The 56,974-nt window shown below is 71.4% G+C and carries 50 protein-coding genes and 3 pseudogenes (2 of these 53 cut by a window edge); 36 read left to right on the top strand and 17 right to left on the bottom strand.

Annotated features, from left to right (window positions below; all coding sequences use genetic code 11):
* The 3 genes from recN to ACLLJJ_RS06515 all read left to right on the top strand — a co-directional run.
* A protein-coding gene (gene recN, locus ACLLJJ_RS06525) for a DNA repair protein RecN (protein WP_434600322.1) crosses the window boundary here: on the top strand, positions 1-554 show its 3' portion. Its footprint begins 1,168 nt before the window's first position; only the last 554 of its 1,722 coding nucleotides appear in the window; the start codon falls outside the window, past its left edge; the stop codon is at positions 552-554.
* 296 nt (positions 555-850) lie between these two features.
* Positions 851-1,594 carry a hypothetical protein gene (locus ACLLJJ_RS06520; RefSeq protein WP_434588311.1) on the top strand — a complete coding sequence of 248 codons (744 nt, stop codon included), beginning with the start codon at positions 851-853 and terminating at the stop codon, positions 1,592-1,594.
* Positions 1,595-1,761: 167 nt separating this feature from the next.
* Positions 1,762-2,868, top strand: coding sequence for a glycosyltransferase family 4 protein (locus ACLLJJ_RS06515; protein WP_434588310.1), 1,107 nt, complete (start codon positions 1,762-1,764; stop codon positions 2,866-2,868).
* Positions 2,869-3,063: 195 nt separating this feature from the next.
* Here the strand turns inward: ACLLJJ_RS06515 and ACLLJJ_RS06510 are convergent, their stop codons facing one another.
* The 3 genes and pseudogenes from ACLLJJ_RS06510 to ACLLJJ_RS06500 all read right to left on the bottom strand — a co-directional run bounded on the left by ACLLJJ_RS06510 (position 3,064) and on the right by ACLLJJ_RS06500 (position 7,958).
* Complete coding sequence (locus tag ACLLJJ_RS06510) at positions 3,064-4,692, bottom strand: PucR family transcriptional regulator (protein WP_434588309.1); 1,629 nt, start codon at positions 4,690-4,692, stop codon at positions 3,064-3,066.
* A 560-nt stretch (positions 4,693-5,252) separates the two neighbouring features.
* Positions 5,253-5,783 (bottom strand): annotated as a pseudogene (locus ACLLJJ_RS06505) (SDR family NAD(P)-dependent oxidoreductase); the annotation flags it as partial.
* Positions 5,784-6,155: 372 nt separating this feature from the next.
* A complete protein-coding gene (locus tag ACLLJJ_RS06500; RefSeq protein ID WP_434588308.1) occupies positions 6,156-7,958 on the bottom strand; it encodes a glycoside hydrolase family 15 protein in 1,803 nt (600 codons plus the stop codon).
* 394 nt (positions 7,959-8,352) lie between these two features.
* On the opposite strand from ACLLJJ_RS06500, the gene ACLLJJ_RS06495 reads away from it, so the two are divergent.
* From ACLLJJ_RS06495 to ACLLJJ_RS06435, 13 genes are all read left to right on the top strand, one after another.
* Positions 8,353-10,011 carry a CTP synthase gene (locus tag ACLLJJ_RS06495; protein WP_434588307.1) on the top strand — a complete coding sequence of 553 codons (1,659 nt, stop codon included), beginning with the start codon at positions 8,353-8,355 and terminating at the stop codon, positions 10,009-10,011.
* Between the two features lie 78 nt (positions 10,012-10,089).
* Positions 10,090-10,716 (top strand): NUDIX domain-containing protein, encoded by a 627-nt coding sequence (locus tag ACLLJJ_RS06490; RefSeq protein ID WP_434588306.1) that lies wholly within the window; start codon positions 10,090-10,092, stop codon positions 10,714-10,716.
* Positions 10,717-10,858: 142 nt separating this feature from the next.
* The gene (locus tag ACLLJJ_RS06485) at positions 10,859-12,895 is read left to right on the top strand and encodes a tetratricopeptide repeat protein (RefSeq protein ID WP_434588305.1); all 2,037 of its coding nucleotides are present in this window, start codon (positions 10,859-10,861) and stop codon (positions 12,893-12,895) included.
* 146 nt (positions 12,896-13,041) lie between these two features.
* A complete protein-coding gene (gene ald, locus ACLLJJ_RS06480) occupies positions 13,042-14,157 on the top strand; it encodes an alanine dehydrogenase (protein ID WP_434588303.1) in 1,116 nt (371 codons plus the stop codon).
* A gap of 380 nt (positions 14,158-14,537) precedes the next feature.
* Positions 14,538-15,659, top strand: a complete 1,122-nt coding sequence (locus ACLLJJ_RS06475; RefSeq protein ID WP_434588302.1) for a ParA family protein — start codon at positions 14,538-14,540, stop codon at positions 15,657-15,659.
* Entirely contained in the window at positions 15,644-16,234 is a 591-nt protein-coding gene (locus ACLLJJ_RS06470; protein WP_434588301.1) for a hypothetical protein, read from the top strand. The genes ACLLJJ_RS06475 and ACLLJJ_RS06470 overlap by 16 nt, the downstream gene beginning before the upstream one ends.
* Positions 16,235-16,296: 62 nt before the next feature.
* A complete protein-coding gene (locus ACLLJJ_RS06465; RefSeq protein ID WP_434588300.1) occupies positions 16,297-17,394 on the top strand; it encodes a segregation and condensation protein A in 1,098 nt (365 codons plus the stop codon).
* Complete coding sequence (scpB, locus tag ACLLJJ_RS06460; RefSeq protein ID WP_434588299.1) at positions 17,391-18,017, top strand: SMC-Scp complex subunit ScpB; 627 nt, start codon at positions 17,391-17,393, stop codon at positions 18,015-18,017. Before ACLLJJ_RS06465 ends, scpB begins: the two co-directional genes overlap by 4 nt.
* A complete protein-coding gene (locus ACLLJJ_RS06455; protein WP_434588298.1) occupies positions 18,017-19,462 on the top strand; it encodes a pseudouridine synthase in 1,446 nt (481 codons plus the stop codon). The genes scpB and ACLLJJ_RS06455 overlap by 1 nt, the downstream gene beginning before the upstream one ends.
* Positions 19,463-19,632: 170 nt before the next feature.
* Positions 19,633-20,286 (top strand): nicotinamide riboside transporter PnuC, encoded by a 654-nt coding sequence (gene pnuC, locus ACLLJJ_RS06450; protein ID WP_434588297.1) that lies wholly within the window; start codon positions 19,633-19,635, stop codon positions 20,284-20,286.
* Positions 20,283-21,362, top strand: coding sequence for an AAA family ATPase (locus ACLLJJ_RS06445; RefSeq protein WP_434588296.1), 1,080 nt, complete (start codon positions 20,283-20,285; stop codon positions 21,360-21,362). Before pnuC ends, ACLLJJ_RS06445 begins: the two co-directional genes overlap by 4 nt.
* Complete coding sequence (locus tag ACLLJJ_RS06440) at positions 21,359-22,096, top strand: NUDIX hydrolase (protein ID WP_434588295.1); 738 nt, start codon at positions 21,359-21,361, stop codon at positions 22,094-22,096. Before ACLLJJ_RS06445 ends, ACLLJJ_RS06440 begins: the two co-directional genes overlap by 4 nt.
* Positions 22,093-23,100, top strand: a complete 1,008-nt coding sequence (locus tag ACLLJJ_RS06435; RefSeq protein WP_434588294.1) for an ADP-ribosylglycohydrolase family protein — start codon at positions 22,093-22,095, stop codon at positions 23,098-23,100. Before ACLLJJ_RS06440 ends, ACLLJJ_RS06435 begins: the two co-directional genes overlap by 4 nt.
* A gap of 23 nt (positions 23,101-23,123) precedes the next feature.
* On the opposite strand, the gene ACLLJJ_RS06430 is transcribed toward ACLLJJ_RS06435, so the two are convergent.
* Positions 23,124-23,828 (bottom strand): nucleotidyltransferase domain-containing protein, encoded by a 705-nt coding sequence (locus ACLLJJ_RS06430; RefSeq protein ID WP_434588293.1) that lies wholly within the window; start codon positions 23,826-23,828, stop codon positions 23,124-23,126.
* Between the two features lie 195 nt (positions 23,829-24,023).
* On the opposite strand from ACLLJJ_RS06430, the gene ACLLJJ_RS06425 reads away from it, so the two are divergent.
* The 8 genes from ACLLJJ_RS06425 (at position 24,024) to der (ending at position 30,205) form a co-directional block, all read left to right on the top strand.
* Positions 24,024-24,467 (top strand): YidB family protein, encoded by a 444-nt coding sequence (locus ACLLJJ_RS06425; RefSeq protein ID WP_434588292.1) that lies wholly within the window; start codon positions 24,024-24,026, stop codon positions 24,465-24,467.
* A gap of 91 nt (positions 24,468-24,558) precedes the next feature.
* Complete coding sequence (locus ACLLJJ_RS06420; RefSeq protein WP_434600321.1) at positions 24,559-24,921, top strand: DUF1304 domain-containing protein; 363 nt, start codon at positions 24,559-24,561, stop codon at positions 24,919-24,921.
* 7 nt (positions 24,922-24,928) lie between these two features.
* Complete coding sequence (locus ACLLJJ_RS06415; RefSeq protein WP_434600320.1) at positions 24,929-25,543, top strand: TetR/AcrR family transcriptional regulator; 615 nt, start codon at positions 24,929-24,931, stop codon at positions 25,541-25,543.
* 71 nt (positions 25,544-25,614) lie between these two features.
* Positions 25,615-25,977: a chorismate mutase gene (gene aroH / locus ACLLJJ_RS06410; RefSeq protein WP_434588291.1), complete on the top strand. Its 363-nt coding sequence runs from the start codon at positions 25,615-25,617 to the stop codon at positions 25,975-25,977.
* Positions 25,974-27,059 (top strand): prephenate dehydrogenase, encoded by a 1,086-nt coding sequence (locus ACLLJJ_RS06405; protein WP_434588289.1) that lies wholly within the window; start codon positions 25,974-25,976, stop codon positions 27,057-27,059. The genes aroH and ACLLJJ_RS06405 overlap by 4 nt, the downstream gene beginning before the upstream one ends.
* A gap of 282 nt (positions 27,060-27,341) precedes the next feature.
* Positions 27,342-28,046: a (d)CMP kinase gene (gene cmk, locus ACLLJJ_RS06400; protein ID WP_434588288.1), complete on the top strand. Its 705-nt coding sequence runs from the start codon at positions 27,342-27,344 to the stop codon at positions 28,044-28,046.
* Positions 28,004-28,702 carry a lysophospholipid acyltransferase family protein gene (locus ACLLJJ_RS06395; protein WP_434588287.1) on the top strand — a complete coding sequence of 233 codons (699 nt, stop codon included), beginning with the start codon at positions 28,004-28,006 and terminating at the stop codon, positions 28,700-28,702. Before cmk ends, ACLLJJ_RS06395 begins: the two co-directional genes overlap by 43 nt.
* A gap of 48 nt (positions 28,703-28,750) precedes the next feature.
* Entirely contained in the window at positions 28,751-30,205 is a 1,455-nt protein-coding gene (der, locus tag ACLLJJ_RS06390; protein WP_434588286.1) for a ribosome biogenesis GTPase Der, read from the top strand.
* 63 nt (positions 30,206-30,268) lie between these two features.
* Here der and ACLLJJ_RS06385 read toward each other — a convergent pair whose 3' ends face one another.
* From ACLLJJ_RS06385 to ACLLJJ_RS06370, 4 genes and pseudogenes are all read right to left on the bottom strand, one after another.
* Positions 30,269-30,592, bottom strand: a complete 324-nt coding sequence (locus tag ACLLJJ_RS06385; RefSeq protein ID WP_434588285.1) for a hypothetical protein — start codon at positions 30,590-30,592, stop codon at positions 30,269-30,271.
* A 154-nt stretch (positions 30,593-30,746) separates the two neighbouring features.
* Positions 30,747-31,538: a hypothetical protein gene (locus tag ACLLJJ_RS06380; RefSeq protein ID WP_434588284.1), complete on the bottom strand. Its 792-nt coding sequence runs from the start codon at positions 31,536-31,538 to the stop codon at positions 30,747-30,749.
* Between the two features lie 215 nt (positions 31,539-31,753).
* Positions 31,754-32,428 carry an ATP-binding cassette domain-containing protein gene (locus tag ACLLJJ_RS06375; RefSeq protein WP_434588283.1) on the bottom strand — a complete coding sequence of 225 codons (675 nt, stop codon included), beginning with the start codon at positions 32,426-32,428 and terminating at the stop codon, positions 31,754-31,756.
* Positions 32,425-33,558, bottom strand: a pseudogene (locus ACLLJJ_RS06370) (ATP-binding cassette domain-containing protein); the annotation flags it as partial. The gene ACLLJJ_RS06375 and the pseudogene ACLLJJ_RS06370, both read right to left, overlap by 4 nt.
* Here ACLLJJ_RS06370 and ACLLJJ_RS06365 point away from each other — a divergent pair.
* The 4 genes and pseudogenes from ACLLJJ_RS06365 to ACLLJJ_RS06350 form a co-directional block, all read left to right on the top strand.
* Positions 33,558-33,782: pseudogene (locus tag ACLLJJ_RS06365) on the top strand (ABC transporter substrate-binding protein); the annotation flags it as partial. The pseudogenes ACLLJJ_RS06370 and ACLLJJ_RS06365 overlap by 1 nt on opposite strands.
* Before the next feature lie 169 nt (positions 33,783-33,951).
* The gene (locus tag ACLLJJ_RS06360; protein WP_434588282.1) at positions 33,952-35,205 is read left to right on the top strand and encodes a glycosyltransferase family 4 protein; all 1,254 of its coding nucleotides are present in this window, start codon (positions 33,952-33,954) and stop codon (positions 35,203-35,205) included.
* A complete protein-coding gene (locus ACLLJJ_RS06355) occupies positions 35,202-36,047 on the top strand; it encodes a transferase (RefSeq protein WP_434588281.1) in 846 nt (281 codons plus the stop codon). Before ACLLJJ_RS06360 ends, ACLLJJ_RS06355 begins: the two co-directional genes overlap by 4 nt.
* Positions 36,048-36,110: 63 nt before the next feature.
* Entirely contained in the window at positions 36,111-37,085 is a 975-nt protein-coding gene (locus tag ACLLJJ_RS06350; RefSeq protein WP_434588280.1) for a helix-turn-helix transcriptional regulator, read from the top strand.
* Here ACLLJJ_RS06350 and ctaD read toward each other — a convergent pair.
* Positions 37,018-38,742: an aa3-type cytochrome oxidase subunit I gene (gene ctaD, locus ACLLJJ_RS06345; RefSeq protein ID WP_434588279.1), complete on the bottom strand. Its 1,725-nt coding sequence runs from the start codon at positions 38,740-38,742 to the stop codon at positions 37,018-37,020. The two genes, ACLLJJ_RS06350 and ctaD, sit on opposite strands and share 68 nt — an antisense overlap.
* Before the next feature lie 467 nt (positions 38,743-39,209).
* Here ctaD and ACLLJJ_RS06340 point away from each other — a divergent pair, with 467 nt between their 5' ends.
* The gene (locus tag ACLLJJ_RS06340; RefSeq protein ID WP_434588278.1) at positions 39,210-39,425 is read left to right on the top strand and encodes an I78 family peptidase inhibitor; all 216 of its coding nucleotides are present in this window, start codon (positions 39,210-39,212) and stop codon (positions 39,423-39,425) included.
* Positions 39,426-39,461: 36 nt separating this feature from the next.
* Here the strand turns inward: ACLLJJ_RS06340 and ACLLJJ_RS06335 are convergent, their stop codons facing one another.
* Entirely contained in the window at positions 39,462-40,478 is a 1,017-nt protein-coding gene (locus tag ACLLJJ_RS06335) for a phosphatase PAP2 family protein (protein WP_434588276.1), read from the bottom strand.
* A 445-nt stretch (positions 40,479-40,923) separates the two neighbouring features.
* Here ACLLJJ_RS06335 and ACLLJJ_RS06330 point away from each other — a divergent pair, with 445 nt between their 5' ends.
* A complete protein-coding gene (locus ACLLJJ_RS06330) occupies positions 40,924-42,591 on the top strand; it encodes an MFS transporter (protein ID WP_434588275.1) in 1,668 nt (555 codons plus the stop codon).
* 74 nt (positions 42,592-42,665) lie between these two features.
* Positions 42,666-43,892: an acyl-CoA dehydrogenase family protein gene (locus ACLLJJ_RS06325; RefSeq protein ID WP_434588274.1), complete on the top strand. Its 1,227-nt coding sequence runs from the start codon at positions 42,666-42,668 to the stop codon at positions 43,890-43,892.
* A 59-nt stretch (positions 43,893-43,951) separates the two neighbouring features.
* Here the strand turns inward: ACLLJJ_RS06325 and ACLLJJ_RS06320 are convergent, their stop codons facing one another.
* Positions 43,952-44,389 (bottom strand): cell division protein SepF, encoded by a 438-nt coding sequence (locus ACLLJJ_RS06320; protein ID WP_434588273.1) that lies wholly within the window; start codon positions 44,387-44,389, stop codon positions 43,952-43,954.
* Positions 44,390-44,668: 279 nt separating this feature from the next.
* On the opposite strand from ACLLJJ_RS06320, the gene ACLLJJ_RS06315 reads away from it, so the two are divergent.
* The 4 genes from ACLLJJ_RS06315 (at position 44,669) to ACLLJJ_RS06300 (ending at position 49,620) form a co-directional block, all read left to right on the top strand.
* A complete protein-coding gene (locus ACLLJJ_RS06315; protein WP_434588272.1) occupies positions 44,669-45,943 on the top strand; it encodes a DUF5685 family protein in 1,275 nt (424 codons plus the stop codon).
* Between the two features lie 103 nt (positions 45,944-46,046).
* Entirely contained in the window at positions 46,047-46,838 is a 792-nt protein-coding gene (locus ACLLJJ_RS06310; RefSeq protein WP_434588271.1) for a DUF1684 domain-containing protein, read from the top strand.
* Positions 46,839-47,088: 250 nt separating this feature from the next.
* Complete coding sequence (locus ACLLJJ_RS06305) at positions 47,089-47,988, top strand: S1 family peptidase (RefSeq protein WP_434588270.1); 900 nt, start codon at positions 47,089-47,091, stop codon at positions 47,986-47,988.
* A 549-nt stretch (positions 47,989-48,537) separates the two neighbouring features.
* Complete coding sequence (locus ACLLJJ_RS06300; protein ID WP_434588269.1) at positions 48,538-49,620, top strand: S1 family peptidase; 1,083 nt, start codon at positions 48,538-48,540, stop codon at positions 49,618-49,620.
* Positions 49,621-49,912: 292 nt separating this feature from the next.
* Here ACLLJJ_RS06300 and ACLLJJ_RS06295 read toward each other — a convergent pair whose 3' ends face one another.
* Together ACLLJJ_RS06295 and ACLLJJ_RS06290 are read right to left on the bottom strand one after the other, a co-directional pair.
* Entirely contained in the window at positions 49,913-51,097 is a 1,185-nt protein-coding gene (locus tag ACLLJJ_RS06295) for an AAA family ATPase (RefSeq protein ID WP_434588268.1), read from the bottom strand.
* 37 nt (positions 51,098-51,134) lie between these two features.
* Entirely contained in the window at positions 51,135-52,169 is a 1,035-nt protein-coding gene (locus tag ACLLJJ_RS06290; protein ID WP_434588266.1) for a DUF3533 domain-containing protein, read from the bottom strand.
* A 227-nt stretch (positions 52,170-52,396) separates the two neighbouring features.
* Between ACLLJJ_RS06290 and ACLLJJ_RS06285 the strand changes: the two genes are divergently transcribed.
* Positions 52,397-53,266 carry an esterase/lipase family protein gene (locus tag ACLLJJ_RS06285; RefSeq protein ID WP_434588265.1) on the top strand — a complete coding sequence of 290 codons (870 nt, stop codon included), beginning with the start codon at positions 52,397-52,399 and terminating at the stop codon, positions 53,264-53,266.
* Between the two features lie 73 nt (positions 53,267-53,339).
* On the opposite strand, the gene ACLLJJ_RS06280 is transcribed toward ACLLJJ_RS06285, so the two are convergent.
* From ACLLJJ_RS06280 to ACLLJJ_RS06265, 4 genes are all read right to left on the bottom strand, one after another.
* Complete coding sequence (locus ACLLJJ_RS06280) at positions 53,340-54,344, bottom strand: lytic polysaccharide monooxygenase auxiliary activity family 9 protein (RefSeq protein WP_434588264.1); 1,005 nt, start codon at positions 54,342-54,344, stop codon at positions 53,340-53,342.
* Positions 54,345-54,700: 356 nt separating this feature from the next.
* Positions 54,701-55,603, bottom strand: coding sequence for an endonuclease/exonuclease/phosphatase family protein (locus tag ACLLJJ_RS06275; protein WP_434588263.1), 903 nt, complete (start codon positions 55,601-55,603; stop codon positions 54,701-54,703).
* A gap of 202 nt (positions 55,604-55,805) precedes the next feature.
* The gene (locus ACLLJJ_RS06270; RefSeq protein ID WP_434588262.1) at positions 55,806-56,252 is read right to left on the bottom strand and encodes a subtilase-type protease inhibitor; all 447 of its coding nucleotides are present in this window, start codon (positions 56,250-56,252) and stop codon (positions 55,806-55,808) included.
* A 287-nt stretch (positions 56,253-56,539) separates the two neighbouring features.
* Positions 56,540-56,974, bottom strand: partial view of a response regulator gene (locus tag ACLLJJ_RS06265; RefSeq protein ID WP_434588261.1) — the 3' portion only. Its footprint extends 261 nt past the window's final position; the window shows 435 of its 696 coding nt (coding positions 262-696); its start codon lies beyond the right edge, outside the window; its stop codon occupies positions 56,540-56,542.

Raw genomic sequence — 56,974 nt, 5'->3', positions numbered from 1 at the left:
CCATGCCGCACGCCCGCGTGTCGATCGACGTCAAGCAGACCGAGGACCCGGAGAACGGGATTGAGGTGGATGGCAGGCTCGTCGCGTACGGCGCGGCCGGCGCGGACGAGGTCGAGCTGCTGCTCGCCCCGCATCCTGGCACCCTGCCGCGCCCGATCGCCAAGGGCGCGTCGGGCGGTGAGCTTTCGCGGGTGATGCTTGCGGTGGAGGTCGTCTTCGCCGGATCGGACCCCGTGCCCACGTACCTTTTCGACGAGGTCGACGCGGGTGTGGGCGGTAAAGCGGCGGTCGAGGTCGGGCGGCGGCTGGCGAAGCTCGCCAAGTCGGCCCAGGTCGTCGTCGTGACGCACCTCCCGCAGGTCGCTGCCTTCGCCGACCGGCAGCTGCTGGTCGAGAAGACGAGCGACGGGTCGGTGACCCGTAGTGGTGTGACCGTGCTGGAGGGCGAGGACCGGGTCCGGGAGCTGTCGCGGATGCTGGCGGGCCAGGAGGACTCGGAGACCGCTCGGGCGCATGCGGAGGAGTTGTTGGCCGCGGCTCGGGCGGACGCCTAGGCCTCTGCCCGGCCGGGCCAGTGGAGTGGAGCGTGTCGTGGTGCGGGTGTCCGGCCGGGGGCGTGGAGCGTAGAGGGTGCACGCCGCTCCGGAGGCAGCGATCGGGACCGCATGATGCGGACGCACTGCGCGGTCACCGAAAGCCTTGCCGGGGTGAGACCCACAAGTCACGCTGCACGTCCCGACACGACCTTCTCCGCGTCCCGCCCCTCCCGACGGTGGGTCTCCTGACGGCCTGGGAGCCTCCGGGGGGGGAAGCCTCCCGGGGGTGAATGCCGCCTCGTAGGGTTGGGGCCATGGCAGTGGTGAGTGGTGGGGCGTTCGTCTTCGGTGTGGGGGCGACGCGCGGTGTCTATCGTGCGCTGCGGCGGTGGCCTCCCGGGGGAGTCGCTCTGGGGGAGCGGACCAATTTCGCCGGGCGTGCTGTCGATCTGTGTGCCGGTCCCGCTGTTGTTGCCGGGTGTGTGGTGGGGGCCGCCCTGGCGGCTGTTCCCGTGCGTGCGCGGGCCGCTGCCGTGGTTGCCGTGGTGGGGGCCGGGGCCTGCGGGGCTTATGACGACTTCGTGGGGGCCGGGGATCAGCGGCGTGGATTCCGGGCGCATCTGGGGGCGTTGCGGCGCGGCGAGGTGACCAGTGGCGCCGTGAAGCTCTTCGGGGTCGGGACCGCCGGGCTCGTCGCCGGTGCGCTGGTCAAGGAGCGGCTGGTCGACAAGGCCCTCGCGGGGGTGGTGATCGCGGGCACCGCGCATCTTGTCAATCTCGTCGACGTGCGGCCGGGGCGGGCCGTTGCCGGGGTGCTCGCGCTGGGGGTTCCCGGGCTCCTCGGGCGCGGTACGGGCAGGGCGCTCGCGGTGGCACCGATGGGCGCCGCCGTGGCGGTTGCGATGGACGACATCGAACAGCGCACCATGCTCGGTGACACGGGCGCCCATGCGCTCGGTGCCGCACTCGGCGTCGCCATCGCCGCGGGGCGGGGCAGGACCGGTCTCGCTCTGCACGCGGCAGCTCTGATCGCGGCTGCGGCCCACGGCGACCGCTGACGCCCTACGATCACCCATGTGAGTGATCCCCGTGCCGCTGTTGCGGCCCCGGGTACGGATCGGTCCTTCCGCAGTGCCGGAACGCGCGTGCGGACTGGCATTCTTGGCCGTAGTACGTCACACCTCCCTTTCCACCGTCCGACGCCCACTCAGGAGCTCCGACCACCGTGAGCAGCACCCTGCCGGTCCCGCCGTACGGCCAGTCGCCGTTGTGCGCTGTCCAAGTGCTCGGCGGCGGAAGCGCGGGCAGCAGCACCCACGTCAGGTCGCTGGCCGCCGGGCTCGTCGCGAGGGGCGTACGCGTCACCGTGTGCGCCCCCGCCGAGCTGGAGCGCACCTACGACTTCGCCGGAGCCGGCGCCAACTTCGTGTCCGTGGCCGGGCGCAGCGACCCCGCGGCCGTCGGTACGCTGCGCGCGGCCTGCGTCGGGGCGGACATCGTGCACGCGCACGGGCTGCACGCCGCCGTGCGGGCCGCGCTGGCGTTGCGGGGACGGCGCGTCCCCCTGGTCGTCACCTGGCACAGCCGGGCGCACGCCGAGGGCGCGCGCGGGCATCTCGTACGCCTGCTGGAGCGCAGGGCCGCCAAGGCAGCCGCCATCGTGCTCGGGACGTCGTCCGATCTCGTCGACCGGGCCCGCAACCGGGGGGCGCGCGATGCGCGGCTCGCGCCGGTCACCGTGCCCACGCCGCGCCCGCCGGTGCACGCCCACGAGAGCAAGGCGCGCGCCGAACTGGGCGCTGTCGACCGGCCGTTGATCATGGCCGTCGGGAGCCTGGTGCGGCACCGGGGTTACGGAGCCCTGCTGGACGCGGCCCGCGCGTGGCGCGATCTCGACCCGGTACCGCTGCTGGTCATCGCCGGAGAGGGCCGCGAGCGGGGCGGGCTTCAGCGCCGTATCGAGGCCGAGGCGCTGCCGGTCAGGCTCATCGGGCACCGTGACGACATTGGAGAGTTGCTGGCCGTCGCCGACATCGCCGTGCTCTCCAGCCGGTGGGAGGCGCGTTCCGTCCTCGCGCAGGAGGCTCTGCGGGCGGGTGTGCCGCTGGTTGCCACGGCGGTCGGTGGAGTGCCCGAGCTGGTGGGTGACGCGGCCGAACTCGTCGCCTATGGGGACACGGAGGCCCTCGCGGGGGCGGTGGTGCGGTTGCTGGCGGATCCCGCGCGGTGCGAGTGGTTGGGGCAGGCCGGGCGGGCACAGGCGGCTACCTGGCCCACGGAGGACGAGACCGTCACGCAGGTGTTGAGCGTGTACGACGAGTTGACTGGCTGAGGAGTCGTCCGGTTTGCGGAGTCAACGGGACCACGAGTTCATGCGCTGACGGGCTGACGGGCTGACCGGCTATGGGCCGGCCGCTTGGGTGCTGGCCGGTTGAGGGGCCGACCGGCTTGGACGCCGACCGGTTGGGTGCTTGTGACTGCGCGGGTCTTCTTCCGCCCGCCCTTCCCGAGGCCCTCCGGGCCGGCGCTAAGCCGTGTGGCGGCGGGCCCTCAGGGCCAGGCTCAGCGCCAGGACCGTCTGCGGGTCGTCCAGGTCGGTGCCCAGCAGCTCCGAGATGCGCGCCAGCCGGTTGTAGAGCGTCTGGCGGTTCAGGTGCAGCTCGCGCGCCGTCTCCGCCTTGCGGCCCGCGTGCGCGAGGAACGTCTGCAGGGTGGGCAGCAGCGGCGGGCGCGCCGTCCTGTCGTGGTCGCGGAGCGGTCCGATCGCCCGGTCCACGAAGGCCGCCAGGTCCGGGTGCTCGCGCAGGCGCCAGAGGAGCAGGTCGATGTCCAGGCGCCGCGCGTCGTACCAGGGCCGTCCCGGCAGCCCCTCCGCGGCCGTCGCCGTCTCCGCGGCGTGCCGCAGACCCGCCGACGCCGCCGCCCAGTTGCCCGCGACGCCGACCACTACGACGGGCGGAATGCCGCCCGTGCGTCCGAGGCCGGCCCGTTCCACCCCGGCCCGCAGCGCCGCCGCGACCCGGTCGGCCACCGCCGCACGTTCGGATTCGGTGCGCAGGCCGAGCAGCAGTGGTACCCGGCCCTCCACCGGACGGACGCCGAGGAGCACCGGCACACCCACCGCCGAAAGCTCCTCCAGGACGGCCCGCGCCAGCACCGCCCAGTTGCCCGTCGGCGACAGCTCGGCCGCCAGCCGCATCACCACCGGCAGCAGCGGCCCGTCGCCCGGCTTGAAGCCGAGCACCCTGGCCTGCGCGGGGGCGTCCTCGGCGGTGATGCGGCCCTGTGCCAGGTCCGTGAGGAAGTCGCCGCGCCCGCGGGCCGCGAGCTCCTCCTCCTGGCGCGCCTGCATCAGGACGACCGCGAGGATTCCGGCAGCCCGCTCCGCCGCGATCCGGTGCACGGGCAGGAGCGGGGCGGACACCGCGAGCAGGGCGATCCTGGCCCGTACGGAGCCTGCGCCGTGCCCGCCGCCCGGCACGTCCACCAGCACGCCGTTCGCGGGCGGCCCCTCCTCGCGCGCCTCCCGCTGCCCGCGCAGCCCCTCCCACACCTGCAACGGGTCGGCGCAGGCCTCCCCGGCCTCGGGGGCGGCGGCGTACAACAGCTGACCGTCGGCCGTCTCCAGGAACACCGGGTTGGCTGTGAAGTCCGCGAGGATGCCGAGGACCTGCGGGATCCCGCCCCCGCCGAGCAGCGCCTGCGTACACCGCAGGTGGACCTCCTCGGCCTGCCGCAGCAGTGTGTAGTGCCCGTTGACGATCTCGGTGTGAATCTCCTCGGTCACGGAAACGAAGGCCACTTCGCGGTGCAGCTGTACGAGCGGCAGCCCGGCCGCCCGCGCGGTGTCCACGATCGTCGAAGGCAGCCGGCTGAAGCGCGGTCCCAGCTCCACCACCAGGGCCGCGATCTGGCGGTCCGCGAGCCTGCGGACAAAGGCGCGCTGCTCGGCGGGGCGGGTCCCGAGGCCGAGGCCGGTCGTGAGCAGCAGCTCGCCGCCCTTCAGGAGCGAGGCCATGTTCGGGACCTCGCCGGCGTGCACCCACCGCACCGTTCGGTTCAGCCGGTCGGCGCCCGCGACGACCTCGGGCAGTCCGCCGCGGAGTCCTGGCAGCTCAAGTGCCCGTTGCACGGTGATACCGCCCTGAGTATCCATTCGGCGGACGCTACTCGCGTGCATGTCCAAGGACCATCACCCCGAGGTCACGGGACGGATGCCGTCGCCCTTCGCCCCGACAACTCGTCGCCCCCGTGAGGGGTTTGAGCGACCGCCTGCCTGTTGTGGTGTATGTCACGCAGGCGGGTCGCTCCCTGAACCCCGGCGACCTGCAGGTCCCACGCCCCGTGTCATCTGCCGCGTCTCTGACCTCGACAGTTCTCGGGCTTCTCACGCCGTGTCATCTGCTGGAGTCCCGGCTCCGTGTCATTTCCCCAGCTTGCCCGGCGGAAACGGCGATGCCACTGCCCGAAGAGTCACGGCGCTGCTCTCCTTCTCACCCGCTGCCGTCGTGTCTCATCTCAGGCGATCTGGCCCCAGTCTCAGATGAACCGGTCCGATTCATTCGCCCGTCTCGGATAATCTTGATCATTTACGGAGGGGGGTGAACGTCAGGTCGGTGCCGGTCAAGTCGCAGCTGGCCTCCCACAGACGTGCCGCGGTCGTGGTGTCGGTCAGGTGGGTCCAGACGGGTTCGACCCTGGGCGTACCGCGCAGTTGGGCCGGTAGTCGTGCGCGCTCTGGAGATCGTCGGGGTTCAGACGTTCGGACTTGGCGGCGAAGCTGCCGGTGGTGACGATCCGACTCCCCGGAGTCGCCGCGAGCAGGGAGGCCAGGTAGTGGGTCAGCGCGAAGTGGCCCAGGTGGTTGGTCGCGAACATCAGCTCGTGGCCGGCCTTGGTTTCGCGGCGTGGTGGATGGTCGAGCGCCACGCCGGCGTTGTAGACGACCGCATCCAGGCGGTCCAGCCCGAGCGCGTCCACGGATGCCTCCAATGAAGCAAGATCGGCCAGGTCCAACGGCACGTGCGTCACCTTCGCGCCGTGGATACGCGAGCCGATGGAGGCGATCGCGGCCTCGGCCTTCGACGCGTTGCGGCTACCGAGAGCAACCGTGGCCCCGGCGCCGGCCAGCTGCTCGGCGACGAAATACCCGATGTCCGCGTTGCCGCCGGTGACCAGGACGCGCTTTCCCTCGGCGGGTGGCAACCGGTGAACGTCCCACTGCGAAGCCTTGGGTACGAAGGGCATGGCGTGCTCCCGGAGCTCAGAGTGATCTGGAGGCGAGCGGGACCGCACCTTCACAGCCACTCACGCCCAGTCCCTACGGTCCCAGCGGCCGCCTACACCCCACCGACAGTTCGCTGTCCTCACCGACAGGCGACCGATACCGCGCGATGCCGGCGCGGACCCCGTGTCTTCCGAGGCGACCCCGCCGGTCGCCTCGGAAGACACGGGGTCGTGCCCTCGTCACGCACGCCGATGGCGACCGCGGGCGGTCCTGTACGCGAAGCGGGAAACCACTCGATCAAGAAGCATGGTTCTCACCCCCCGTGTCCTATCGCACGCGGTGGACATCCCCGGTGAGAAAAGGACACGGGAGCCGCGAACCTACGACGCGACTCAGCCGCCGTACGCTCCGCTCGCGGTCAGTCGCAGCGCCGTGTCGATCAGCGGCACGTGGCTGAACGCCTGAGGGAAATTCCCCACCTGGCGCTGCAGCTTGGAGTCCCACTCCTCGGCGAGCAGCCCAAGGTCGTTGCGCAGGCCCAGCAGCTTCTCGAAGAGGATCCGGGCCTCGTCGACCCGGCCGATCATCGCCAGGTCGTCGGCGAGCCAGAACGAACACGCCAGGAAGGCACCCTCGTCGCCCTCCAGGCCGTCCACGCCCGCGTCGTCACCGGACGTCGGGTAGCGCAGTACGAATCCGTCCTCCGTGGAAAGTTCCCGCTGGATCGCCTCGATGGTGCCGATGACCCGCTTGTCGTCGGGGGGCAGGAAACCCATCTGCGGGATGAGCAGCAGGGAGGCGTCCAGCTCCTTCGAGCCGTAGGACTGGGTGAAGGTGTTGCGCTCCGGGTCGTAGCCCTTCTCGCACACGTCGCGGTGGATGTCGTCGCGCAGATCGCGCCACTTCTCGATCGGACCGTCCGCGTCGCCGGACTCGATCAGCTTGATCGTGCGGTCGACCGCGACCCAGGCCATCACCTTGGAGTGCACGAAGTGGCGGCGCGGGCCGCGCACCTCCCAGATGCCCTCGTCGGGCTGGTCCCAGTGGTCCTCCAGGTAGCGGATCAGCTTGAGCTGGAGCAGCGCGGCGTAGTCGTTGCGCGCCAGGCCCGTCATGTGGGCCAGGTGGAGTGCCTCGGTCACCTCGCCGTACACGTCCAGCTGCAGCTGGCCCGCCGCGCCGTTGCCGACCCGGACCGGCCCCGAATTCTCGTACCCGGGCAACCAGTCCAGCTCGGCCTCGCCCAGCTCCCGCTCGCCCGCGATCCCGTACATGATCTGCAGGTTCTCCGGATCGCCCGCCACCGCGCGCAGCAGCCACTCGCGCCAGGCCCGCGCTTCCTCGCGGTAGCCGGTGCGCAGCAGCGACGACAGGGTGATCGCGGCGTCCCGCAGCCAGGTGTAGCGGTAGTCCCAGTTGCGGGAGCCGCCGATGTCCTCCGGCAGTGAGGTCGTCGGTGCGGCGACGATGCCGCCCGTCGGGGCGTAGGTGAGCGCCTTGAGGGTGATCAGTGAGCGGACCACGGCCTCGCGGTAGGGCCCGTGGTACGTGCAGTGGTCCACCCAGTCGCGCCAGAATTCGGCCGTGGCCTCCAGCGCGGCCTCGGGCTCGGGCAGCGGCGGCGCGTCCTTGTGGGAGGGCTGCCAGCTGATGGTGAAGGTGATCCGGTCACCGGGCGCGACGGTGAAGTCGGAGTACGTCGTGAGGTTCTTGCCGTAGGTCTCGGTGTCCGAATCGAGCCATACCGAGTCGGGCCCGGCGACGGCGACGGTGCGCGCGCCGACCTTGTGGACCCAGGGCACCACACGTCCGTAACTGAAACGCATCCGCAGCGCGGAGCGCATGGGCACCCGGCCGCTGACGCCCTCCACGATCCGGATCAGCTGGGGCGCGCCGTCGCGCGGCGGCATGAAATCGGTCACTCTGACCGTGCCGCGCGTGGTGTCCCACTCCGATTCGAGGATCAGTGAGTCCCCGCGATAGCGGCGGCGGGTCGCCGGTGGTGGCCCGGCGTCGGCCGCGTGCGCCGGGCCGACCCGCCAGAATCCGTGTTCCTCGGTGCCGAGAAGTCCGGCAAATGCGGCATGTGAGTCGAAGCGGGGGAGGCACAGCCAGTCGACCGAGCCGTCCCTGCAGACCAGCGCCGCTGTCTGCATGTCTCCGATAAGTGCGTAGTCCTCGATGCGCCCGGCCACGTGCAATCTCCAGTCGAACGGCCGCTGCTGCCCCCGTGGGGCACGTGCGGTCAGGGGATCTTCGACGAGCTCGTTCGGTCCCGGGAGCGGGCGGTGATGGTGCCTTCGCCGGCCGGCTCGCAGCGATGTGTCCGAGCAGGATACGACGCACCTCGGTGATCTGCGCGACCGTCTCGGCAACGCGAGTCCGCCGAACGGGTGAGCGGCAGGTGAGAGGCAGGTCGAACGCGGTCCGGCGCGTGGCCGGAAGCGTCCTCGTCTCGTCGCTGATACCCTGGTACCCCGTGGACCGGTGGGCAGAGAACCCCCGACCGCAGCGACGGCGCCTCCCGAATTCCGGGCCGGCGGCCGGTACGCACCCTCACCTCGCGACCACGGGAGCCCCCTCTTGGCGATGCCGCCCAAATCCATGACGACCAAGCACATCTTCGTCACCGGGGGTGTCGCCTCCTCCCTCGGTAAGGGCCTTACGGCTTCCAGCCTGGGTGCGCTGCTCAAGGCGCGGGGCCTTCGGGTCACCATGCAGAAGCTCGACCCCTACCTGAACGTCGACCCCGGCACGATGAACCCCTTCCAGCACGGTGAGGTGTTCGTCACCAACGACGGCGCCGAGACCGACCTGGACATCGGCCACTACGAGCGGTTCCTCGACGTCGACCTCGACGGCTCGGCCAACGTCACCACCGGCCAGGTCTACTCCACGGTCATCGCCAAGGAGCGCCGCGGCGAGTACCTGGGCGACACCGTGCAGGTCATCCCGCACATCACCAACGAGATCAAGCACCGCATCCGGCGCATGGCGACCGACGACGTCGACGTCGTCATCACCGAGGTCGGCGGCACGGTCGGCGACATCGAGTCGCTGCCGTTCCTGGAGACGGTCCGTCAGGTCCGCCACGAGGTCGGCCGCGACAACGTCTTTGTGGTGCACATCTCGCTGCTGCCCTACATCGGCCCGGCGGGCGAGCTGAAGACCAAGCCGACCCAGCACTCGGTGGCGGCCCTGCGCAATATCGGTATCCAGCCGGACGCCATCGTGCTGCGCGCCGACCGTGACGTACCGCTGTCCATCAAGCGCAAGATCTCGCTGATGTGCGACGTCGACGAGGCCGCGGTCGTGGCCTGCAAGGACGCCAAGTCGATCTACGACATCCCCAAGGTGCTGCACACCGAGGGCCTGGACGCCTACGTCGTGCGCAAGCTCGACCTGCCGTTCCGTGACGTGGACTGGCGGACCTGGGACGACCTGCTCGACCGCGTCCACAACCCGGACCACGAGGTCACCGTCGCGCTCGTCGGCAAGTACATCGACCTGCCCGACGCGTACCTCTCGGTCACCGAGGCGATCCGCGCGGGCGGCTTCGCCAACAAGGCCCGCGTCAAGGTCAAGTGGGTCGCGTCGGACGACTGCAAGACCCCGGCGGGCGCCGCGAAGGAGCTCGCCGACGTCGACGCGATCTGCGTGCCCGGCGGATTCGGCGACCGCGGTGTCAACGGCAAGGTCGGCACGATCACCTACGCCCGGGAGAACAAGATCCCGCTGCTGGGCCTGTGCCTCGGTCTGCAGTGCATCGTCATCGAGGCGGCGCGCAACCTCGCGGACATCCCCGACGCCAACTCCACCGAGTTCGACGCCGCCACCGCCCACCCGGTGATCTCCACCATGGAGGAGCAGCTGGCGTACGTCGAGGGCGCGGGGGACCTGGGCGGCACCATGCGGCTGGGTCTGTACCCGGCGAAGCTCGCCGAGGGCTCGATCGTCCGTGAGGCGTACGAGGACCTGCCGTACGTCGAGGAGCGCCACCGCCACCGCTACGAGGTGAACAACGCCTACCGCGCGGAGTTGGAGAAGAAGGCCGGCCTGGTCTTCTCCGGCACCTCCCCGGACAACAAGCTCGTCGAGTACGTCGAGTACCCGCGGGAGATCCACCCCTACCTGGTCGCCACCCAGGCGCACCCGGAGCTCCGCTCGCGCCCGACGCGCCCGCATCCGCTCTTCGCGGGCCTGGTCAAGGCCGCCGTGGAGCGCAAGACGGGCAGCGCGGCCCAGTAGGCAACAGGCGATACGGTTCCGGGGTGCGGGTCTTTCAGTAGACCGGCACCCCGGTTTTCGTTCGCTTGGAGGATGCACATGGCCATCGAGGACACTCCCGAGGAGTGGCAGGTCACCGCGACCATAACCCCCTTCACGGGGAACAAGACCAGTGTCCGCACGGACGATGTGGTCATGCCCGGCGGCGGTGTGGTCCGCCGCGACTACCAGGTCCACCCCGGTTCCGTGGCCGTCCTCGCCCTCGACGACTCCGGGCGTGTCCTGGTCATCCGTCAGTACCGTCACCCCGTACGGCACAAGCTCTGGGAGATCCCCGCGGGTCTGCTCGACGTGCCCGGCGAGAACCCGCTGCACGCGGCGCAGCGCGAGCTCTACGAGGAGGCACACGTCAAGGCCGAGGACTGGCGGGTGCTGACCGACGTCTTCACCACGCCGGGCGGCTGCGACGAGGCGGTCCGGATCTTCCTCGCCCGTGATCTCTCCGAGGCCGACGGCGAGCGCTTCGAGGTCGAGGAGGAAGAGGCCGACATGGAGCAGGCGCGGGTTCCCCTCTCGGAGCTCGTACGGGGCGTGCTCGCCGGGGAGTTGCACAACAACTGCCTGGTCGTGGGCGCCCTCGCGCTCACCGCCGTGCTCGGCGGCGAGGGTCTCGACGCACTGCGCCCGGCCGATGCCCCCTGGCCTGCCCGCCCGTTCGACGTATAGCGCCGCCGGTGAAAAAACGCTGATCCGATTGGGGGATGCCCCCGCCGCGCTCAACCCGGTTCGTCACGATGCGTGAACTACGCTCGGAGTTCCCGGCCGCAGTCGCGGCGGGCTTGTGCGCAGGCGGACGGGAGCGTGGCCCGTGACGGATCAGGCGGTGGACACCAGCGACACGGCGGCGGGTTCCGCGGCAGGGTGGGCGACGGGTGAATTCTTCGGCAGACAGCGCGAGCTGAAGGCGCTGCGCGCCGACATCGAGCGTGCCGGACTCGACACGATCTCCGGCCGCAAGGCACCCCGGGCCCGGGTACTGCTGATCGCCGGGCGCCCCGGTTCGGGGCGCACCGCCCTCGCCGGATCGCTCGCCGCGAGCCTGGCCGACACCTACCCGGACGGCGCCCTGCGCGCCCGGCTGACCACGCCGGGCGGCGAGCGTGTCCCCACCGAGCGGACCGCCCGCGCCCTGCTCGACGACCTGGGGATCGCGGCGCCGCCCGGGGCCGGCGAGGACGAGCTGTCCGAGATGGTCCGCGACGCGCTCTCCGTACGGCGCGTCCTGTTGCTCCTGGACGACGCGGTCGACGCCGAGCAGGTCGATCCGCTGCTGCCCGACAACTCGGACTGCCTGGTGGTCGCCACCTCGCAGGGACCGCTGACCGGGATCCCCGACGTCCGGCCGTGCAGCATCGGCGGCTTGGAGAGCGGCGCCGCCGTCGAACTGCTGGCCCGTTTCGCGGGCGCGGTGCGGGTCACCGTCGATCCGACGGCCGCCGCCGCGCTCGCCGAGGAGTGCGGGGGACAACCGGCCGCCCTGGTGCTGGTCGGCGGCTGGCTCGCGGTCCGGCCCAAGTCCTCGGTCGCCGATGTGACCAAGCAGCTGCACGACATGCCCCTCGACACGGCGCAGCCCACCGGGAGCAGGCCGCTGGCCCGCTCCTTCCGGTTCGTGTACGAGTCGTTGCCGCAGACGGCCGCGCGGATACTGCGACTGCTCGCCCTCGCGCCCGCCGGCCTCGCCGACGCGCACACCGCGTCCGCCCTGGCCGGCTGCTCGGTCTCGGCGGCCCAGTCGACGCTGGACGACTTCGCGGGGCTCGGTCTGCTCAGGCGCGACGGCGTGCTCTACGAGGTACCGGGCTGTCTGGCGCCCCTGCTGCGCGCCCTGATGGAGGACCGCGACCGGCCCGCCGAGGTGCAGTTGGCGCGGGCCAGGATGCTGGAGCGGACCGTGCGCCAGCTCCAGTCCTGCCGGGCGACCGCCGAGCCCGAGGGCTCGGCGGCCCGCAAGAAGATGGCGGGGCTGCCGCGCGCGTTGCGCTTCCCCAACGCCTTCACCGCCGCCGAGTGGCTGCGGATCCGGCAGGACGCGCTGCTCGCGTCGGCCCGGATCGCGGTCGAGGACGGCGAGCTCGACACCCTGGCCCGGCGGCTCGTCGCCGCCCTGGTGCGGGCACTGGCGGCCCACCGGGGCACCGAGGCGGCGGCCCCCGAGCTGTACGGGCTGCACCGGCTCGTACTCGCGGTGGCCGAGCGGTGCTCGCTGCACCGCGAGCAGGCAGCCGCACTGCTGAACCTCGCCGATCTGGACGCGCAGACCGGACGTACCCAGGACGCACTGGTGCGGTACCGGGCGGCCCTGGACGCCGGACGGGCCGCCGCCGACCCGTACGCGACGGCCCGCGCGATGGAATCCGTAGGCGGCGCGTACCAGGATCTGGGGGACTGGCCCCGGGGCGCGGACTGGTACGGCCGGGCGCTCGGGCAGCGGCTGGCGCGCGGCGAGCACGCGGACGCCGCGCGGCTCTACGGGCGACTGGGCACCGTGCACACCTATGCGGGGAGGTACGGCGACGCGCTGCGCGACTGGCGGGCCGCCGCGTCCGGTCACCGCCGACTGGGTGATCTCGCGGGCTACGCAAGGGCGTTGAGCGAAGTGGCCCGGGTGCAGGAGTACGCGGGGCGTCCCGAGGAATCGATGCGTACCTGCCAGGAGGCGGTGGAGTGGGCGCGGCAGGCCGGTGAGGTGCGGCTTCGGGCCGCGCTGCAGCTGCGACTGGCCGACACGCTCGACCGGCTCGGCGACCCGGCGGCCGCCCGGCTGCACCGGAGTGCTGCGGAAGCTTTGCTCGAAGAAGAGGGTTCTGCCTGCGAAATCCGTAGCGGTTCGGCGAGAGATTGATGCTTTGTAAGGCTAGACAGTCAGAAATCCTTCATTAGACTGGCTCCGCTGCGGCTTACTGCGGCGTACCCCGGACGTGCCCTACGTACCTGGGTATGTATGGCATTGACCGAATAAATCCCCTGAGCCAAGGACCGTGATCCATCGTGCTGGTCGGCATCCCCCGCGAGGTCAAGAACAACGAGTTCCGGGTGGCCATCACCCCCGCCGGAGTGCACGAGCTCGTGCGCCACGGCCACCAGGTGGTCATTGAGCAGAACGCCGGTGCCGGCTCCTCGATCACGGACGCCGAGTACGTCGCCGCCGGTGCGCGGATCCTGTCCACCGCCGACGAGGTGTGGGCCACCGCCGACCTGCTCCTGAAGGTCAAGGAGCCCATCGCCGAGGAGTACCACCGCCTCCGCAAGGACCAGACGCTCTTCACGTACCTGCACCTCGCCGCGGGCCGCGCGGTCACGGACGCCCTCCTGGAGTCCGGCACCACCGCCATCGCGTACGAGACGGTGGAGACCGCGAACCGCGCGCTGCCGCTGCTCGCCCCGATGTCCGAGGTCGCGGGTCGGCTGGCCCCGCAGGTCGGCGCCTACCACCTGATGCGCTCGGTCGGTGGCCGCGGTGTGCTCCCCGGCGGCGTCCCCGGCACGGCCGCGGGCAAGGCCGTCGTCATCGGCGGCGGTGTCTCCGGCTGGAGCGCCACCCAGATCGCCGTCGGCATGGGCTTCCACGTGACCCTGCTCGACCGTGACGTCAACAAGCTGCGCGAGGCCGACAAGATCTTCGGCACCAAGGTGCAGACGATCGTCTCGAACGCGTTCGAGCTGGAGAAGGCCGTCGTCGAGGCGGACCTCGTCATCGGCGCCGTTCTCATCCCCGGTGCGAAGGCCCCGAAGCTCGTCACGAACGAGCTTGTCGCCAAGATGAAGCCCGGAAGTGTCCTTGTCGACATTGCGATTGATCAGGGCGGTTGCTTCGAGGACTCGCACCCGACCACGCACGCCGAGCCGACCTTCATGGTCCACAACTCGGTCTTCTACTGCGTGGCGAACATGCCGGGTGCGGTGCCCAACACCTCGACCTACGCGCTGACCAACGCCACGCTGCCGTACATCGTGGAGCTCGCGAACCGTGGCTGGGTCGAGGCGCTGCGCCGCGACCCGGCACTCGCCAAGGGCCTCAACACCCATGACGGCCAGGTCATTTACCGTGAGGTGGCCGAGGCTCACAGCCTGCCGCACGTTGAACTGGGCACGCTCCTCGGCTGACCGGTCAACCCGGTTCGTCAACCTCGCGCATCCGGCCGGACCTTGCCGTGCAAGGGCCGGCCGGAGGCGTTTCCGGCGACTTCGCGGACACGCTCAACTAGCCCCGAACGTAACGCTTGACCCGTTTCGTGCACCCGCGAAACGTGCGGGTCGAGCCCCCGTTTCGCGCCCCCGCACCCTTGACAGAGGGGTGTTCGGTTGCCGACACAACGGGCCGGGTCCGGCGGATTGTGTTGCTGCGGACCGGTGACACGCCATAGAGTCGCCAACCGTCGGCATGGTGCCACGCTGACCTATCGATAAGTTTCCTGGTCACGTCCAAGGAGGTAAGACGACTTGTGAATGAGTCGACATTTACTCCCGGGGGTGGTCAGCCAGGAATGCCTGCACGGGGCCAGGGCCCATCGGGGCTCGAGGCTGTCGGCTCCGTCGCTGTCCGCACCTTCGCCACCCATCAGCACATGACGACAGCCCACCAAAGCATGGACGGCCTACACGTGAACGCCATGGCCGGCGACCAGAGTGGCGACAAGTCCACCACACGCTTCGCCGATTTCGACGAGGTGCCCGAAGGGCACTTCTACGATCCCGATGCCGAATACGAACCCGACCCCGAGTACGCGGCCACCCTCGCCCCCGACGCTGCACGCCAGCGCCGCGAGCGCATCGGCCCGACCGGACGGCCGCTGCCGTACTTCCCGATCCCCGGTCCGCTGACCTCTCACGGTCCCGCGCAGATCATCGCCATGTGCAACCAGAAGGGCGGCGTCGGCAAGACGACGTCGACCATCAATCTGGGTGCGGCTCTCGCGGAGTACGGACGGCGGGTGCTGCTCGTCGACTTCGACCCGCAGGGAGCCCTGTCCGTCGGTCTCGGCGTGAACCCGATGGAGCTCGACCTCACGGTCTACAACCTGCTCATGGAGCGGGGAATGTCGGCCGACGACGTGCTCCTGAAGACCGCGGTGCCCAACATGGACCTGCTGCCGAGCAATATCGACCTCTCGGCCGCAGAGGTGCAGTTGGTGAGCGAGGTGGCCCGCGAGTCCACGCTCCAGCGGGCGCTCAAGCCGCTGATGGCCGACTACGACTACATCGTGATCGACTGTCAGCCCTCGCTCGGTCTGCTCACCGTCAACGCGCTGACGGCCGCTCACCGGGTGATCGTGCCGCTGGAGTGCGAGTTCTTCGCACTGCGCGGTGTGGCGCTGCTCACGGAGACGATCGAGAAGGTCCAGGAGCGGCTCAATCCCGACCTGGAGCTCGACGGCATCCTCGCCACGATGTACGACTCCCGCACGGTCCACAGCCGTGAGGTGCTCGCCCGAGTGGTCGAGGCCTTCGACGAGTACGTGTACCACACGGTGATCGGACGGACCGTCCGCTTCCCGGAGACCACGGTCGCCGGTGAGCCGATCACGACGTACGCCTCCAACTCGGTCGGTGCGGCCGCTTATCGTCAGCTCGCCAGGGAGGTGCTCGCCCGGTGTCACGCCGAGTGAGTCTGCCGGGCGCCGACGAACTGTTCCGCACGACCGGGGGCATGGCGCTGCAGGGTTCGTCCCCGAGGCGGCCGGCCAACGGTGAGCCGCGGGTGCCGGCGCCGGCGGGGGAGAGCGACTCGGCGGCGGAGCAGTCCGACGCGCCGTCGTCCTCGCCCGCCAGGGCCGGCGGCGGTGCGGAGCACGCCGCGGCCGACGCGGAGTCGGACGGGCATCGCAGCCGGGCCGCGGACGGCGGTCAGGCCGCCCAGGCCCGGCGCCAGCAGGAGAGCCAGCAGCAGGCGCAGCAGCAGCGTCCCGCCGGGCAGCCGTCCGGCGGACAGCCGCGGCGGCGCGGCGGGCGCGGGGCGAACAGGCGGCCTAGTGGCCGCGAGCGCCACGACGAGAAGATCACGGTCTATGTCTCGGCCGAGGAACTGATGGACCTCGAACACGCGCGGCTGGTGCTGCGCGGCGAGCACGGGCTCGCCGTGGACCGCGGGCGGATCGTCCGTGAGGCGGTCGCGGTGGTCCTCGCCGACCTGGAGTCGCGCGGCGACGCGAGCATCCTCGTACGGCGCCTGCGCGGGCGCTGACCGGCCCGGCGGTAGCCTGCGCGCTACCCCTGCCCGTCTTTTTCCCCGCACCCTGGACCGCGATGCCGCCCACTGACCCCGCCGAGCCCGTCGGCGCCCCCCGCCGCCGTCTGGGGGGCGGCCCGGGCGTGGTCCGTCCGCCCCGTCCGCCGGGGGCGCCGCCCGACGGCGCGACCCCGGGGGCGGAATCTCCCGAACCCGACGGACCCGTGGCGCCGGAGCCGCCGGTGCCCGCCGACGCCGGTCCCGTCGCGCCCGCCGAGCCGGCTGCCGCACCCGCCGAGCCGCCCGCACCGGTGGTGACCGCCGGGCCGCCCCTGCCGGCCGTTCCCGTACCCACCGATCCGCCGGTACCCGCCGAGTCAGGCGACGGGCGGTTCACCGTGCGGCTGGTGAACTTCGAGGGTCCCTTCGACCTGCTGCTCCAGCTCATCTCGAAGCACAAGCTCGACGTCACCGAGGTCGCGCTGTCGAAGGTCACCGACGAATTCATGGTGCACATCCGTGCGATGGGCCCGGACTGGGACCTCGACCAGACCACCGAGTTCCTCGTCGTCGCCGCCACCCTGCTCGACCTGAAGGCCGCGCGGCTGCTGCCCACCGCCGAGGTGGAGGACGAAGGGGACCTCGCGCTCCTCGAAGCGCGGGACCTGCTGTTCGCGCGGCTCCTCCAGTACCGCGCGTACAAGCAGATCGCCGACATCTTCCGCGAGCGTCTGGAGGCCGAGGGCCGCCGCTACCCGCGCACCGTCGGCCTGGAGCCGCACCATGCCGCGCTGCTGCCCGACGTCGTGATCAGCATCGGCGCCGACGGCTTCGCCAGGCTCGCCGTGAAGGCGATGCAGCCCAGGGCCGAGCCGCAGGTGTACGTCGACCACATCCACGCCCCACTGGTATCTGTGCGGGAACAGGCGGACGTCGTCGTGGCGCGGCTGCGGGAGGTCGGCGCAGCGAGCTTCGCGACGCTCACCGAGGACGCCTCCGACACCCTGACGATCGTCGCCCGCTTCCTGGCGCTCCTGGAGCTCTACCGGGAGAAGGCCGTCGCCTTGGACCAGGAGGAGGCGCTGGGGGAGCTCATGGTGCGATGGACGGGCGGCGAGACGGCGCGGCCCGTGGTGACGGACGAGTTCGACCAACTGGTGGAGGAGACGGCGTGAGCGAGCCCGGCACGGTCGCGGATCTCGACCTCAGACCCGCCCTGGAGGCGGTCCTCATGGTCGTCGACGAGCCCGCGACCGAGGAACACCTCGCCAAGGTGCTGGAGCGGCCCCGCCGAGCCGTCGCCGACGCCCTGCGCGAGCTGGCCGACGAGTACGCCGAGCAGGCGCGCGGCTTCGAGCTGCGGCTGGTGGCCGGCGGGTGGCGGTTCTACACCCGGCCGCGGTACGCGGCGGCGGTCGAGGCCTTCGTACTGGACGGTCAGCAGGCCCGGCTCACCCAGGCCGCCCTGGAGACTCTCGCGGTCGTCGCGTACCGCGGTCCGGTCGGTCGATCAAGGGTCTCCGCCGTACGCGGTGTGAACTGCGACGGTGTGATGCGGACCCTCCTCCAGCGGGGTCTGATCGAGGAGGCGGGCGCGGAACCCGAAACAGGTGCGATCCTGTACAGGACGACGAACTACTTTCTGGAGCGGATGGGCCTGCGTGGCCTGGACGAGCTCCCGGAGCTCGCGCCCTTCCTCCCCGAGGCGGATGCGATCGAGGCCGAGACACAAGAGGGTGTGCCGTCGTTCGATCCGGACGCCCCGGACACCGACGCAGACGACAAGACGGATTTTTGATGCGAAGCAGCGGCAGGAACAGCGGAAGCAGCGGCAACGACCGGAACAAGCGGGGTGCCGGCGGCGGTCGCGACGACAACCAGGGCCGCATCGACCGCCCCCGCCCCGAGGAGCGCCGTTACGACGTCGGCGGTGCCGGTTCCTCCGACGGTGACAGCCGCAGGGGCGGCGGCGGCACCGGCGGCGGTGGCCGCGGCGCGGCCCCGCGGGGCGGCGGCCGTGGTGGCGCCCCGTCCGGCGGCGACAGGGGCCGTGGCGGCCCGCAGTCCGGCGGCCGTGGTGGCGCTCCTTCCGGTGGTGGCCGCGGTGGAGCCTCGTCCGGTGGCGAGCGGGGCCGTGGTGGCCCCCAGTCCGGTGGTGACAGGGGTCGTGGTGGCGCCCAGTCCGGTGGTGACAGGGGTCGTGGTGGCGCCCAGTCCGGTGGTGACAGGGGTCGTGGTGGCGCCCCGTCCGGTGGCGAGCGCGGCCGTGGCGGCCCCCAGTCCGGCGGCAGCCGCAGTGGCCCCCAGGCCGGCAGTGGCCGCGGCGCGTCCGCGCGCGGCGGTGCCAAGGGCGGTCCCAAGACCCCGCAGAGCGGCAACCGCATCGGTGGCGGCCCCATCCGCGGCTCCCGCACCACCCCGGCCCGCCCGCGCGAGCTCGACGCCAAGATCGAGGAGCGCAACCGCGAGCGGCACGACAAGCCGCTGGTTCAGACCCCCAGGACGCACCCCGGAGCCGAGCAGGAGGGCGAGCGTCTGCAGAAGGTCCTCGCCCGTGCCGGCATGGGATCGCGCCGCGCCTGCGAGGAGCTGATCGAGCGCCGCCGTGTCGAGGTGAACGGCGAGGTCGTCACCGAGCAGGGCAAGCGTGTCGACGTGCACAAGGACGAGGTCAAGGTCGACGGCCTGACGGTCTCCACCCAGTCGCACCTCTTCTTCGCGCTGAACAAGCCCGCCGGCGTCGTCGCGACGATGGGCGACCCGGACGGCCGCCAGAACCTCGGCGACTACGTGAACAACCGTGAGACGCGTCTCTTCCACGTGGGCCGGCTGGACACCGAGACCGAGGGCATCATCCTGCTCACCAACCACGGCGAGCTGTCCCACCGGCTGACCCACCCGAAGTACGGCGTGAAGAAGACCTACCTCGCCGCGATCCAGGGACCGCTCCCGCGCGACCTGGGCAAGCGCCTCAAGGACGGTATCGAGCTGGAGGACGGGTACGCCCGCGCCGACCACTTCCGCGTCGTCGAGAACGTCGGCAAGAACTACCTGGTCGAGGTGACCCTCCACGAGGGCCGCAAGCACATCGTGCGCCGCATGCTCTCCGAGGCCGGTTTCCCCGTCGAGAAGCTCGTGCGGACGTCCTTCGGGCCGATCCCGCTCGGTGACCAGAAGTCCGGCTGGCTGCGCCGTCTCACCAACACCGAGGTCGGCATGCTGATGAAGGAAGTCGGCCTGTAGGCCGCACCTTCCGAGAAGCCGTGAGGCTGTGAGGCCCCCGGCCGGTTCCTGTTCGCACAGGAACCGGCCGGGGGCCTTTTCACGCGGCGGTTGCCGTGTTCGCCGCGATTACTGCTTGTGCCGCGGACCGCTCCCCCTTTATAGTCACTGTGACCATTAAGGGGGTGGGCGTGAGTCTCGCAGACATACTCGAACCACTCCAGCAGCCGTTGGTGACCGTCCTGGACACCCCGGTGAGCTGGACCGAGGTCCTCGGCTTCGGCAGCGGGGCGCTCTGCGTCTGGCTCGTCGCCCGCCAGCACATCGCCAACTGGCCGATCGGCATCGCCAACAACCTGTTCTTCATCCTGCTGTTCACCCAGGCGGGCCTGTACGCCGACGCCGGCCTGCAGGTCGTCTTCATCACCCTCGCCGCCTACGGCTGGTGGACCTGGACCCACGGGGGTGGACCAGGCTCCACCGCCCTCCCGGTACGGCGCACGAGCCGCACCGAGTGGACCTGGCTGCTGGCGGCGGGGGCGGTGGGGACACTCGCCCTGACGCTTGTCCTCGACCGCGCCACCGACTCCACCGTCCCCTTCTGGGACGCCCTGACGACCGCCCTGTCGCTGACCGCGACGTACGGGCAGTGCAGGAAGCGCGTCGAGTCGTGGTGGCTGTGGATCGCGGCGGACGTGGTGTACGTGCCGCTCTACGCCTACAAGGGGCTCTACCTCACCTCCCTGCTGTACGTCGGCTGCATGGCGCTCTGCGTCATGGGGCTGCGCAGCTGGCGCCGCGATCTGGCCCCGCGGTGGCCCCGGACCGCGGAGGCGGTGGCATGACGACGTACAAGCACGCGCTGGTACTCGGGAAGTTCTATCCGCCGCACGCGGGCCACCACCACCTCGTCCGTACCGCGCTGAGCCGCTGCGAGCGGCTCACCGTCCTGGTGTGCGCCTCCTCCGCCGAATCCGTCCCGCTCGCGGACCGGGTGGAGTGGATGCGCGCCGTGCACCCGGACGCCGATGTCGTCGGCGCCGTCGACGACATTCCGGTCGACACCACCGACCCCGACGTGTGGGACGCGCACATGGCGGTCTTCCTGGCCGCCGTGCCCGCCCCCGTCGACGCCGTCTTCACCTCCGAGGCGTACGGCGACGAGCTCGCTCGGCGCTTCGGCGCGGACTCCGTGTGCGTCGACCCGGAACGCACGGCCCACCCGGTGTCGGCGACCGCCGTGCGGGCGGACCCTGTCGGCCGCTGGGACTGCCTGGAGCCGCCGGTACGGGCCGCCCTCGCCCGGCGCGTGGTCGTGCTGGGCGCCGAGTCCACCGGGACCACGACCATGGCGCTGGCGCTCACCGAGCACTACCGGGCGCGCGGCGGCGTCTGGGCGCGGACCCAGTACGTACCGGAGTACGGGCGGGAGTTCAGCGAGCGGAAGCTGGCCGCGCTGCGCGCCGAGCGGCCCGACGCGGACTGGGCGGACGTCACCTTCACCTCGGCGGAGTTCCCGCTGATCGCCCAGCGGCAGACCGACGACGAGGACGGCGCGGCCGGCGCGGGCTCGCCCGTGCTGTTCTGCGACACCGACGCATTCGCCACCACGATCTGGCACGAGCGCTACCTGGGCGGCCCCAGCCCCGAGGTGGCCCGGATCGCCGCCCGGGGCGGGCGGCATCTGTGGCTGCTCACCGACCACGCGCGCGTGCCCTTCGAGGACGACGGGCTGCGCGACGGGGAACACCTGCGGCCCTGGATGACACAACGGTTGCGCACGGAACTCGCCCGTACCGGGCGGCGTTTCGTCACCCTCGGCGGACCGCACGAGGAGCGCCTGGCGGAAGCTGTCGCCGCCGTGGACGCGCTGCTCGCCGAGGGCTGGGGCTTCACCGATCCACTTCCGGAGAAGCGATGACCGGCGCACAGGTGCCCGAGGGCTACGATCCGCACGCCTTCGCGCCCTTCGCCGTCACCGTCGACCTGGCCGTCTTCACCGTGCGCGACGGGCGCCTGCACGTCCTGCTGATTCAACGGGGTCAGGCCCCCTACGCCGGGGCGTGGGCGCTGCCCGGCGGCTTCGTACTCCCCAACGAGTCCGCCGAACTGGCGGCCCGGCGCGAGCTGGCCGAGGAGACCGGTCTCTCCCCGCGGTCCGCTACCGCGCTCCACCTGGAGCAACTGCGCACCTACAGCGAACCGGACCGCGACCCGCGGATGCGGGTCGTCTCCGTCGCCTACACCGCGCTCGTCCCCGGCCTGCCGGAGCCACGCGGCGGCGGCGACGCGGCGCACGCCCAGTGGATGCCCGCGGACGCGGCGCACGAGCTGGCCTTCGACCACGCGGGCATCCTCGCCGACGCGCGCGAGCGCATCGGGGCGAAGCTCGAATACACCTGCCTGGCCACGGAGTTCTGCCCGACCGGCTTCACGCTGGGGGACCTCCAGCAGGTGTACGAGACGGTCTGGGGCGTGCCCCTGGACCGGCCCAACTTCCGGCGCAAGGTTCTCGCCACCGCCGGTTTCGTCGTACCGGTGGAGGGCGCCCCGCGCCGTACCGGGGGGCGCGGCAAACCGGCCGCCGTTTACCGAGCGGGCTCCGCCACCGCACTGCATCCACCACTTCTGCGCCCGGAAGGACGATCCGCATGAATACGAAGCAGGCAGCCACCGGCTCGCTGATAGGTCTCGCGCTCGGGGACGCGCTGGGATTCCCGACCGAGTTCAACGACGTACCGGGGATCCTCGCGAAATGCGGGCCGTGGCGCGAGATGGAGCTGCCCAGGCCCGCGACGGTCACCGACGACACCCAGATGACGCTGGCGCTGGGCCGGGGGATGCGGACCGCGCTGGAACGCGGTGGGCTCGCGCCGCTGCGGATGGCGCGGCCGGTGCGCGAGGAGTTCGTCGACTGGTTCCACTCGCCCGAGAACAACCGCGCCCCCGGGCGCACCTGCCTGGTCGCCTGCGAGAGGCTGGACAGCGACCTGCGCTGGCAGGACGCCAGCGAGGTCGGCTCCAAGGGGTGCGGGGCCAACATGCGGGTCGCGCCGGTCGGCCTGGTGCCGGGTCTGAGCGCCGGACAGCGGGCGGGGGCGGCCCAGTTGCAGTCCGCGCTCACCCACGGCCACCCGACGGCGCTGGCGGCGAGCGATCTGACGGCCCACGCGGTGTACCTGCTGGCCCAGGGCGCGGAGCCGACCGGCCTGGTGGGCCTCCTGCGCAGCTACGCGTACGAGAACCGCACCCGCTACGACCACCACTGGCTCGGCGACCTGTGGACCCGCTCCCACGACGCCTCGCCGGAGGTCTTCATCGCCCGGGGCTGGGACGAGTGCCTGGCGGTCCTGGAGCGGGCCGCGGACGCGCTGCGCACGCCGTCCCCCGAGACCGACCCGTGCCTGGCGACAGGCGAGGGCTGGATCGCCGAGGAGGCCCTGGCCACCGCCCTGCTGTGCTTCCTGCTCTTCCCGCAGGAGCCGGTCACCGCTCTGCGCCGGGCCGCCTGCACCAAGGGCGACTCGGACTCGATCGCCTGCCTCACGGGGGCCTTCGCGGGGGCGCATCTGGGGGCGGCGGCTTGGCCCGAGCGGTGGGCCGAGCGCATCGAGTACCGGAGCGAGCTGCTCGCGCTGGGTGCGCTCTGGGACCGTTGAGCACGGTGAACCGAAGCCGTTGGTCAGCGGGCTGACGCCCGGCGCGTCCGGACCAGGAAGTCCTCGACCCTCGCCCGGTCCGGCTCCCGCGGCAGCGGGCTGTTCGGCTCGGCCCTGTCGGCCGCTGCCGCGGCGCGCTCCATCCAGCGCTGCACCTCCGGCCACGCGACCTCGCCGCGCCTGACCGCGAGCAGCCGCTCGCGGTCGTCGCCGACGTCGAGCGTCAGCTCGCCGGTCCGCAACAGGTCGCGGCAACTGCCCAGCAGCCGCAGCAGATGCGTGGCGTGCTTCCAGCGCGGGGCGCCGTACTGCCGGACGTCCGCGTCCAGTTTCCCGCGCTGGCTCGCCGCGTACCGCACGAAGGTCCGATGGGCCTGTCTGGACAGGAACGCGCCGCGCAGGGAGAGCAGTTCCTCGCCGGTCGCGTCGATGCGCTCCACGAGCGGGGAGTGCAGGCACTCCAGGATGTTGGGATTGGCCCGCAGGGCCAGCTCGCAGTAGCGCTCCAGCTCCCAGGAGAACTGCTCGTCGGCGGGGCCGTCCACATGCGTCGGCGGCTTGTCGAAGCGCCAGAACAGCGGGGTCGGAGCGAGGAACACGCCGCGGCGGTCGGTGTCGCTGGTCTCCGTCGCGAGGCCGAAGGCGCGCGAGCCCATCACGCAGGAGTAGACGGTGTGATGGCGTACGAGATCTTCGGGTGTCGGTACGGACGCGGGCGGCGGCATCATGGGCCGGATTGTGCCGCAGTCCATCAGGCGGATCGAATCACTTTCCACCGAAGCGGCCTCGACGGGCAGTTCGCGGACAGTGCGCGGGCGGTCTCCACGAGTGGCGACTTCACCCTGTTTGGGAAGAATTGGGCTGGTCCGATGCCGGAAGTCCCGCACGGCGTGGCCCGGCTGCCCTCTTCGAAAGGCAGAACCATGGCAGGGAACGACCTCGGCAGCCTCCTGGGCGGTCTCCTCGGCGGCAGCGGCAGCGGCAGCGGCGGCGGGACGGGCGGTGGTGCGGGGAACATCCTCGGCGCGCTGCTCGGCGCACTCGGCGGCGGCAAGAACGGCGCGAGCGGCGCGGGCGGCAACCCCCTGGAGGGGCTGATGGGGATGCTGACCAAGTCCGGCCTGACCGACCAGGCCCAGTCCTGGGTCGGCACGGGCGAGAACCAGTCCGTCAGCGGCCCGCAGATCGCCGAGGCCCTGCCGGACGAGACCCTGCGGAAGGTCGCGCAGGACACGGGCGTCTCCCCGCAGGAGGCCGCCGATCAGATCGCGCGGTCACTGCCGCAGGCCGTCGACGAGCTGACCCCCGGTGGGGCGGTCCCGCGGGGCGGTTCGCTGGAGGACCTGATCAAGCAGCAGCGGCTCTGACGGTCCGCCGCTGGGCTCCGGCCGGCGCCGCTCCGATTTCCTGTACAGTCGTCCAGAAAATTGGAGCGGCAGTCGGACCGGAGGCATGCAGATGCAGATCGTGGCCCACGTACTGGTGGCGTTGGTGGCCGTCGTCCACACCTACTTCCTGGTGCTGGAGATGTTCCTGTGGGACACCCCGCGCGGCCGGAAGGTGTTCTCCACCACGGCCGAGTTCTCGAAGGAGAGCGCGCCGCTCGCCGCGAACCAGGGCCTGTACAACGGATTCCTCGCCGCCGGCCTCTTCTGGAGCCTCTTCGCGAGCGACCCCGTCTCCTTCCAGACCCGGATCTTCTTCCTGATCTGCGTGATCGTGGCCGGAGCGTACGGCGCGGCGACCGTGAACCGGCGCATCCTCCCGGTGCAGGCGGTGCCCGCCGCCGTCGCCCTCGGGTTCGTCCTGGCTGCGGGCTGAGCACGTGGTGGCGGTCGCGGGCAGCAAGGACCCCCGTACGGCACGCACGCGTGGCCGGCTCCGCGAGGCCCTCCTCGCGGCGTGCGAGGAGCAGCCGCTGGAGCAGGTCGCCGTCGCCGACGTGGTGCGCCGCGCGGGCGTGGGCCGGGCCACCTTCTACCTGCACTACGACGACCTGCACACGCTGGCCGTGGACGCGTGCGCCGGCCTGGTGCGCGACGCCGTCGACGCGCTGCACGCCTGGGAGACGCCGCCGGGCCCCGAGCGGCCCCCCGGCGCCCTCGTGGACCTGCTGGACGCGGTGCGCGCGCGGGCGGCCGTCCACCGGAGCCTGCTGAGGCCGGGCGGCGGCGGCCCGCTCGGTGAGCTGCTGCATGAGGAGCTCATGCGGCGCAGCCTCGCGGAACGGCGACAGCGGCGGCCGGGTGGCGGCGACGCGGACGAGGCCGTCGCGAGCGCGGTCGCCGCGCTGTTCACCGGGGTGCTCGCCGACTGGGTGCACGGCCGGGTCGCGGGGACACCGCCCGAGCTCGCCGCCCGCGTCTGGCGGATGCTCGTCGCGCTCCAGGCGTCGCACGGCCGTGTCCCGCCCCACGAGGCGTCTCACCGACAGAACGGGTGAAGCCCGGTCGCTCCCGCCGAACTAGGCTGAACGAAGCAGGCGCAGTCGAGGTACGGAGCGAGGAGCACGACGTGGCAGTACGAGCAGTCCGTGGGGCCGTCCAGTTGGAGCGGGACGAGGCCGGTCACATGGACGATCAGGTCAGCGAGCTGCTCACCGCCATCCTGGAGCGCAACGGGCTCACCGCCGACGACCTGATCAGTATCTGGTTCACCGCCACACCGGACCTGCACAGCGACTTCCCGGCCGCGGCGGCCCGCAAGCTCGGCATCGTCGACGTCCCGCTGATCTGCGCCCAGGAACTGGACATCGTGGGCGCGCTGCCGCGCGTCGTGCGGATCCTCGCGCACATCGAGTCGGACCTGCCCAAGACCGGGATCTCGCACATCTACCTCGGCGCGGCCGCCGCCCTCCGCAAGGACATCGCCCAGTGAGAACCGCCCTCGTCATCGGAACCGGCCTGATCGGCACCTCGGCCGCCCTCGCCCTCGCCGGACGCGGGGTCAAGGTGCATCTCGTCGACCACGATCCCGCCGAGGCCCGCACCGCCGCCTCGCTCGGCGCGGGCACCGTGGAGGCGCCCGAGGCGCGCGTCGACCTCGTGATCGTCGCCGTACCCCCGGCGCACGTGGCCACGACGCTGGCCGACGCGATGCGGCGCGGGGCGGGGCGCGCGTACATGGACGTCGCCAGCGTCAAGGGCGGTCCGCGCCGGGAGCTGGCGGCGCTGGGCTGCGACCTCGCGCCGTACATCGGTACGCACCCCATGGCCGGCAAGGAGAGTTCGGGCCCGCTGTCTGGCACCGCCGACCTGTTCGAGGGCCGCCCCTGGGTCCTCACCCCGACCCGTGACACCGACACCGAGGTCCTGAACCTCGCGCTGGAACTGGTCGCCCTGTGCCGGGCCGTGCCCGTGGTCATGGACGCCGACGCGCACGACCGCGCCGTCGCCCTCGTCTCGCACACCCCCCAGCTGATCTCCTCCATGGTCGCGGCGCGGCTGGAGGACGCGGACGAGACGGCCGTACGGCTGTGCGGGCAGGGCATCCGGGACGTCACCCGCATCGCGGCGTCCGACCCGCGGATGTGGATCGAGATCCTCTCCGCGAATCCGGGCCCGGTCGCGGACGTGCTCGCCGGGGTCGCACTGGACCTCGACGAGACGGTCCGGGCGCTGCGCTCCCTGCAGTCCGCCGACGAGGACAAGCGGCAGAGCGGCGCGCAGGGCATCGAGGACGTCCTGCGGCGCGGCAACGCGGGCCGGGTGCGGGTGCCGGGCAAGCACGGCGCCGCCCCGACGACGTACGAGATCGTGGCCGTCCTCATCAGCGACCAGCCGGGCGAGCTGGCTCGGATCTTCGCGGGCGCGGGCAGGGCGGGCGTCAACATCGAGGACGTACGCATCGAGCACGCGACCGGGCAGCAGGCGGGCCTGGTCCAGCTGATGGTGGAGCCACAGGCGGCGCCTTCGCTCGGCGCGTTCCTGCGCGAGCGCGGCTGGTCCACGCGGCAGTGATCGCCGGCGCCGACGCACGGAGTCCGGCGCAGCCGTGCGAAGCCGGTGCGGCCCCCTCGGGCCGTCCGATGCGAGCGCGGGGTGCGCGCCGGCCCACCCGGAAGTGACCGCCGGCGCCGCCCACCACGGCGTCCTGGGGCCGGTCCGGCGGGCCGCGACCGGGCCCTCGCGGGGGCCGGACAGCGGTCTGTACGGGGTGGCCCGGCGCAGCCAGTAACCTTGTGCGGGGCAATCATTCGTCCCCGCCACCCCAGCCCGTGTACCAGGAAGGTGTCCGACACCGTGGAAACCGCCGCCCGGACCGCCCCGGCAGCAGTGATTGTCGCCATCGACGGCCCCTCCGGCACGGGCAAGTCGAGCACCTCCAAGGCTGTCGCGGTCGAGCTCGGCCTCAGCTACCTGGACACCGGTGCCCAGTACCGGGCCATCACCTGGTGGATGCTGAACAACGGCGTCGACGTCACCGACGCCGACGCCGTGGCGAACGCCTCGACCAAGCCCGTGATCGTCTCCGGCACCGACCCGGCCGCCCCGACGATCACCGTGGACGGCGTGGACGCCTCCGGGCCGATCCGCACCCAGGAGGTCACCTCCAGGGTGAGCGCGGTCAGCGCGGTGCCCGAGGTGCGGACGATCATCACCGACCTGCAGCGTTCCATCGCGAAGGGTGCCGAGGCCGGCATCGTCGTGGAGGGACGCGACATCGGTACGACGGTGCTGCCGGACGCCGACCTCAAGATCTTCCTGACCGCCTCGCCCGAGGCCCGCGCCGCCCGCCGCAGTGGCGAGCTCAAGGGCAAGGACTCGACCGACCTGGCAGCCACCAGGGAAGCACTGGTCAAGCGGGACGCGGCCGACTCCAGCCGCAAGACCTCGCCGCTCGCGAAGGCGGACGACGCGGTCGAGGTGGACACCACCGAGCTGACGCTCCAGCAGGTCATCGAGTGCGTCGTCATCCTCATCGAGGAGAAGCAGGCCGCGAAGTGACCGCACCCACGCCGCGCGGTGCGGCGGTCGGCCGGGGCATCGGCATCGTGCTGATGTACGGGCTGTGGAAGCCGCGGGTTCTCGGGGCGTGGCGGGTGCCCGTGACCGGTCCGGTGATCCTGGCGGTGAATCACTCGCACATGATCGACGGACCGATGCTGATGGGTACGGCCCCCAGGCCGGTGCACTTCCTGATCAAGGAAGAGGCGTTCGTCGGCCCCCTCGACCCGTTCCTGCGGGGAATCGGGCAGCTGAAGGTGGACCGTACGACCGTGGACCGCAAGGCCGTCACGGACGCGATCGGTGTCCTTCAGGGCGGCGGCGTCCTCGGGATCTTCCCCGAGGGCACCAGGGGCGAGGGCGACTTCGCCTCCCTGCGCGCCGGGCTCGCGTACTTCGCGGTGCGCGGCGGTGCCCCCATCGTCCCCGTGGCGGTACTGGGAAGCACGGATCGCCGCGGACGGTTGATACGGGGGCTGCCGCCGCTGCGCAGCCGAGTCGATGTCGTCTTCGGCGATGCCTTCGAGGCCGGCGACGGCAGCGGACGGCGTACCCGCAAGGCGTTGGACGACGCCACAGTGCGCATCCAGGAGCGGCTGAGCGCCCACTTGGAAACTGCCAAGCGCTTCACCGGGCGCTGGGCGAAACTTGAGTAGTGGACCACGCGATCGTGGGCCATCGATGATGAACGAGGAACGGACTTCATGAACGACCAGAATCACTCCGGCGACGAGCATGGATCGCTTGGCGACGCCGAGTACGCGGAGTTCATGGAGCTCGCCGCGACCGAGGGCTTCGACCCCGAGGAAGTGGAGGGAGCGCTCGCCGGACACGGCCCGCTGCCCACCCTCGCCGTCGTCGGCCGCCCCAACGTCGGCAAGTCGACCTTGGTGAACCGCATCATCGGCCGCCGCGAGGCCGTCGTCCAGGACAAGCCCGGCGTCACCCGCGACCGTGTCACCTACGAGGCCGAATGGGCCGGCCGCCGCTTCAAGGTCGTCGACACCGGCGGCTGGGAGCAGGACGTACTGGGGCTCGACGCCTCCGTCGCCGCCCAGGCCGAGTACGCCATCGAGACCTGCGACGCGGTCGTCTTCGTGGTGGACGCCACGGTCGGCGCGACCGACACCGACGAGGCCGTCGTCAGGCTGCTGCGCAAGGCGGGCAAGCCCGTCGTGCTGTGCGCCAACAAGGTCGACGGCCAGAGCGGCGAGGCCGACGCGACCGCGCTGTGGTCGCTCGGGCTCGGCATGCCGCACCCCGTCTCCTCGCTGCACGGCCGCGGCACCGGCGACATGCTGGACGCCGTTCTCGAGGCGCTGCCCGAGGCGCCGGCCCAGACCTTCGGTCTGACCGTCGGCGGCCCCCGCCGTATCGCGCTCATCGGCCGCCCGAACGTCGGCAAGTCCTCGCTCCTGAACCGGGTGGCGAAGGAGGACCGTGTTGTCGTCAACGAGCAGGCCGGCACCACCCGCGACCCGGTCGACGAGCTGATCGAGCTCGGTGGCGTCACCTGGAAGTTCATCGACACGGCCGGCATTCGCCGCCGCGTCCACCTCCAGGAAGGCGCGGACTACTACGCCTCGCTGCGTACCGCCGCCGCCGTCTCGAAGGCCGAGGTCGCGGTCATCCTGATCGACGCGAGCGAGTCCATCACCGTCCAGGACCAGCGGATTCTCACGATGGCCGTCGACGCGGGCCGCGCGATCGTCATCGCGTACAACAAGTGGGACACGCTCGACGAGGACCGGCGCTACTACCTCGAGCGCGACATCGAGACCGAGCTGGCCCAGGTCGCCTGGGCGCCGCGGGTGAACGTCTCGGCGCTCACCGGCCGGCACATGGAGAAGCTGGTTCCGGCGATCGAGACCGCGCTGGAGGGCTGGGAGACCCGGATCCCGACGGGCAGGCTCAACGCCTTCCTCGGCGAGATCGTTGCCTCCCACCCGCACCCGGTGCGTGGCGGCAAGCAGCCCCGCATCCTCTTCGGTACGCAGGCGGGCGCCGCGCCGCCGCGGTTCGTGCTCTTCGCCTCGGGCTTCCTGGAGGCGGGCTACCGACGCTTCGTCGAGCGCCGGCTGCGTGAGGAGTTCGGCTTCGAGGGCACCCCGATCCACATCTCGGTGCGGGTGCGCGAGAAGCGCGGCCGCAACAAGTAGGCAGTGACGGGGGCGCCCGGTGGGGGCGCCCCGAGTCCTGCGGGCCCGGACGGGCCCCGGGGCTCAGAACCCTCTGCGGGGGGCGGGCGGCAGCGCCGCCGGAACGTGGTTTCCGGTGTGCTGCCGCCCATTGCTGTTGCTGTGCCAGGAACTGGTGTAGCCGCTGTTCATCCCCTGGCCGGAGTGGTTCCCGTAGCCGCTGTGCTGGCCGGAGCCGGTCCCCGGGCCCTGGTGCGTCCTCGGGCCGAAGGCGGTGAACCCCAGATCCTCCTCGCCGTGGCGATCTCCGGGCAGAGCCCGGAAGGACCTGAGGTACTCCGAGTACAGGGCGTCGTAGATCGGGGTGTGCGACTGCTCGGCCTGCGGGGCCTGATGGGGAGGGCGCATCGCGGGGATCGGGTTCGGGTACGGCTGATGGCGGGAGGGGTCGTATGAGTGCACATATGTGGCAACGACCCCACCGCCTCTCGGATGCGGGCCGAGCGGCGAATTCGCTGTTCGGCGGGGGTGCGTGGAAGCACGGCCAAGCCGTGCGGCCCCGTCAGGTGCCGGCCAGCGGCATCGCGCCGCCGACCAGCAGACCCCCGGCCGCGGCCTTCTCCAGCATGTCGCGCAGCAGGTCCTCGCGGGGCTGCTGACCGATGGATCCGACGGGCGCCGCGAAGACCAGCACGGTGTGCGACCTGTTGGCGGCGGCGCGCCAGCCGTCGGTCACCTGGAGCGGCTGGTGGGCCTGCCACCAGGAGACGGCGGGGCCGCCGCCGACGCCGGGCTGGAGCACGGCGTGCAGCTGACCTGCGGCGAGCAGCACGGACCAGCCGGGCAGCACGGCGGGCGGCTGGTCCAGGTTGGCGAGCTGCTGGAAGCCCTGGTCGGTGAGGAGCGGCAGGAACTCGTCGGTGTCGCCGAGGGAGCCCGGGCGGGCGATGGGCCCGGTCGGCTCGACGACCAGCGCCGGGTGGAGCTGGTGGTTGATCAGTACGAGACCGCTGGTGATGCCGAGCACGGCCTGGTCCGACGCGAGGTCGGTGGGGCCGCCACCGGGGCTCTCGGGGCCACCGCCGGTGATGCTGCGAACGGCGCCCTGCAGGTGCTCCTCGGCGACCTGGACCACCTGCGAGGGGATGCAGGTGGCGTGGGCGAAGGCGAGGACCGCGGTCTCGTCGCCGACGAACAGCACCGTGCTGGTGCGTTCTTGATCTGAGTCGCCCGGGGTACGGCATGAGGTGCAGTCGTAGCTGCCCGGGGCGTTGCCGCCGGAGAGCAGCCGCTCGGCCTCTTCATTGCCGATCTCGGCGCGTACGTCGTCGCTGACGTCGAGCATGCGCGACACGGGTGGCTCCTCGAACTCGGTGCGGATGCCGGGAGGTTCCCGGCTCGTCAACTGAACAACGGGTGATCTGCGGCCGGGGTCACGCACGGAAGCGAACGGAATCGAACCGTCGGGCGCGGAGGGTGAACCAGCTGCCGGAAGCCCTCACTCCATGTCGACGGTCGGGTGCGGAACGGCCCGGCGGCTCGTCACCCGGGCCTACCGCGCGGTGCGGCTCACCACCCCGGCCCACCGCGCAGTTCGGACGCCTCTCCGCTGAATACGACGGACCCGCGTCGCAGCTCGTGCACGATCACCGGGGGCGCCGTCCGGGCCCGCAGGCCGGGCGGCATGCTCTGTTCCGCGGCCACGACGGCCGCGCCGAGAACGCCGAGCAGTTCGTACGTACGGGCGGCGCCGGTTGGCGTCATGCCCTGGGTCGGCTCGTCGACGAGGACCACGCGCGCGTGCGTGAGCAGGGCGCGCGAGACGGCGAGCATCCGCTGCTCGCCGCCGGACAGGGTGCCCGCGAGGCGGGGCAACAGGGCGCGGAGCGCCGGGTAGCCGGTCAGGGCCGGAGCGAAGTCGCCGTCCGGTGAGGCGAGTTCCAGGTTCTCGGCGACGGTGAGGGTGGCGTACACGGCGTGCCGGTCCGGTAGGAAGCACAGGCCGCGGCGGGCGCGGTCGTGGGGGCGCATGCGGGTGACGTCCGCACCGCGCCACACCACCCGGCCCGCGGCGAGCGGCACGGTCCCGGCGAGCGACCGCAGCGCGGTCGTACGGCCGGAGCCGCTGCGCCCCAGGAGCACGGTCGGCGCGCCGCCCGCCGGGACGGGCAGGTCCACTCCGTGCAGAGCCTCAAGAGGCCCGTAGCGCACGCGCGCGTGGCGCAGCTCGATCTCGATGCTCATGACCGGAGACTCCCCGCCGTCATCGTGTGCACGGTGTGGGCGATGCCGTCCAGCAGGTCGAGGTCGTGCTCGACGACGAGGACCGCCATGCCGTCCGCTGCCAGGGCGCCCATGACGCGGCCCAGCTGCTCGGTCTCCGCCGTGTCCAGGCCGGCGGCGGGCTCGTCGAGCAGGAGCGTGTGCGGCCGGCCCGCGAGCGCCCTCCCCAGCTCGACCCGCCGCAGGGCGCCGGTGGGCAGACCGGCGGCGGGGAGGCGGCGCACGGGACCGGCGAGGCCCAGGAGCCGCAGTGCGGGCTCGACGGCGCCCGGGTCGCGGGCGTGGCCCTGCTCGGCGCCGAGCCGCACGTTCTCCTCGACGCTGAGGGAGGGGAAGACGGCGAGCTGCTGGAATGTCCTGGCGATGCCGAGGCGCGTACGGGCGTGCGCGGGTCTGCGGGTGATGTCCATGCCGTCCAGCTCGACCCGCCCCGCGTCCGGGCGGAGCGTGCCGCACAGGCAGTGGAAGAGGGTGCTCTTGCCGGCCCCGTTGGGCCCGACGAGGCCGGTGACGCGCCCCGGCGTGACGGTGAGGTCGACTCCGTTGAGCGCGGTGAAGGCGCCGTAGGCGACCCGGATGCCTCGGGCCCGCAGGGGCGGCCGGGGTACGGATCCGCGGGTCCGGCCCTTTCTGACCGGGGCGCCGCGGGAGGAGGCACCGGCCGGGCGCACTCGCCGCCCCGCCCCCGCACCCTCCCCCGCACCCTCCCCCGGCGCGGGTGCGGGAGCCGCCGGGGGCACCAACCCCGGCCCCGCCTTCGGCGCGGCCGGGGGCCCCCTTCGTGTCGGCCCGGCCCCTGGTTCCCGCACGGCCGGGCGCGGCCACCGCAGCATCCGGTGGGGGGCGGTGGGCAGGCGGCCCACCAGCAGGGCCAGGACGCCGATCACCGCGGCCGCCGCCCCGCCGCGCGCCCCCGCGTCCAGGCCCACCAGCAGAGCGGCGCCCGCGCAGGCGCCGAGGAGGTTGTCGGCGCCCAGGACGACCACCGCGGCGAACCACAGCAAGGCGCGCACCGGGTCGTACGCCGCCGGATCGAAGGCGCGCAGCCCCATTCCGAGCATGCCACCGCCCAGCGCGGCCAGCGCCGCGCCCGCTCACGCGCGCGTGCGTCGAGGCGTATATGAACCGGGACGAGCCGTACACCGCGCGCGGCCTGCTGCTCCCGGTCAGTTACGAGCACCGGGCACAGCCGCCCGATTCGAGGCGTACCTGCCTGTCGGTGGCGCGCTGGAAGGACGGGGAGGGCTGGGTCACCCAGGGCGGCGACATGAACGAGAACTGTTTCACCGTTCCACAGCTTCCCTATCGGCCCTGATGAGTGAAGTAGGTGAAAGGTTGCTCGCGCGGGTTATCAATGCGACAACCGTTCAGGAACGATTCAGATAGCATCCAAAACGACGCGAAAGTGCCAAGTACAGTCCAATCCTGAAAGCTAGTAGACCTCTGGCCAAGGTCTGCGGACGATCAGGGGGACTCGTCAGCGTATGCACATCTCTTTTCTGCTCCACAACGCGTACGGCATCGGTGGCACGATCCGCACCACGTTCAACCTTGCGCAGGTGCTGGCCGAGCGGCACGACGTCGAGATCGTCTCCGTCTTCCGGCACCGCGACGACCCGGCGCTGGGCGCACCCGTCGGCGTACACCTCGATCACCTCGTGGACCTGCGGAAGAAGAGTCCCGGTTTCGACGGCGACGCCCCCCTCTTCGCCCTCCCCGCCAAGGTCTTCGCGCGCGGTGACGGCCGGCACAAGCAGTACAGCCGCCTCACCGACACCCGAATAGCGGCGCACCTGAAGTCGATGGCGGCGGATGTCGTCGTCGGCACCCGCCCCGGCCTCAACGTGCACATAGCCCGCCAGACCAGGCGCGGCCCGGTGCGCGTCGGCCAGGAGCATCTCACCCTCGACGGCCACGGCTACCGCCTGCGCCGCGAACTGAGTTACCGCTACGCCCTCCTCGACGCCGTCACCACCGTCACCGAGGCCGACGCCCGCGCCTACCGCACCCGCCTCGAACTGCCCGGCGTCCGCATCGAGGCCGTGCCCAACAGCGTGCCCGCCGCCACCGTCGCCCCCGCCGACGGCCGCGGCAAATGGATCATCGCCGCCGGCCGCCTCACCAAGGTCAAGCGCTACGACCTGCTGATCGAGGCCTTCGCGAAGGTGGCCGCCGCCCACCCCGACTGGCGGCTGCGCATCTACGGCAGCGGCGACGCGGGCGTCAATGAGCTGGGCCTCTACAACCACGTCTTCCTGATGGGGACCACCAACCCCATCGAGCCCGAATGGGTCAAGGGCTCGATAGCCGCCGTCACCTCCAGCACGGAGTCCTTCGGCATGACCATCGTCGAGGCGATGCGCTGCGGTGTCCCGGTCGTCTCCACCGACTGCCCGCACGGACCCCGCGAGATCATCACCGACCGGACCGACGGCAGGCTGGTGCCCACCGGCGACTCCGGCGCGATGGCCGATGCGCTCCTGGGCCTGATCGAGGACGATGAGCTGCGGCGCACCATGGGCGCGGCGGCGCTGGTGAGCTCGGCCCGCTTCGACCCGGCCCGCATCGCCGAACGCCACGAGGCGCTGTTCACCGAGCTCGTCGCCCGGGGCGTGAACGGCGGCTCACGCAGCCGGACGCGCGACGCGCTGTGCCTCGCCCGCGGAGCGGCGCTCGACGGCGCGTACTCCCTCCGCTACAAGGCCGCCTCCGTGCTCCGGAAAGGGCAGACCGTATGACCAGCACCTCGACCCGCACCTGGCCGCCGCGCGCCGACTGCATCGCGGACTCCGCGGGCGGCGTCACCTTCGACATGGCGGGTGAACCGTCGCCCGGCGCGGCGCTGGTGCTGCGCCGTCGTGGCGGCAAGGGCGCGGCGGCCGAGATGCGGCTGCCGCTCACCCCGTCGGGGGAGGGCAGGCTGCGGGCCGTGCTGCCCAGCACCGTCGAGCTGGCCGAGGGCCGCTGGGACGCCCTCACCACGCTGGGGGACGCCACCGCCGAGCAGCGCGTCGAGCCCGGCATCCGGGACCTGCGCTCCCTCGTGGACCGCGACCCCGAGGCCGATCGCGCCCAGGTCGCCGTGCGCATCCCGTACCCGACCGCCGACGGCAGGCTGGCGGTGCGCTGCTGGCTGCGGTCGCCGCACGCGGAGTCGGGGGCGCTCGCCTTCGGGCAGGGCGCGATGACCGCGGAGGGCAGGCTGTACGGGGTCGAGCTCGCCGCGGGCGCGGTCGTCGAGGCCAGGCTGCGGGCGAACAAGGACCTGGTGCACCGGGTGCCGGTGACGGGCACCGGCGGCGGCGCGTTCACCTTCACGCTGCCGTACGGGCCGCTGGCCGACGGGCGCGGGGACGAGCAGCGGCTGTGGGACCTATGGCTGTGCCCGACGGGCCCGCACGGCGCCGCCGGGGTGCGGATCGGGCGGATCCTGGACGACATCTGGGAGAAGAAGGGCGTCTTCCGGTACCCGGTGCTGCCCGTCGAGGACGCTGCCCGGCCCACCACCGCCTACCCGTACTTCACCGTCGACAACGACCTGAGCGTGCGTCTCGACACCGCCGGGCAGCCGACAACGTAGTCATCCCACCGGCGCCTCCTTCGCGGACCGTAGCTGTCCGCGAGCGCTGGCAGACTCGGGCGCATGTTGGAGACTTCGGCACGTCTGCTGCGCCTGCTCTCGTTGCTTCAGGCCCACCGCGAATGGTCGGGCCCGGCCCTGGCCCACCGCCTCGGCGTCACTCCGCGCACCGTGCGGCGTGACGTGGACCGGCTGCGCGAGCTCGGCTACCCGGTCAACGCCAGCCCCGGCACGGGCGGCGGCTACCAGCTCGGCGTCGGCGCCGAGCTGCCGCCGCTGCTGCTCGACGACGAGGAGGCGGTGGCCGTCGCGGTCGGCCTGCGCACGGCGGCCGGCAACGGCGTCGAGGGCATCGGCGAGACCTCCGTGCGGGCCCTGGCCAAGCTCGAACAGGTCCTGCCGCACCGGCTGAGACGGCGGGTCGGCGCGCTCAACGCCTTCACCGTGCCGATGCTGCGCGGCCCGCAGGCCTCGACCGTCGACGCCTCGGTGCTCACCGAGCTCGCCAACGCGTGCCGCGACTGCGAGCGGCTGCGCTTCGACTACCGCGACCACACGGGCGCCGGCACCCGCCGCACGGTCGAGCCGCACCGCCTGGTGTGCACCGAACGCCGCTGGTACCTCGTCGGCTGGGACCTGGACCGGTCCGACTGGCGTACGTTCCGGGCGGACCGGATCACCCCGACGCCCCCGCACGGCCCGCGCTTCGTTCCCCGCGATCCGCCGGCCGACGACCTCGCGGCATACGTCTCCGAGGGCGTGTCCAACGGGGCGTACGCCGCCACGGCCGTGGTGCGGCTCCGGGTGCCCATGGAGGAGGCCGCGCAGGTCGTCTCGCCCAGTGCGGGGGTACTGGAAGCGGTCGACGAGCACAGCTGTCTGCTGCGCGCGGGCGCGGCCAGCCTCGACGTGCTGATCATCCACATCATGCTCATGGGCTTCGACTTCGAGGTGGTCGAGCCCCCGGAGCTCACGGAACGGATCCGGTCGGCCCGTGATCTCCTCGCGCGCTCTCTGGATCGAGGCGCGCCGGAGTGACCTGGGTGGCCCGTTGGAAGGCCGCGTACTCGGGGTGGTGCAGGTCGAAGGCGGGCGACTCGGAGCGGATCCGGGGGAGCGTGACGAAGTTGTGGCGGGGCGGCGGGCAGGAGGTCGCCCACTCCAGCGAACGGCCGTAGCCCCACGGGTCGTCGACGTCGACCTTCTTCCCGTACTTCGCGGTCTTCCAGATGTTGTAGAGGAACGGCAGCGTGGACAGGCCGAGCAGGAACGCGCCGATGGAGGAGATGGTGTTGAGCAGCGTGAAGCCGTCCGCCGCCAGATAGTCCGCGTACCGCCGCGGCATGCCCTCGGCGCCCAGCCAGTGCTGCACCAGGAACGTGGTGTGGAAGCCCACGAACAGCGTCCAGAACTGCAGCTTTCCGAGCCGTTCGTCGAGCATCCTGCCGGTGAACTTGGGCCACCAGAAGTAGAAGCCCGCGAACGTCGCGAAGACGACCGTGCCGAAGACGACGTAGTGGAAGTGCGCCACCACGAAGTACGAGTCGGTGACGTGGAAGTCCAGCGGTGGGGAGGCCAGGATGACGCCGGTCAGGCCGCCGAAGAGGAAGCTCACCAGGAAGCCGACGGCCCACAGCATCGGTGTCTCGAAGGAGAGCGAGCCCCTGAGCATCGTCCCCGTCCAGTTGAAGAACTTCACCCCGGTCGGAATCGCGATGAGGAACGACATGAAGGAGAAGAAGGGCAGCAGCACCGCGCCCGTCGCGAACATGTGGTGGGCCCAGACCACGACCGAGAGACCGGTGATGGCCATGGTCGCGCCGACGAGCATCACGTAACCGAAGATCGGCTTGCGGGAGAAGACCGGGATGATCTCGGTGATGATGCCGAAGAACGGCAGCGCGATGATGTAGACCTCGGGATGGCCGAAGAACCAGAAGAGGTGCTGCCAGAGCAGCGCGCCGCCGAACTCGGCCTCGAAGACCATCGATCCGAAGCGCCGGTCCGCCTCCAGGACCAGCAGCGCCGCCGCCAGCACCGGGAAGGCGAGCAGGACCAGGATCGAGGTGAAGAGGACGTTCCAGGTGAAGACCGGCATCCGGAACATGGTCATGCCCGGCGCACGCATCCCGATGATGGTGGTCAGGAAGTTGACCGCGCCGAGGATCGTGCCGAAGCCGGAGAGCGCCAGCCCCATGATCCACAGATCGGCTCCGATGCCGGGAGAGCGCTCCAGGCCGTTGAGCGGGGCGTAGGCGAACCAGCCGAAGTTCGCGGGGCCGCTGGGCACGAGCAGTGAGCCCAGCACGATGAGTCCGCCGAAGAGGAACAGCCAGTACGAGAGCATGTTCAGCCGGGGGAACGCGACGTCGGGTGAGCCGATCTGGAGCGGCATGATCTCGTTGGCGAAGCCGGCGAAGGTCGGGGTCGCGAAGAGCAGCAGCATGATCGTGCCGTGCATCGTGAACGCCTGGTTGAACTCGTTGTTGTTCATCAGCTGCAGCCCGGGGCGGGCCAGCTCGGCGCGCATCATCAGGGCCATCAGCCCGGCGGCCAGGAAGAAGACGAATGAAGTGATCAGGTAGAGGTGCCCGATCTTCTTGTGATCGGTGGTCGTCAGCCAGTCCACGACCACCCGCCCCGGCCTGCGCACTCCGGCCGGCTCAGCAACCGCTTCGACGGTCTCCGTCCCCATGGTGTGCCCCCTCGCTGTGCGACTCTCCGACTGACGGCGGATCGTGCTTCAGGTACCAGGCAGGACACACATGATGCTCGCGTCCACCCCGGATCCAACAGGGTGCGTACTCGGCCGCATACGCGTGCGAGCGTGTCGCGACTCACTCTGGACGGTGCGGATTCTGTGCGGAAACCGTGAATTGGCTACGGCCCGTCAGATATCCCGGCGGTGCCTGTGGCCGGAAACCGGACGGCCGCGCGAGGGGAGACCGGGATGAATTGCGGCGAGGCGCTTTCGTGATCGTTCAACGGGCACGCAATTCATCTTGTCCGGATAAGGAACTGCCCTTTCGGGTGAAGGCGTTCATGCCAAACGCTTGTCGTGATCCTGTGACACAAGCGTGACCGGTGAGGTACCTGAGTGGGGGTGGTGCCCCGACGGGCCCGGACTTCCGTCCCTGCCCGAGGCCGCCTACGGTGAGCCGCATGGCACCTATACCGACCCCAGCGGCACAGCCCGACGACGCTCCCGGGGCCTACGTCGGCCTCGACGCCACCAGTGCGGAACGCCTGGCCCGCGAGCGGGGCTGGAGCACCGTCAGGGCGCTGCCGCCGGGCGCGATCATCACCATGGAGTACCTGACGGGCCGGCTCAACTTCGAGGTGGCCGAGGAGACCGTCACCCGCTGCTGGCAGGGCTGAGCGGCTCCCTCGGGCGGAAGTGGTCCGGTCGGTGGGTCAGCCGCCGGTCACGGGGCGGGCCGACGTGCTGCCCCGGGCCGTGCTGCCCGCGCGGTCCGCGTGCGGCGGGCGGCGGCTGCCCGCAGGGGTGACGGAGGGACGCTCGGAGCGGACCGTGTACGCCCGCTGGCTGAGATGCACGGACGCCCTGGCCCCCGATGGCCTGCCCGCGCCCACCGGTTCACGGACGGGCTTCTCGGCGCCCGAGGGGCGCCGCTGCGGGAAGAGCGAGGGCATCGCGGGTCCGCCTGCCGGTGCGGGCAGCGCGGCGGCGAGCCTGCGGCGGGCCCGCCAGACCTCGCGCACGTCGAAGATCCACGCCTCGGTGCGGCCGATCATCGGCTCGAACCAGGGCAGGGCCAGCAGGATCAGCAGGCCGGCGGCCCAGCCGAGCAGTACGTCGCTCAGCCAGTGGGTGCCCAGGTAGACCGTGGTCGCGCCGACTCCGAGGGCCACCACGGCGGACAGCACGGACAGCCAGCGCCGGGCCCGCGGGGTGGTGGCCAGGTAGGCCAGGATGCCCCAGGTCACCACCGCGTTGGCGGTGTGGCCGGAGGGAAATATATCGCCGCCGGCGAACATCTCGGCGGAGCCGATCTCGGTCGCGTAGTGCGGCCCGAGTCGGCCGAGGCCGAGCTTGACCGCGCCCACTGTCACATTCAGCAGCAGGATGGACGCGCCCAGGGTCAGCAGGGGCCGCAGCGTGTGCTGACGCCAGGAGCGCCAGCCGAGCCAGGCCGCGACCATCACGGCGGTCGGGCCGCGCTGCCCGAGGACCACGAAGTAGTCCAGGAAGGCGTGCAGCTCGGGCCACTGCTCGTACGGGCGGAACAGCATGACCTTCCAGTCGAGGGTCACCAGCCAGGACACGATCAGCACAGCCCAGACGATGGCGATGTAGAACGCCAACGTCGAACCGAAGAGGACCGTTCGGGTAACGCTCATCCCGGGGATCTCTGTCTTCGGCGGCTCCGGCTCCCGGTCCAGCCGGGCAAAGATTCGGTCGGTACGCACCCAATCGACGTTACAGCGAGTGAGTGACAAGCCCGGCCCATCCGGCTGTTTTGTGATGACGATGTGATGTGGGGTGTGTCTCATCGGCGGTGTTATTCCCGGCCAATCCCGAATACCGGATGACCTTGTGCCCTATTCATTCAGAGGCTGGTAAGCAAGGCTGATTGTGTGTCGATGAATTCGGTTCACCGGAACGCAACACGGAATTGGCCGCTCCCACATGAGGCCGGCCCGGATCCGACAAGATCATTTGGTCGCCCCCGGGGCGTGGCGCACGCCACACCCGGTCGTCCGCCGAGGTGAGAGTTGGGACACGCGGCGCGTGGGGGAACTCGCGTACTCTGACGGCTCACTCGCCCGTCGATGCCGGGCCCCCGCGGGACACTGCGCACCACCGTCCCCGCCGGTCCGCCGAGCGCGAGGGATTCCACTGGGAGGTACGTACATGTCAGGGACGACCACGGCCGGAACTCAACGGTCTGCGGGCGCCACCCGACATGCTCCGCGCCTGCCCGTCGCCGGCAACCGCTGGGTCGTCCTCGGCGTCCTGTGCGTCAGCCTGCTGCTCGTCGCCCTCGACGCGACCATCCTGCACATCGCGGTACCCGCCGTCACCGAGGACCTGCGACCCGGCGGCGTGGAGCTGCTGTGGATCGTCGACGCCTATCCGCTGGTCTGCGCCGCACTGCTGATCCTCTTCGGCACCCTCGGCGACCGCGTCGGAAGACGCCGCATCCTGCTGATCGGATACGGGCTCTTCGGCGTGGCCTCCGCCCTCGCCGCCTTCGCCGACACCCCGCACATCCTCATCGCGGCCCGCGCCCTGCTGGGCGTCGGTGGCGCGATGATCATGCCCGCGACGCTGTCGATCCTCCGCCAGGTCTTTCCCGACCGGCGCGAGCGTGCCGTCGCCATCGGCCTGTGGACGGCGGTCGCGGCCGCCGGCGCCGCCACCGGACCCGTGCTCGGCGGTTTCCTCGTCCAGCACTTCTGGTGGGGCTCGGTCTTCCTGATCAACATCCCGCTGATGGCGCTGCTCCTGCCGGTCGGCCGCTGGCTGCTGCCCGAGTCCCGAGGCGGCGGCCAGGGCCCCTGGGACGTGCTCGGCGCGCTGATGGCGGCGGCCGGTGTGCTCGGTGTGGTGCTCGGTGTGAAGCGGGCGGGCGGCGGCGCGGACATCCTCGACGGCCGGACCCTGGTGCCGCTGCTGGTGGGCTCCGCGCTGCTGGTCCTGTTCCTGCGGCGGCAGAAGCTCAGGAAGTACCCGCTGGTCGATGTGCGGATGTTCGCCAGGCCCGCCTTTTCCACTGCCGTGGGCTGCATCGTCCTCGCGATGCTCGCGCTGGTCGGCCTGGAGCTGGTCGCCGTCCAGTACATCCAGCTGGTGCTCGGCCTGAGCCCGGTGGAGACCGGGCTGCGGCTGCTGCCCCTCACCTTCGCCGCGATGGCGGCGGGCGCCACCGGCTCGTACACGCTGCAGCGCATCGGCCCGCGCGCGATGGTCTCGCTCGGCTTCACGCTCACCGCCGGCGCCGTTCTCGTCCTGACCCTGATGGGGCAGCACGACCGGCCCTGGCTGCTGACCATCGGGTTCATACTGCTCGGCTTCGGTCTCCAGACCACGTTGTTCGGCTCGTACGAGTCGATGCTCAGCGAGGCCCCGGCCGAGCAGGCGGGCGGCGCGGCGGCCATCGGTGAGACCTCCTACCAGCTCGGCGCGGGCATCGGCATCGCCCTGCTCGGCAGCGTCATGAACGCCGTCTACGCGCCGGGCCTCGCCGCGGTCCCGGGGGTCCCGGTCCGGGACAGTTCCGCCGCGGCCCACTCGCTCGGCGAGGCGTACCAGGTGGCCGCCCAGCTGGGCGGCCCCGCCGGTGCCGCGCTGCGCGCCGCCGCGCGCCATTCCTTTGTGCACGGCCTGCATGTGACGCTCTTCGTGAGCGCGGGTCTGCTGCTGCTCGGCGCGCTGGCCGCGCTCCGGCTGCCGCGTCTGATGGAGTGCGGTGCGCGGGAGCTTGAAACGGCCGACGTCGCGGACCAGGTTCTCCCGGCGCCGGTTCCGGCGTGCCGGGAGCATGCTGAGCGGGCCGGGTCTGGACGGGCCGTGGTGTGACCCGTAACGTCGGCGGAAAACCGTAACTAACACTGCTAGTTTTACGCAGTCCGTGAGCCGCCGGAGGGCCAGTCATGTCCGCAACTCCCCCCGCTTCCCCTGCGAAGGTCCCGCCGTTCGACCCGGGCGACCCGCTCGGCATCGACGATCTGCTCGCCCCCGAAGACCTCGCGATCCGCGCGACCGTGCGTGCCTGGGCGGCCGACCGCGTCCTGCCGCACATCGCCGACTGGTACGAGCGCGGCGAGCTCCCCGGCATCCGCGACCTCGCCCGTGAGCTGGGCTCCATCGGCGCGCTCGGCATGTCTCTCGACGGATACGGCTGCGCGGGCGCCAGCAACATCCAGTACGGCCTGGCCTGTCTGGAGCTGGAGGCCGCCGACTCCGGCATCCGCTCACTGGTGTCCGTACAGGGATCGCTTGCCATGTACGCGATCCACCGCTTCGGCTCCGAGGAGCAGAAGCAGCGCTGGCTGCCCGGCATGGCGGCGGGGGAGATCATCGGCTGCTTCGGCCTGACCGAGCCCGACCACGGCTCCGACCCGGCCGGTCTGCGTACGTACGCGAAGAGGGACGGCGCCGACTGGGTGCTGACCGGCCGCAAGATGTGGATCACCAACGGCTCGGTGGCGGGCGTCGCCGTCGTCTGGGCGCAGACAGACGAGGGCGGCGCGGGCGCGGGCAGCGGAATCCGGGGGTTCCTCGTCCCGACCGACACCCCGGGCTTCTCCGCCCCGGAGATCAAGCACAAGTGGTCGCTGCGCGCCTCGGTCACCAGCGAGCTGGTCCTCGACGAGGTGCGGCTGCCCGCCGACGCGGTGCTTCCCGGGGGCACCGGTCTCAAGGGGCCGCTCAGCTGCCTGAGCCACGCGCGGTACGGAATCGTGTGGGGCGCCATGGGCGCGGCCCGCGCCAGCTTCGAGTCGGCGCTCGACTACTCGAAGACCCGCGAGCAGTTCGGCAGGCCGATCGGCGGCTTCCAGCTCACCCAGGCCAAGCTCGCCGACATGGCGGTCGAGCTGCACAAGGGCATTCTGCTCGCCCACCACCTGGGGCGGCGGATGGACGCGGGGAGGCTCCGGCCCGAGCAGGTCAGCTTCGGCAAGCTCAACAATGTGCGGGAGGCGATCGAGATCTGCCGGACGAGCAGGACGATCCTGGGCGCCAACGGCATCTCACTGGAGTACCCGGTGATGCGGCACGCGACGAACCTCGAATCGGTGCTCACCTATGAGGGCACCGTCGAAATGCATCAGCTGGTGCTGGGCAAGGCGCTCACCGGCCTGGACGCCTTCCGGTAAAGACGCGCCCACGGTGATACGTGGACACCCGGCCGGAGTGCGGTCGGCGAGCGCCCCGCTCAGCTCTGGTTGAAGAAGCCGTCGGTGGAACGGCCGGCGGCCTCGCCGCTGACGACCATCGTGTTGGCGGGGCTCAGGAGGAAGACCCGGGTCGCCACGCGCTCGATCGAGCCGCGCAGGCCGAAGGTCAGTCCAGCGGCGAAGTCCACGACACGCTTGGCGTCGCCGGGCTCCATGGACGTGAGATTCACGATGACCGGAACGCCGTCCCGGAAGAGCTCGCCGATGCCACGCGCGTCCCGGAAGCTGTCCGGGGTGACCGTGGCGATCCTGCGACCGTGGTCCTCGGCCTTCTCGGAGGCCACCTGGACCCGCGGGTCCGTGACCCAGGGGTTGGCTGTCTCGCTCTTCTCGGCGTACTCGTCGTCGTAGTAGCGGTCGTCGTCGCTGTCCTCAACGAGTCCGAGCCAGGCACTGGCCTTGCGAACCGATCCCATGGGACGCCTCCTTTCACCGCGGTCAGTCTGTGTTCCGCTTTCCCTATGGTCGTCCATCATGCGGATTACGCGCCAAGTGAATAGTCGGCGCGCAGGGGATTCGTGACGGTACTGGTGCAGAACGTGTGTTGATTCGTCAAGGTTGTTGCCGTGTAAGGCTGCTGACAGAGTGAAAAATATGATGGTCGGGCCACACGGGTGACGAAGGGGTCGTACGGGTGAACGGATCGCCTCGGTACGATGCGGGCCGCACTGTCGAAAGACTCCCGGGGGAGCGCCGTGTTCGGAATCGTCAGGCCCTGCAGCCATCGGCTCACCGAGGGGCTCAAGACCGAGTGGATGGCCCATCTGTGCGGCCTCTGCCTGGCACTTCGTAGCGACCACGGCCAGCTCGCCAGGGTCGTCACCAACTACGACGGCCTGATCGTCTCGGTTCTGACGGAGGCTCAGGTCGAGCGCGGTACGGGATGGCGGCGCACCGCGGGCCCCTGTCCGCTGCGCGCCATGCGCACCGCGCCGGTCGCGCAGGGGGAGGGCGCCAGACTCGCCGCCGCCGTCTCTCTGGTGCTCGCCTCCGCGAAGGTCCGGGACCACGTCGCCGACCGGGACGGGGTGTTGGCCCGCAGACCGGTGGCCGCGGCGGCGCGCAAGGTCGCCGCGGGATGGGACAGGGCGGGGGCCCGCACCGGCGCCTCGCTCGGTTTCGACACGGCTGTGCTGGTCGACGCGGTCGACCGGCAGGGCGCGATCGAGGCGCTGGCCGGCCCCGGTACCTCACTGCTGACCGTCACCGAACCGACCGAGACCGCGACCGCGGCGGCGTTCGCGCACACCGCGGTACTGGCGGGCAGGCCACAGAACGCGGCGCCGCTGGCCGAGGCCGGCCGGCTCTTCGGCCGCCTCGCGCATCTGCTGGATGCGGTGGAGGACCAGGAAACTGACGCGGCGTCGGGTGCCTGGAACCCGCTGACGGCGACCGGCACCGACCGCACCGAGGCCCGGCGGCTGTGCGAGGACGCGCTGCGCGGTGTACGGCTGGCCCTGCGCGACGCGCACTTCGTGGACGACAGGCTGGCGCACGTACTGCTGGCCCACGAGCTGCGGCAGTCGGTGGACCGGGCGTTCGGGACGACGAGCTGCGGACACCAGGGTCAGGTACGGGGGCAGGGGCAGGTCCAGGCGTACGGGACGCCGCCGACCGGATCCGGGAACGGCGTGGGGCCGTACGGTACGAGCAATCCCCACGGCGGCACCCCTTACGGAGGGACTCCCCAGGGCGGCAATCCCTACGGTGGCGGTGTTCCCGGCATGCCGGGCGCGCCCGGTGGTCCCGGCGGGCCGCCGCCCGGCTTCTCGTACGAGCCGCCGAAGCCCGGCAAACGCGGGTTCTGGGCGGGCTGCGCGGTCGCGATCGGGCTGTGCTGCACCTGCCAGATGTGCTGCGCCGGCGAGTACGAGGGCCCCTGGTCCAGGAAGAAGCGCGAGGGCTGCTGCCGCGACTGCGACTGCCCCGACTGCGGCTGCGACTGCTGCTGCCCCTGCGACGGCTGCTGACGGAGGCTCAGCTCCGGCGGCGGGCGACGGGGCCACCCGGAGCGACGCTGCGCGATCACCCGGGATCCCCCTGCCCGTACAGCGGGTGTGAAAGGTTGACCGCATGAGCACAGACCCGCAGCAGGACTGGCAGACCTGGCACCAGCAGCGCATCGAGACGGTCCGGGCGCCGTACGGCCCGCTCTCGCTCACCGGCACCCACTGGCTCTCCGACCACCCGGAGGGGCGAATTCCGGCCGTGGCCGGGCGGTGGGCCGAGGACGGCGACGAGGTGGTCCTGACCGCCGGGCCCGATGACCGGATCACCGTCGACGGCAAGCCCCTGACCGGCGAGATCAGGCTGACCGCGGACACCGGGCCCATCCACGAGTCCCGTGTCCTGGCGGGCGAGCAGCGACTTGTGGTGCTGCGCCGCGAAGGGCTGTGGGCCGTCCGCGTCTTCGACCCGCAGTCACCCGCGCGGCGCGCGTTCGCCGACATCGAGGCGGGACCGTACGACGAGAAATGGTCCCTGCCGGGCCGCTTCCGCCCGTACGACGAGGGGCGCACCACGATCCAGGTGGAGAACGCGGACGGGCGCGCGCGGGGGCTCGGTCTGGCCGGCGAGATCGCCTTCGACGTCGAGGGGAACGAGCACACGCTCCAGGTCGCGATCGAGAACGACGGCTCGCTGTGGGCGGTCTTCGCCGACGGGACCAGCGACGTCAGCAGCTACCACTTCCGTTTCCTGCGGCCCGCCGCACCGGCCGCCGACGGCGCGGTGACCGTCGACTTCAACCGGGCGCTGCTGCCGCCCTGCGCCTTCGCCGACCACTTCATCTGCCCCTTCCCGCCGCCGGGCAACACCCTGTCGGCCCCCGTTCCGGCGGGTGAGCGGAACCGCGTCGACCGCTGATCCGTCCCACCGCTCGAAAGTGTGCCGCTCAGCCCCGTCAGCCCCGTGACTTCCACGACTGCCGGGGCCGCGCCGTGTAAGCGCGGTCGGCCGAAAGGCGCCCTTGCGCGGGCAGTTGACTCCCCGAATACTCCCGAACAGCGCTTGTCAGGGACACAACTTGTCCGGAACGCGGACATGCCACTGGCTGCGCCTCACGGACCCGACCACCCCACCGCGGGTCCCCGACTCCCCTCGGGAGGAACGACAAGTGAGGATCAAGCGCACCACCCCCCTCAGCGGTATAGCGAGACGGTCCAGAGTGATCGCCATGGCAGCCGGCTTCGTCGCCGTCGCCGCTCTCGCCGTACCGACAGCCAGTGCCGGTGAAGCCGGTACCTTCAGTGCGGGCCAACTCACCTCCGCCAGTGACGCGGTCCTGAAGGCCGACATATCCGGAACGGCCTGGCACATCGACAAGGCGACGAACACTCTCGTCGTCACGGCCGACAGCACCGTCTCCCGCGCCGAGATCACCAAGATCAAGCGGGAAGCCGGGACGGACGCGGGCGCCATCCGCGTCGAGCGCACCCCCGGCACCTTCTCCAAGCTGCTCTCCGGCGGTGACGCCATCTATACCTCCAGCTCGCGCTGCTCCGCCGGCTTCAACGTCCGCAGCGGGACCACGTACTACTTCCTGACGGCGGGCCACTGCACCGACGGCTCCCCCGCCTGGTACACGAACTCCGCCCGCACCACGCGTATCGGCCCCACGACCGGGTCCAGTTTCCCGGGCAACGACTACGGCATCGTGCGGTACGACAACGCGTCCGTCACGCACCCGGGGACCGTCGGCAGTGTCGACATCACCAGTGCGGCCAACGCCACCGTGAACATGTCCGTCACCCGTCGCGGTTCCACCACCGGAATCCACAGCGGTACTGTCACCGGCCTCAACGCCACCGTGAACTACGGCGGCGGCGATGTCGTCTACGGCATGATCCGCACCAATGCGTGCGCCGAGCCCGGCGACAGCGGCGGCTCGCTGTACTCCGGCACCCGCGCCGTCGGTCTGACCTCGGGCGGCAGCGGCAACTGCTCCTCCGGCGGTACGACCTTCTTCCAGCCGGTCACCGAGGCACTGAGCGCGTACAACGTGAGCATCTACTAGGCGGCATCGGACGCTCCGAGCACGATCGCATGACTGCAGCCAGCAGCAGATGAGTCCCTGCCCCCACCGGGCGGGGACTCATCTTCGTCACGGCCGTTGTCGCAGCTGTGGTCACGGCCGTCGTGCGGGACGGGAACGGGCTCCCCATCGGCGGTGCGGCGGAGGTACGCGGTGTCGCGGACGGCCCGGACCTCGTCCGGGTGTCTTGTCGGAATTCGCTCGCGCACAGTCGGCCACACCCGCCGTCGCGCCGAAGTCCGTACCCGCGAAGCCGGCGGCCGACGCCATGGGACAAAAACAGAACAGGACCGGCCCTCACCCGCTGCCCGGGTCCGGTCGCACTGGGTGTTCGCGAACGCGACCGGCACAGCATGATCACCTCACCGCCCCGGTATGGCCGCTGATGTAAAGAGACAGCAACCGTGCCGGGGTTGTCGTGTGCGCGTCTTGAAGTCGACCTTGTGTACGAGCGAACGACCTCGGAATAGTGGGCGCCTCCGGGCCCTCCCCCCACCTTGTTGGGCCCGACCCCCCACAGGAGGTCTTGACTTGAAGCACCGACGCATACCCAAGAGGCGCGTGGCGGTCGTAGGAGCCGGTGTCGCGGCACTGGTCGCAGCAGGAGTCACCCTCCAGACTGCGAACGCGAGTGAGGAAGCCCCTCAGTACACCGTCAAGTCGCTGTCGGCGACGGCGGCCGGAAAGCTCGGCTCCGACCTCACCTCGGGTCTGGGCGGCGACGCGGCCGGCGCGTACTACGACACCAAGTCCAAGGCCCTGGTGGTCAATGTTGTGGACGAGGCGGCGGCGCAGGGCGTACGCGAGGCGGGCGGCAAGGCCAGAATTGTCGAGAACACCCTCAATGAGCTGAAGGCCGCGCGCACGACCCTCACCGACAAGGCAACCATCCCCGGCACCTCCTGGGGTACGGACCCGGTGAGCAACAAGGTGGTCGTCACGGCGGACCGTACGGTCAAGGGTGAGGCCTTCAGCAAGCTGGAGAAGGTCGTCAAGGCGCTCGGCGCCAAGGCCGAACTGAAGAAGACCGCAGGGGAGTTCAAGCCCCTCATCGCGGGGGGCGACGCCATCCTCAGCGGCGGCGGACGCTGCTCGCTCGGCTTCAACGTGGTCAAGGACGGCGCGCCGCACTTCATCACGGCGGGCCACTGCGGCCAGGCCGGCAGCGCGTGGACGGAGCAGGGTGGCGGCAAGCTCGGCACCATGGCCGAGTCGAAGTTCCCGACGACCGACTTCGCCCTGGTGAAGTACGACGACGGAGTCGCCCACCCCAGCGAGGTGAACCTCTACAACGGCAGCGCGCAGGCGATCAGCAAGGCCGGCGAGGCCACCGTCGGCCAGCAGGTGCAGCGCAGCGGCTCCACCACCCAGGTGCACGACGGTGAGGTCACCGCGCTCGACGCGACCGTGAACTACGGCAACGGTGACATCGTCAACGGACTCATCCAGACCACGGTCTGTGCCGAGCCCGGCGACAGCGGCGGCTCGCTCTTCGCGGGCGACACCGCGCTGGGTCTGACCTCGGGCGGCAGCGGCGACTGCTCCGCCGGCGGCGAGACCTTCTTCCAGCCGGTGCCTGCCGCGCTGTCCGCCCTCGGCGCGGAGATCGGCTGACCCGACATCGGCTGACCCGACATCCGGTGGTCCGACATCGGGTGGTCCGGGATCGGCTGATGCGGCCGCAGGATTGCTAGGAACTACGGGCCGGTCAACGACATGTGTCGTCGACCGGCCCGTAGTGCTGTCATGACGGCCAGGCCGCCAGAGGGCCGGACCGATGCGGACGTGGACTGTTCGGCCCGGCTGCGGGCGGGCGCCGGCCCGTCGCCCACGCCTGCGGGGACGGCTGTGGACGCGGCGCTGTTCGCCCGCGCCCTCGCGGTGCACCGCGTCCAGGTCCGCGGAGCTACCGCTTCGGCCAGTACCAGAGCGGTTCGTCCAGTGGGCCCTCGTGTCCGGCCACGCCGGTCTCGCCGAAGTCCTTGACCAGTTCGACGGTGCGCAGATCGAGGCGGCGGTCGTGGGCGCCGCGTCCCAGCGCCTCGGCCAGCGGCCCGGCGTGCGTGACGACGACCAGCTGGATGGTGGCGCCCGCGGTGAGGATGAGCTCCGCGAGCGGTCGCAGCAGGTCCGGGTGAAGGCTGGTCTCGGGCTCGTTGAGCACCAGCAGGGTGGGCGGGCGCGGAGTCAGCAGGGCCGCCACCCACAGCAGGTAGCGCAGGGTGCCGTCGGAGAGTTCGGCGGCGCCCAGCGGTCGCAGCAGGCCGTGCTGACGCAGCTCCAGTTCGAACCGGCCGCCGTGGTCGGCGACCGTGACGCGGCTGCCGGGGAACGCCGCGTCGACCGCGGTGTCCAGTGCGTCGTGGTCGCCGATCTCCCGGATCGTCTGGAGCGCCGCGGGCAGGTCGGAGCCGTCGTGACTGAGCACCGGCGTACGGGTGCCGATCCGCGCGGACCTGGCCGGCGCCGCCGCGTCGGTGCGCACATGGTCGTAGAAGCGCCAGGACCTGATCTGCTCGCGCAGCGCCAGTAGATCGGGGGCCAGCTGCGGGTCGGCCAGCTCGCTGAGCATGCTGTCGTACGGGCGTACCGCGCCCTGCGTCCGGTGCCAGCTGCCATCGGCCGCGCGGGTCCGCACGGCGGGTCCCGAGCGGTCGCAGAGCAGCGCGGCGGGGCGCAGCACCGGCCCGGACCAGGTGCACTCCCGCTTGATCTCCGGGTCGAGGCCGAACAGGGAATCGGGCGCGGGGGAGGGGTGGCCGAAGTCGACGGCGTAGCCGAACTCGTCGCCCGCGAAGCCCAGTCGCAGACTGACCGGCCCCGTGCGTACCGTCCCCTGCACCGGGTGGTGGCCCTCGCGCACGGCGCGGCCCGTCTTCTCGGGGCCCGCCCACAGTGTCGATGCCAGCCCGCCCTCCCGGGCGAGGGCCGCCACGGCGCCGCCCCGGGCCGAGTCGGCGAGCAGCCGCAGGGAGCGGTAGAGGCTGGATTTGCCGGTGCCGTTCGCGCCGGTCACCACGGTGAGCCGGCCGAGCGGGACGACGAGTCTGCGCAGGGACCGGTAGTTCTCCACGGCCAGAGTGCTGATCACGTCCGGGACCCGGAGGGGCCGCGGGGATCCGTACCGCTCACCCCAGGGCCGCGGGGTCGTCGGGAGCGGTGGGGACCTCTTCCGGCCTGCGCAGCGAGGACATCACCAGCGTGACGACGGTGCCCAGGATCGCCCAGATGGCGAGGACCTGGAGCGAGCCGGACATCGCGTTGCCCTTGAAGTACGCGATCGAGCGGGCCGCCCAGGTGCCCGCGCCCGGCGGCAGGCCGGGGCCGATGGCCTCCCAGAAGGGCGGCAGCATCGGCAGCGGGAAGGCGCCGCCCGCGCTCGGGTTGCCCGCGATGACGACCAGCAGGACGGCCAGACCGATGCCGATGATGCCGGTCAGCGCCTGGAGGGCGAGGGTGATCGCGCCGACGGCGAAGACGACCAGGGCGCCGAGTCCCCAAAGGGCCACGATGCTGCCGGGCAGGGCGCCGAGAATCGGTCCGACGATGATCGCGCCGCCGAGGCCGCCGGCGATCGAGTAGAGCGCCATGGCGCCGAGCCTGACGACGGCGCGCTCCCGGTTGGCCGCTCGCGAGCCGGCGCTGATCGCGAGGATCGACGCGCAGAGATACCCGCCCACGCACCAGCCCACGACCAGGTAGAACGCGGAAAGCCCGTCGAAGTCCTGGGCCGAGGCCGGGGCCACGTCCACGGTCTTGACCGTGCGCTGCTCGGACGCCTCGACCTTCGTGGTGAGGGAGGTCAGGGCCGAGGACAGCACGGTGCCGCCGCCGGAGGCGACGAGCAGGGTGTCCTTCTTGGAGGCCGGGTCGACGATCAGGGCGCCGTCGATCTTGCGGTTCATGATCTGGTCGCGGGCGGTGGCCTCGTCCTTGACCGTGCGCGGATCCAGCGGCTTGCCGGGCAGGCCCCGGAGCTGGTCGACGAGTTGGCTGCCGGCCTGTGCGGGGGCGACGACACCGAAGGCGACGTCCTTGGGCTTGGGATTGTGCAGCGCTCCCACGTAGGACGCGATGAACAGCAGCTGGAGCGCCAGTACGCCGATGACGAGCAGTGCGGCCCGTGGCGTGACGGCGGTCTTCACCTCGTCGACGAGAGTCATGCCCCCACGGTCTGGGCAGTCAGGTGTTTCCGCAGGTGGGGAGGGTCCGAATGGCTGACGGCCGGGTGGGCGGCAGGAGGTTGTTGACTTTCCGTCAAGATTTCTTGGCGCGTCACTTCAGTCTTTGACTACTCGCGGGTATTTTGGCCTCACCACCACATCTTTGTGATCCGGATCACAGGGCGCACCCCATCGCATTTCCCCTTGAGCCGCAAGGAGATCACCCGATGCTGCCCTGGAAACGAGCGCTCAGACCCGTCGCCGCGCTGCTCCTCGCCGTCGTTGCCACCGTCACCCCCGCCGTCACGGCCACCGCGAGCGCCGCCGCGCCCGCCCCCACCAGCGGGTGGAACAACTACGCCTGCCAGCCGTCCGCCGCCCACCCCCGCCCCGTCGTCCTCGTTCACGGGACCTTCGGGAACTCCGTCGACAACTGGCTCGGCCTCGCCCCCTACCTGGTCAAGCGCGGGTACTGCGTCTTCTCCCTCGACTACGGGCAGCTCCCGGACGTGCCGTTCTTCCACGGCCTGGGCCCGATCGACAAGTCCGCCGAGCAGCTCAATGTGTTTGTCGACAAGGTGCTCGCCACGACCGGCGCACCCAAGGCCGACCTGGTCGGCCACTCGCAGGGCGGCATGATGCCGCGGCACTATCTGAAGTTCCTCGGCGGAGCCGCCGAGGTGAACGCCCTGATCGGCATCGCACCCGACAACCACGGCACCACACTGCTCGGGCTCACCAAACTCCTGCCTTTCTTCCCCGGCATCGAGGGCCTGCTCACCACCAAGACCCCGGCCCTCGCCGACCAGATGGCCGGGTCGCCCTTCCTCACCCGGCTCAATCAGGGCGGTGACACCGTCCCCGGAGTCCGCTACACCGTCATCGCCACCCGGTACGACGAGGTGGTCACCCCGTACCGCACACAGTTCCTGTCGGGTCCGGGCGTACGCAACGTCCTGCTCCAGGACCTGTGCGGGGTCGACCTCTCCGAGCATGTGGCGATCGGGGTGCTCGACCGGATCGCCTTCCACGAGGTGGCCAACTCGCTCGACCCGGCGCGGGCCACCCCGACCACCTGCGCCTCGGCCGTCAGCTGACCCACGTCGGCAGGCACGACTGCCGCCCGCCCCGGAGAACGGGACGGGCGGCAGTCGTGTGCGGGGCCGTGGGTCAGCGGCGGGCGGCCTTGCGGCGGACCGAGCCGAACATCACCGCGGCGCCGACGGCGAGGGCGGCGGCGCCGCCGATCGCGATGTACGGCGTGGTGCTGTCGCCACCGGTCTCGGCGAGGTTCTCGTCGGCGGCGGGCGCGGCGGCCGGCAGCGTGGCGCCGTTGGGCTCCGGGGCGTTGGCGGCGGGCTCGTCGGCCCCGGGCTGCTCGGCGGTTGCCGGTGCCGTCGTCTCGGCGCCCGTCTTGTGGTCACCGTCGCCGTGGCCGTTGTGCTCGACGGAGGACTTGTCCGCGCCGTCGGCGAGCTCCTGCTCGGAGGGGGCGGAGGCGCCCGGCGACGGCGCGGCGCCCGCGCCCGAGCCCGCGGTGTCCTTGCCGAAGACCACGTCGGAGCAGGTGTAGAAGGCCTCGGGGCTGTCCGAACGCTGCCAGACGCTGTAGACGAGGTGGCGGCCGGACTTCTTCGGGATGGTCCCGTTGAAGACGTAGTCGCCGTTCTCCATCTTCGGGTCGGTGACGTCGGCGAAGGGCTTCTCCTCCAGGTCCGACCACTTCAGGGGCTTGGCGGGGTCGTAGCTGTCCTTGGTGATGTACAGCTCGAAGGAGCCCTTGTGCGGGGCGGTGCCTTTGTAGCGGAAGGTGTGCTGACCCGCGGCGAGCTTGCTCGACGGCCAGTCGGCGCGCGGCAGGTCCAGGCCCTTGTACTTGTCGTTGCCTGCGCTGCACAGCTCGCCGTCCGGGATCAACTGCTTGTGGTTTCCTGCGGCGTTGGCGATGTTGACCGCGTTCCAGTCGTAGAAGGCCTGCACACCGCTGGCAGAGACCGCCGCCTTGCACGCCGCCGAGTCGGGGCTCTCCGGACCTTCCGCGTAACAGGCGGACACCCGGGAGACCGGGTCCGTCATCGACCCGTGGGCGGCGGCCGGAGCGGCGGACAGAGCGGTCAGTGCCAGCGGGGCGATGCTGAGGGCGGCGATCGAGGCTGCCGTGCGACGAGCGGTCATCGTGACGTTCTCCTTCAGGTTCCACGGGGTGGGGGGATACGGGACGGGGTTCGAACCGGCGGCGCAGCCCCCCGGCGAACTGCTGCGCCGACGGGAGGAATCCCGCCCCGGCGATCAGCACGCTAGCCCCAAGAAACCGTGAAATTCCCTGCTGAGGAGGGGTGATGGAGATCCTTATGGTCCGGTTAAGGGAGCGCTAACCGGGGGCTGAGGCTGGGCCCCCGCAAGCCCCCGTTCGACCCGTTCGTCGGTTACGGACCAGTCCGTGGGGGTCCGTAACGGGGCACCTCGTGCGGCGCGCCCCGAACAAGGGGCGCGCCGTGAGGCGGAGAGGGCGGCGGCGTGCCGCCCGGGGCTCAGGGAGAGGAACGCGGAGCGGCGGCCCCGGGCTGCGTTGGCCTCAGGTCGGCGTGCAGCAGGTCGTGGTCCGAGTACGGGGTGGGATGCACACCGTGCTCCAGCGGGACGAAGCCTCGCAGGAAGATGTAGTCGAACTTGCTGCGCCAGTCGGTGGTCGGCTCGCAGGTGCCGGTGGCCGAGGGCCCGCACCCGGGGTCCGCGTCCGTGGCCAGGCCCCACATCGCGGTGAGTTCGGCGGTGTCCGGCACCGCGTTGAAGTCTCCGAGAACGATCGTGCGGTCGTGCCGGGCGACCTCCGCCGCGAGTACGCGGGTCTGTTTCGCCCGGACCGCTTCCTGACGTCGTTGGGCCAGGTGCGTGTTGAAGACCCGGACGGGCCGGCCGTCCACGAGGGTGGTGACTGCCATGTACCCGCGGTCCTCGGATCCGCCGTCGGGGTATTCCACGTTCATCCGGTCTGTCATCGGTGCGGCCGAGAGGATCGCCTGGCCAAAGCCCCCCGGGCTCCACGGCAGTCCTCCGCAGCGGCCCCAACTGCGCAGAACCGAGCCGTACTCGACGTGGTAGACCAGCCCGTACAGGTACCGCAGATGATCCCGGATCCTCTCGACGTCACGCACGCACGCTTCTTGCAGGCCGACGACCTGGGGCGCGTACGTGGCGATCTCCGCTGCCCGGCCGACGTTGTGCCTGCTCGCGTCGCAGGGGTTGCAGATGTTCCACGTCATGACCCAGTTCGGTACGACCTCTCTGGCGGCGTCGGCCGACAGGGGCACGGCGATACGGGTACCGTCTGGTGCGCTGGGGCCGACGAGCGCCACGCAGGCCACGATCACGGTGCCCGCGAGCAGCCGCGCGGCGGTTCCGGTCACCATCGCCTCCTCGAAGTGGAGACACATGGCATCGCCTGAGGTCTCTCCGCGCGAGGCTATGGGACGGGTTGTCTGCGGCGCGTGAGGTGCCCGGATCTCGTCGTGCTCGGACGCGAGATGTCACCTGCACGTACCAAGACGCGTGCGGGCCAGGTCTCGTCGGGAAGAGCGGGTGGGACGCGCGCGGCGGCCCGGCGCGTCCTGCGCCGGGCCGCCGTCCCACTCGGGCTCAGAAGTTGAAGACCGTGCCGTCCGCCAGGCGTCCGTTCATCTCGCAGGCGTTGCCGAACGTGGTGGACCAGGTGACGTGCTTGCCCTGCCACACCCCGCCGGCGGTGACCGTGACGGGGTCCCACTGGCGTGTGCACATGCGCTGCGAGGTGGGCTCGACCAGCTGGTTGAACTCGCCGCCGACGGAGCTCAGTTCCGCACACGCGGACACGGGGGAGGGGTGGCTGCCGGTGGGCTTGGGCGCGCAGTTCAAGGTGACGGCCCGCTCGACGGTGGCCGTCGCGGCGTCGTCGCCCTTACTGACGGTGAGGACGAGAGCCGACGGGGCGTAGAGGCTCGTCGCGCGGGCGGGCTGGGCCTGTGCGGCGCCCGCGGCGGCCGTTCCGGTCAGGAGGAGGGCGGCTGCCGCGGCGAAAGTACCGGCCGTGTTGAGGGTGTTACGCATGGGTGAATCCCTTTCGTTCGCTGTTGCGATTGCGGTCGGGAGTCTTGCGTACGCGGACAGTGAGTGCACATCGGTCGGCAGTTTCCGGCCCCAGCGTTCGAACCAACCTCTACCGAATGGTCGTTCGGCCAGCTGGGAGTGGGTGTGCGGGGCACACGAAGGGCCGTCCATCATGTGGACAGATCTTGGTGGTGCAACAGAAAACTACCCTCTGACCTGCGGGTATTTCCGACGGGTGTCTTTCGCAAAGAACACGCTTCGGCCGGAAATCACTCGTATACGGCCTGCTAGCCGACCCACCGATAGCGCCGCTCGGGCCGACCCGTCCCGCCGTACCTCAGCGTCACCTCGGCCCGGCCCGTGTCCGCGAAGAACTCCAGATAGCGGCGCGCGCTCACCCGTGAAAGTGACCCCGCCTTCGCGCACTCGGTGGCGGACAGCCCCGCGGGCTCCTCGCGCAGCGTGCGCTCCACCAGCTCCGCGGTGTGCGCCGCCAGACCCTTCGGGAGCTCGCGCGAGCCCGGCGGGCGGGTGCCGAAGATCTGGTCGACGTCCTCCTGGCGCGCCTCACCCAGCTCGGCCAGTTCGTGGAAGCGGGTCCGCAGGGACGCCACGTGCCGCAACTGCTCCTGCAGAGCGGCCTGGTTGAACGGCTTGATCAGGTAATGCAGCGCACCGGCCCGCAGCGCCGCCCGGATGACCGCCGCGTCCCGGGCCGCCGT

Origin of the sequence: Streptomyces sp. A5-4, assembly GCF_051131715.1 — a bacterium.
In the GTDB taxonomy this organism is placed as follows: Bacteria; Actinomycetota; Actinomycetes; order Streptomycetales; family Streptomycetaceae; genus Streptomyces.
This window is presented reverse-complemented; position numbering and strand designations above follow the sequence as displayed.

Bases quoted from the DNA above. Each gene is read 5' to 3' on its own strand.
- ACLLJJ_RS06385 (WP_434588285.1), bottom strand. From the start codon at position 30,592: ATGCGCCCTCCCCATCAGGCCCCGCAGGCCGAGCAGTCGCACACCCCG.
- ACLLJJ_RS06495 (WP_434588307.1), top strand. From the start codon at position 8,353: ATGCCGCCCAAATCCATGACGACCAAGCACATCTTCGTCACCGGGGGT.
- ACLLJJ_RS06275 (WP_434588263.1), bottom strand. From the start codon at position 55,603: ATGTGTCTCCACTTCGAGGAGGCGATGGTGACCGGAACCGCCGCGCGG.
- ACLLJJ_RS06310 (WP_434588271.1), top strand. From the start codon at position 46,047: ATGAGCACAGACCCGCAGCAGGACTGGCAGACCTGGCACCAGCAGCGC.
- ACLLJJ_RS06430 (WP_434588293.1), bottom strand. From the start codon at position 23,828: ATGATGCCGCCGCCCGCGTCCGTACCGACACCCGAAGATCTCGTACGC.
- ACLLJJ_RS06285 (WP_434588265.1), top strand. From the start codon at position 52,397: ATGCTGCCCTGGAAACGAGCGCTCAGACCCGTCGCCGCGCTGCTCCTC.
- ACLLJJ_RS06340 (WP_434588278.1), top strand. From the start codon at position 39,210: ATGGCACCTATACCGACCCCAGCGGCACAGCCCGACGACGCTCCCGGG.
- ACLLJJ_RS06270 (WP_434588262.1), bottom strand. From the start codon at position 56,252: ATGCGTAACACCCTCAACACGGCCGGTACTTTCGCCGCGGCAGCCGCC.
- ACLLJJ_RS06420 (WP_434600321.1), top strand. From the start codon at position 24,559: ATGCAGATCGTGGCCCACGTACTGGTGGCGTTGGTGGCCGTCGTCCAC.
- ACLLJJ_RS06290 (WP_434588266.1), bottom strand. From the start codon at position 52,169: ATGACTCTCGTCGACGAGGTGAAGACCGCCGTCACGCCACGGGCCGCA.
- ACLLJJ_RS06325 (WP_434588274.1), top strand. From the start codon at position 42,666: ATGTCCGCAACTCCCCCCGCTTCCCCTGCGAAGGTCCCGCCGTTCGAC.
- ACLLJJ_RS06445 (WP_434588296.1), top strand. From the start codon at position 20,283: ATGACGACGTACAAGCACGCGCTGGTACTCGGGAAGTTCTATCCGCCG.
- ACLLJJ_RS06425 (WP_434588292.1), top strand. From the start codon at position 24,024: ATGGCAGGGAACGACCTCGGCAGCCTCCTGGGCGGTCTCCTCGGCGGC.
- ACLLJJ_RS06435 (WP_434588294.1), top strand. From the start codon at position 22,093: ATGAATACGAAGCAGGCAGCCACCGGCTCGCTGATAGGTCTCGCGCTC.
- ACLLJJ_RS06360 (WP_434588282.1), top strand. From the start codon at position 33,952: ATGCACATCTCTTTTCTGCTCCACAACGCGTACGGCATCGGTGGCACG.
- ACLLJJ_RS06330 (WP_434588275.1), top strand. From the start codon at position 40,924: ATGTCAGGGACGACCACGGCCGGAACTCAACGGTCTGCGGGCGCCACC.
- ACLLJJ_RS06465 (WP_434588300.1), top strand. From the start codon at position 16,297: ATGCCGCCCACTGACCCCGCCGAGCCCGTCGGCGCCCCCCGCCGCCGT.
- ACLLJJ_RS06510 (WP_434588309.1), bottom strand. From the start codon at position 4,692: ATGGATACTCAGGGCGGTATCACCGTGCAACGGGCACTTGAGCTGCCA.
- ACLLJJ_RS06320 (WP_434588273.1), bottom strand. From the start codon at position 44,389: ATGGGATCGGTTCGCAAGGCCAGTGCCTGGCTCGGACTCGTTGAGGAC.
- ACLLJJ_RS06375 (WP_434588283.1), bottom strand. From the start codon at position 32,428: ATGAGCATCGAGATCGAGCTGCGCCACGCGCGCGTGCGCTACGGGCCT.
- ACLLJJ_RS06455 (WP_434588298.1), top strand. From the start codon at position 18,017: ATGCGAAGCAGCGGCAGGAACAGCGGAAGCAGCGGCAACGACCGGAAC.
- ctaD (WP_434588279.1), bottom strand. From the start codon at position 38,742: ATGGGGACGGAGACCGTCGAAGCGGTTGCTGAGCCGGCCGGAGTGCGC.
- ACLLJJ_RS06350 (WP_434588280.1), top strand. From the start codon at position 36,111: ATGTTGGAGACTTCGGCACGTCTGCTGCGCCTGCTCTCGTTGCTTCAG.
- ACLLJJ_RS06520 (WP_434588311.1), top strand. From the start codon at position 851: ATGGCAGTGGTGAGTGGTGGGGCGTTCGTCTTCGGTGTGGGGGCGACG.
- ACLLJJ_RS06440 (WP_434588295.1), top strand. From the start codon at position 21,359: ATGACCGGCGCACAGGTGCCCGAGGGCTACGATCCGCACGCCTTCGCG.
- ACLLJJ_RS06475 (WP_434588302.1), top strand. From the start codon at position 14,538: ATGCCTGCACGGGGCCAGGGCCCATCGGGGCTCGAGGCTGTCGGCTCC.
- ACLLJJ_RS06355 (WP_434588281.1), top strand. From the start codon at position 35,202: ATGACCAGCACCTCGACCCGCACCTGGCCGCCGCGCGCCGACTGCATC.
- der (WP_434588286.1), top strand. From the start codon at position 28,751: ATGAACGACCAGAATCACTCCGGCGACGAGCATGGATCGCTTGGCGAC.
- ACLLJJ_RS06280 (WP_434588264.1), bottom strand. From the start codon at position 54,344: ATGACCGCTCGTCGCACGGCAGCCTCGATCGCCGCCCTCAGCATCGCC.
- ACLLJJ_RS06490 (WP_434588306.1), top strand. From the start codon at position 10,090: ATGGCCATCGAGGACACTCCCGAGGAGTGGCAGGTCACCGCGACCATA.